The sequence below is a fragment of the Arthrobacter sp. 05N33_2 genome (genome assembly GCF_056397425.1).
Genome location: NZ_JBFTNJ010000006.1, coordinates 1 through 56,628 on the forward strand (window position 1 = coordinate 1; position 56,628 = coordinate 56,628).

Annotated in this window: 55 protein-coding genes and 1 tRNA gene (1 of these 56 only partly in view); 16 read left to right on the plus strand and 40 right to left on the minus strand. The window is 67.6% G+C overall.

All coding sequences use genetic code 11. The features are described from left to right. Positions 1–406: 406 nt before the first annotated feature. Entirely contained in the window at positions 407–1,492 is a 1,086-nt protein-coding gene (gene ychF / locus AC1DHX_RS05810) for a redox-regulated ATPase YchF (RefSeq protein WP_028275710.1), read from the minus strand. A gap of 218 nt (positions 1,493–1,710) precedes the next feature. Between ychF and AC1DHX_RS05815 the strand changes: the two genes are divergently transcribed. Next, positions 1,711–2,949, plus strand: coding sequence for a DNA recombination protein RmuC (locus tag AC1DHX_RS05815; protein WP_230008652.1), 1,239 nt, complete (start codon positions 1,711–1,713; stop codon positions 2,947–2,949). 94 nt (positions 2,950–3,043) lie between these two features. Here AC1DHX_RS05815 and AC1DHX_RS05820 read toward each other — a convergent pair whose 3' ends face one another. Then, positions 3,044–4,132, minus strand: a complete 1,089-nt coding sequence (locus tag AC1DHX_RS05820) for a 4-hydroxy-3-methylbut-2-enyl diphosphate reductase (RefSeq protein ID WP_018773787.1) — start codon at positions 4,130–4,132, stop codon at positions 3,044–3,046. Positions 4,133–4,141: 9 nt separating this feature from the next. After that, entirely contained in the window at positions 4,142–5,002 is an 861-nt protein-coding gene (locus AC1DHX_RS05825; protein ID WP_476858935.1) for a hypothetical protein, read from the minus strand. Between the two features lie 255 nt (positions 5,003–5,257). On the opposite strand from AC1DHX_RS05825, the gene xseA reads away from it, so the two are divergent. Beyond that, positions 5,258–6,544, plus strand: a complete 1,287-nt coding sequence (gene xseA, locus AC1DHX_RS05830) for an exodeoxyribonuclease VII large subunit (protein ID WP_230009060.1) — start codon at positions 5,258–5,260, stop codon at positions 6,542–6,544. Between the two features lie 142 nt (positions 6,545–6,686). Beyond that, entirely contained in the window at positions 6,687–6,917 is a 231-nt protein-coding gene (locus AC1DHX_RS05835; RefSeq protein ID WP_476858936.1) for an exodeoxyribonuclease VII small subunit, read from the plus strand. Positions 6,918–6,953: 36 nt separating this feature from the next. Here the strand turns inward: AC1DHX_RS05835 and AC1DHX_RS05840 are convergent, their stop codons facing one another. The 9 genes from AC1DHX_RS05840 to AC1DHX_RS05880 form a co-directional block, all read right to left on the minus strand. Then, a complete protein-coding gene (locus AC1DHX_RS05840) occupies positions 6,954–7,808 on the minus strand; it encodes a polyphosphate kinase 2 family protein (protein WP_476850328.1) in 855 nt (284 codons plus the stop codon). 70 nt (positions 7,809–7,878) lie between these two features. Next, positions 7,879–9,099, minus strand: coding sequence for a pyridoxal phosphate-dependent aminotransferase (locus AC1DHX_RS05845; RefSeq protein ID WP_079550274.1), 1,221 nt, complete (start codon positions 9,097–9,099; stop codon positions 7,879–7,881). Between the two features lie 131 nt (positions 9,100–9,230). Then, positions 9,231–10,196 (minus strand): ABC transporter substrate-binding protein, encoded by a 966-nt coding sequence (locus AC1DHX_RS05850; protein ID WP_223913874.1) that lies wholly within the window; start codon positions 10,194–10,196, stop codon positions 9,231–9,233. Continuing rightward, positions 10,193–10,939: an ABC transporter permease gene (locus AC1DHX_RS05855; protein ID WP_223913873.1), complete on the minus strand. Its 747-nt coding sequence runs from the start codon at positions 10,937–10,939 to the stop codon at positions 10,193–10,195. Before AC1DHX_RS05855 ends, AC1DHX_RS05850 begins: the two co-directional genes overlap by 4 nt. After that, a complete protein-coding gene (locus AC1DHX_RS05860) occupies positions 10,936–11,676 on the minus strand; it encodes an ABC transporter permease (RefSeq protein ID WP_476858937.1) in 741 nt (246 codons plus the stop codon). Before AC1DHX_RS05860 ends, AC1DHX_RS05855 begins: the two co-directional genes overlap by 4 nt. After that, positions 11,676–12,779, minus strand: coding sequence for an ABC transporter ATP-binding protein (locus tag AC1DHX_RS05865; protein WP_476858938.1), 1,104 nt, complete (start codon positions 12,777–12,779; stop codon positions 11,676–11,678). The genes AC1DHX_RS05860 and AC1DHX_RS05865 overlap by 1 nt, the downstream gene beginning before the upstream one ends. A 227-nt stretch (positions 12,780–13,006) precedes the next feature. Further along, positions 13,007–14,173: a ribosome small subunit-dependent GTPase A gene (gene rsgA / locus AC1DHX_RS05870; RefSeq protein WP_476850324.1), complete on the minus strand. Its 1,167-nt coding sequence runs from the start codon at positions 14,171–14,173 to the stop codon at positions 13,007–13,009. 355 nt (positions 14,174–14,528) lie between these two features. Continuing rightward, positions 14,529–14,984: an NUDIX hydrolase gene (locus tag AC1DHX_RS05875; protein ID WP_028275721.1), complete on the minus strand. Its 456-nt coding sequence runs from the start codon at positions 14,982–14,984 to the stop codon at positions 14,529–14,531. 34 nt (positions 14,985–15,018) lie between these two features. Beyond that, positions 15,019–15,957: an N-acetylglucosamine kinase gene (locus tag AC1DHX_RS05880; protein WP_476855787.1), complete on the minus strand. Its 939-nt coding sequence runs from the start codon at positions 15,955–15,957 to the stop codon at positions 15,019–15,021. 51 nt (positions 15,958–16,008) lie between these two features. On the opposite strand from AC1DHX_RS05880, the gene AC1DHX_RS05885 reads away from it, so the two are divergent. Next, positions 16,009–17,079 (plus strand): nitronate monooxygenase, encoded by a 1,071-nt coding sequence (locus tag AC1DHX_RS05885; RefSeq protein ID WP_476858939.1) that lies wholly within the window; start codon positions 16,009–16,011, stop codon positions 17,077–17,079. A 184-nt stretch (positions 17,080–17,263) separates the two neighbouring features. On the opposite strand, the gene AC1DHX_RS05890 is transcribed toward AC1DHX_RS05885, so the two are convergent. After that, positions 17,264–18,286, minus strand: coding sequence for a LysR family transcriptional regulator (locus tag AC1DHX_RS05890; protein ID WP_476858940.1), 1,023 nt, complete (start codon positions 18,284–18,286; stop codon positions 17,264–17,266). Between the two features lie 92 nt (positions 18,287–18,378). Here AC1DHX_RS05890 and AC1DHX_RS05895 point away from each other — a divergent pair, with 92 nt between their 5' ends. Further along, positions 18,379–19,704, plus strand: coding sequence for an MFS transporter (locus AC1DHX_RS05895; RefSeq protein ID WP_476858941.1), 1,326 nt, complete (start codon positions 18,379–18,381; stop codon positions 19,702–19,704). 16 nt (positions 19,705–19,720) lie between these two features. Here the strand turns inward: AC1DHX_RS05895 and AC1DHX_RS05900 are convergent, their stop codons facing one another. Further along, the gene (locus tag AC1DHX_RS05900; RefSeq protein WP_476858942.1) at positions 19,721–20,884 is read right to left on the minus strand and encodes a trans-sulfuration enzyme family protein; all 1,164 of its coding nucleotides are present in this window, start codon (positions 20,882–20,884) and stop codon (positions 19,721–19,723) included. 133 nt (positions 20,885–21,017) lie between these two features. On the opposite strand from AC1DHX_RS05900, the gene AC1DHX_RS05905 reads away from it, so the two are divergent. Further along, positions 21,018–21,515, plus strand: coding sequence for an Lrp/AsnC family transcriptional regulator (locus tag AC1DHX_RS05905; RefSeq protein WP_018773770.1), 498 nt, complete (start codon positions 21,018–21,020; stop codon positions 21,513–21,515). A 48-nt stretch (positions 21,516–21,563) separates the two neighbouring features. On the opposite strand, the gene AC1DHX_RS05910 is transcribed toward AC1DHX_RS05905, so the two are convergent. Beyond that, the gene (locus AC1DHX_RS05910) at positions 21,564–22,802 is read right to left on the minus strand and encodes an MFS transporter (RefSeq protein WP_476858943.1); all 1,239 of its coding nucleotides are present in this window, start codon (positions 22,800–22,802) and stop codon (positions 21,564–21,566) included. A gap of 177 nt (positions 22,803–22,979) precedes the next feature. Here AC1DHX_RS05910 and AC1DHX_RS05915 point away from each other — a divergent pair, with 177 nt between their 5' ends. Together AC1DHX_RS05915 and corA are read left to right on the plus strand one after the other, a co-directional pair. Next, positions 22,980–23,519: an Lrp/AsnC family transcriptional regulator gene (locus tag AC1DHX_RS05915; protein ID WP_476859008.1), complete on the plus strand. Its 540-nt coding sequence runs from the start codon at positions 22,980–22,982 to the stop codon at positions 23,517–23,519. Positions 23,520–23,526: 7 nt separating this feature from the next. Next, positions 23,527–24,522 (plus strand): magnesium/cobalt transporter CorA, encoded by a 996-nt coding sequence (corA, locus tag AC1DHX_RS05920; protein WP_230009012.1) that lies wholly within the window; start codon positions 23,527–23,529, stop codon positions 24,520–24,522. Here corA and AC1DHX_RS05925 read toward each other — a convergent pair. The 5 genes from AC1DHX_RS05925 to AC1DHX_RS05945 all read right to left on the minus strand — a co-directional run bounded on the left by AC1DHX_RS05925 (position 24,519) and on the right by AC1DHX_RS05945 (position 28,429). After that, positions 24,519–24,842, minus strand: coding sequence for a hypothetical protein (locus AC1DHX_RS05925; protein ID WP_476850318.1), 324 nt, complete (start codon positions 24,840–24,842; stop codon positions 24,519–24,521). The genes corA and AC1DHX_RS05925 overlap by 4 nt on opposite strands. 158 nt (positions 24,843–25,000) lie before the next feature. Continuing rightward, on the minus strand, positions 25,001–25,810 hold the full coding sequence (locus AC1DHX_RS05930; RefSeq protein WP_476858944.1) for a hypothetical protein: 810 nt from the start codon (positions 25,808–25,810) through the stop codon (positions 25,001–25,003). Positions 25,811–25,975: 165 nt separating this feature from the next. Next, the gene (locus tag AC1DHX_RS05935) at positions 25,976–27,568 is read right to left on the minus strand and encodes an ABC-F family ATP-binding cassette domain-containing protein (RefSeq protein ID WP_476858945.1); all 1,593 of its coding nucleotides are present in this window, start codon (positions 27,566–27,568) and stop codon (positions 25,976–25,978) included. After that, positions 27,565–28,035 (minus strand): GatB/YqeY domain-containing protein, encoded by a 471-nt coding sequence (locus tag AC1DHX_RS05940; RefSeq protein ID WP_018773763.1) that lies wholly within the window; start codon positions 28,033–28,035, stop codon positions 27,565–27,567. The genes AC1DHX_RS05935 and AC1DHX_RS05940 overlap by 4 nt, the downstream gene beginning before the upstream one ends. A gap of 25 nt (positions 28,036–28,060) precedes the next feature. Next, on the minus strand, positions 28,061–28,429 hold the full coding sequence (locus tag AC1DHX_RS05945) for a hypothetical protein (protein ID WP_476850315.1): 369 nt from the start codon (positions 28,427–28,429) through the stop codon (positions 28,061–28,063). A 476-nt stretch (positions 28,430–28,905) separates the two neighbouring features. Here AC1DHX_RS05945 and AC1DHX_RS05950 point away from each other — a divergent pair, with 476 nt between their 5' ends. Then, complete coding sequence (locus AC1DHX_RS05950; RefSeq protein ID WP_476855745.1) at positions 28,906–29,592, plus strand: glycosyl hydrolase; 687 nt, start codon at positions 28,906–28,908, stop codon at positions 29,590–29,592. 31 nt (positions 29,593–29,623) lie between these two features. Here AC1DHX_RS05950 and AC1DHX_RS05955 read toward each other — a convergent pair whose 3' ends face one another. Beyond that, positions 29,624–29,815 carry a phosphodiester glycosidase family protein gene (locus AC1DHX_RS05955; RefSeq protein ID WP_476855744.1) on the minus strand — a complete coding sequence of 64 codons (192 nt, stop codon included), beginning with the start codon at positions 29,813–29,815 and terminating at the stop codon, positions 29,624–29,626. Between the two features lie 28 nt (positions 29,816–29,843). Between AC1DHX_RS05955 and AC1DHX_RS05960 the strand changes: the two genes are divergently transcribed. Continuing rightward, a complete protein-coding gene (locus tag AC1DHX_RS05960) occupies positions 29,844–30,359 on the plus strand; it encodes a hypothetical protein (protein ID WP_476855743.1) in 516 nt (171 codons plus the stop codon). On the opposite strand, the gene AC1DHX_RS05965 is transcribed toward AC1DHX_RS05960, so the two are convergent. After that, positions 30,356–30,985 (minus strand): GNAT family N-acetyltransferase, encoded by a 630-nt coding sequence (locus AC1DHX_RS05965; RefSeq protein WP_476855742.1) that lies wholly within the window; start codon positions 30,983–30,985, stop codon positions 30,356–30,358. The genes AC1DHX_RS05960 and AC1DHX_RS05965 overlap by 4 nt on opposite strands. A gap of 216 nt (positions 30,986–31,201) precedes the next feature. Then, positions 31,202–33,028 (minus strand): hypothetical protein, encoded by a 1,827-nt coding sequence (locus tag AC1DHX_RS05970; protein WP_476858946.1) that lies wholly within the window; start codon positions 33,026–33,028, stop codon positions 31,202–31,204. Between the two features lie 101 nt (positions 33,029–33,129). Here AC1DHX_RS05970 and AC1DHX_RS05975 point away from each other — a divergent pair, with 101 nt between their 5' ends. Further along, positions 33,130–33,270: a hypothetical protein gene (locus AC1DHX_RS05975; RefSeq protein ID WP_476855740.1), complete on the plus strand. Its 141-nt coding sequence runs from the start codon at positions 33,130–33,132 to the stop codon at positions 33,268–33,270. Between the two features lie 130 nt (positions 33,271–33,400). Next, complete coding sequence (locus AC1DHX_RS05980) at positions 33,401–33,553, plus strand: hypothetical protein (protein WP_476855739.1); 153 nt, start codon at positions 33,401–33,403, stop codon at positions 33,551–33,553. Between the two features lie 18 nt (positions 33,554–33,571). Here AC1DHX_RS05980 and AC1DHX_RS05985 read toward each other — a convergent pair whose 3' ends face one another. From AC1DHX_RS05985 to galU, 9 genes are all read right to left on the minus strand, one after another. Then, positions 33,572–33,700 carry a hypothetical protein gene (locus AC1DHX_RS05985; RefSeq protein WP_476855738.1) on the minus strand — a complete coding sequence of 43 codons (129 nt, stop codon included), beginning with the start codon at positions 33,698–33,700 and terminating at the stop codon, positions 33,572–33,574. Between the two features lie 229 nt (positions 33,701–33,929). After that, complete coding sequence (locus AC1DHX_RS05990) at positions 33,930–34,916, minus strand: hypothetical protein (RefSeq protein ID WP_476858947.1); 987 nt, start codon at positions 34,914–34,916, stop codon at positions 33,930–33,932. A 136-nt stretch (positions 34,917–35,052) separates the two neighbouring features. After that, a complete protein-coding gene (locus AC1DHX_RS05995; protein ID WP_476858948.1) occupies positions 35,053–36,912 on the minus strand; it encodes a hypothetical protein in 1,860 nt (619 codons plus the stop codon). A 288-nt stretch (positions 36,913–37,200) separates the two neighbouring features. After that, a complete protein-coding gene (locus AC1DHX_RS06000) occupies positions 37,201–37,473 on the minus strand; it encodes a hypothetical protein (protein WP_476858949.1) in 273 nt (90 codons plus the stop codon). Between the two features lie 668 nt (positions 37,474–38,141). Continuing rightward, positions 38,142–38,214: transfer RNA gene (locus AC1DHX_RS06005), tRNA-Ala, on the minus strand. A gap of 46 nt (positions 38,215–38,260) precedes the next feature. Further along, positions 38,261–39,073: an SDR family oxidoreductase gene (locus AC1DHX_RS06010; protein ID WP_476858950.1), complete on the minus strand. Its 813-nt coding sequence runs from the start codon at positions 39,071–39,073 to the stop codon at positions 38,261–38,263. 108 nt (positions 39,074–39,181) lie between these two features. Continuing rightward, positions 39,182–40,180, minus strand: a complete 999-nt coding sequence (locus tag AC1DHX_RS06015) for a hypothetical protein (RefSeq protein WP_476859010.1) — start codon at positions 40,178–40,180, stop codon at positions 39,182–39,184. Positions 40,181–40,323: 143 nt separating this feature from the next. Continuing rightward, positions 40,324–40,944 (minus strand): GNAT family N-acetyltransferase, encoded by a 621-nt coding sequence (locus tag AC1DHX_RS06020; RefSeq protein ID WP_026537630.1) that lies wholly within the window; start codon positions 40,942–40,944, stop codon positions 40,324–40,326. A 5-nt stretch (positions 40,945–40,949) separates the two neighbouring features. Then, positions 40,950–41,867: a UTP--glucose-1-phosphate uridylyltransferase GalU gene (gene galU / locus AC1DHX_RS06025; RefSeq protein WP_476855733.1), complete on the minus strand. Its 918-nt coding sequence runs from the start codon at positions 41,865–41,867 to the stop codon at positions 40,950–40,952. Between the two features lie 104 nt (positions 41,868–41,971). Here galU and AC1DHX_RS06030 point away from each other — a divergent pair, with 104 nt between their 5' ends. From AC1DHX_RS06030 to AC1DHX_RS06040, 3 genes are all read left to right on the plus strand, one after another. After that, complete coding sequence (locus tag AC1DHX_RS06030) at positions 41,972–42,634, plus strand: 5-formyltetrahydrofolate cyclo-ligase (protein WP_476858951.1); 663 nt, start codon at positions 41,972–41,974, stop codon at positions 42,632–42,634. A 139-nt stretch (positions 42,635–42,773) separates the two neighbouring features. After that, positions 42,774–43,025 carry an FmdB family zinc ribbon protein gene (locus tag AC1DHX_RS06035; protein ID WP_079550223.1) on the plus strand — a complete coding sequence of 84 codons (252 nt, stop codon included), beginning with the start codon at positions 42,774–42,776 and terminating at the stop codon, positions 43,023–43,025. Between the two features lie 153 nt (positions 43,026–43,178). Then, complete coding sequence (locus tag AC1DHX_RS06040; RefSeq protein WP_476858952.1) at positions 43,179–44,030, plus strand: RcpC/CpaB family pilus assembly protein; 852 nt, start codon at positions 43,179–43,181, stop codon at positions 44,028–44,030. A 97-nt stretch (positions 44,031–44,127) separates the two neighbouring features. Here the strand turns inward: AC1DHX_RS06040 and AC1DHX_RS06045 are convergent, their stop codons facing one another. The 7 genes from AC1DHX_RS06045 to AC1DHX_RS06075 all read right to left on the minus strand — a co-directional run bounded on the left by AC1DHX_RS06045 (position 44,128) and on the right by AC1DHX_RS06075 (position 55,716). Next, the gene (locus tag AC1DHX_RS06045) at positions 44,128–48,447 is read right to left on the minus strand and encodes an AAA family ATPase (protein WP_476858953.1); all 4,320 of its coding nucleotides are present in this window, start codon (positions 48,445–48,447) and stop codon (positions 44,128–44,130) included. Between the two features lie 308 nt (positions 48,448–48,755). Next, positions 48,756–50,345: a glutamine-hydrolyzing GMP synthase gene (guaA, locus tag AC1DHX_RS06050; protein WP_079550220.1), complete on the minus strand. Its 1,590-nt coding sequence runs from the start codon at positions 50,343–50,345 to the stop codon at positions 48,756–48,758. Between the two features lie 174 nt (positions 50,346–50,519). Next, complete coding sequence (locus tag AC1DHX_RS06055) at positions 50,520–51,029, minus strand: DUF3817 domain-containing protein (RefSeq protein WP_028275738.1); 510 nt, start codon at positions 51,027–51,029, stop codon at positions 50,520–50,522. Continuing rightward, positions 51,026–51,988, minus strand: coding sequence for an SURF1 family protein (locus AC1DHX_RS06060; RefSeq protein ID WP_476858954.1), 963 nt, complete (start codon positions 51,986–51,988; stop codon positions 51,026–51,028). The genes AC1DHX_RS06055 and AC1DHX_RS06060 overlap by 4 nt, the downstream gene beginning before the upstream one ends. 169 nt (positions 51,989–52,157) lie before the next feature. After that, positions 52,158–52,646 (minus strand): PTS sugar transporter subunit IIA, encoded by a 489-nt coding sequence (locus AC1DHX_RS06065; protein WP_028275739.1) that lies wholly within the window; start codon positions 52,644–52,646, stop codon positions 52,158–52,160. Between the two features lie 89 nt (positions 52,647–52,735). Beyond that, a complete protein-coding gene (locus tag AC1DHX_RS06070) occupies positions 52,736–54,487 on the minus strand; it encodes a glycerol-3-phosphate dehydrogenase/oxidase (RefSeq protein WP_028275740.1) in 1,752 nt (583 codons plus the stop codon). Between the two features lie 92 nt (positions 54,488–54,579). Beyond that, on the minus strand, positions 54,580–55,716 hold the full coding sequence (locus AC1DHX_RS06075) for a GuaB3 family IMP dehydrogenase-related protein (RefSeq protein WP_230007196.1): 1,137 nt from the start codon (positions 55,714–55,716) through the stop codon (positions 54,580–54,582). 54 nt (positions 55,717–55,770) lie between these two features. Here AC1DHX_RS06075 and AC1DHX_RS06080 point away from each other — a divergent pair, with 54 nt between their 5' ends. Next, entirely contained in the window at positions 55,771–56,403 is a 633-nt protein-coding gene (locus tag AC1DHX_RS06080) for a hypothetical protein (RefSeq protein WP_476858955.1), read from the plus strand. On the opposite strand, the gene AC1DHX_RS06085 is transcribed toward AC1DHX_RS06080, so the two are convergent. Further along, positions 56,390–56,628, minus strand: partial view of an ABC transporter ATP-binding protein gene (locus AC1DHX_RS06085; protein ID WP_028275742.1) — the 3' portion only. Its footprint extends 1,612 nt past the window's final position; the window shows 239 of its 1,851 coding nt (coding positions 1,613–1,851); its start codon lies beyond the right edge, outside the window; the stop codon is at positions 56,390–56,392. The two genes, AC1DHX_RS06080 and AC1DHX_RS06085, sit on opposite strands and share 14 nt — an antisense overlap.

The following is a 56,628-nucleotide window of genomic DNA, read 5'->3' on the forward strand; positions in this document are numbered from 1 at the left end:
GCGGAGGGAAGCCCACTTCCACGAAAACGTCTTTTTCAAAGGTACGAGGTGAAGCGAGTTCGTCTTCGGAATACTGGACCGGGAGTGGACTGCAGGTCCACGGAGCGTACCGGATCTGCCTCCGACGGAATCGGGCCATAAGGAAACGACCGGGATGGCCCCCTCCCCGGTCGGCATCAAGGGGTTAGCTGTGAAATGACTCGTGAGCGCTGGTAAGGGAAAGACCCGCATCGCCTCGCGTTGGAGTCGCAGGTCATTGGGTATCCGGGGAAAAACCCCGAAATTTCCTATGCACCCGGACTCCGTCCGAAGGTCCTCGACGCTACGACTATCAATTCTGTTACAAGAAATGCCGCCCTCGTACGTTTCACGGAGGGCGGCATTTCTACTGATTCAGGCGAAGAATCTACACATTAAATCTAAATTCCACGACGTCGCCGTCGGCCATGATGTATTCCTTGCCTTCGATCCGGACCTTGCCGCGGGCCTTCGCCTCGGCCATGGAACCGGCCTCGATCAGGTCATCGAAGGAGACGACCTCGGCCTTGATGAAGCCGCGCTGGAAATCGGAGTGGATCACGCCGGCCGCCTGCGGGGCGGTGTCGCCCTGGCGGATGGTCCACGCGCGGGTTTCCTTGGGGCCGGCCGTCAGGTAGGTCTGCAGTCCGAGGGTGTGGAAGCCAACCCGGGCGAGCTGGTCGAGCCCGGATTCATCCTGGCCGTTCATTTCCAGCATCTCGCGGGCTTCTGCCTCGTCGAGCTCCACCAGGTCGGACTCGAGCTTGGCGTCCAGGAAGATGGCGTCGGCGGGGGCCACGAGGGCCCGCAGTTCGGCCTGCTTCTCCGGGCTGCCGAGGATCCCCTCGTCGGAGTTGAAGACATAGATGAAGGGTTTGGCCGTGAGCAGGCCGAGTTCCTTGAGGTGCTCCATCTCCAGCTTGTCGCTCTTGATGGACGAGAAGATGGTGTCGCCGCGTTCCAGCACTGCCTGTGCCGCCAGGATGGCCGCCAGTTCGGCGGCCTCCCGCTTCTTGATCTTGACTTCTTTTTCGATCCGCGGGATGGCCTTTTCGATGGTCTGCAGATCGGCCAGGATCAGCTCGGTGTTGATCGTCTCCATGTCGGAGCTGGGATCGACCTTGCCGTCGACGTGGATGACGTCCGGGTCATCGAACACGCGGACAACCTGCGCGATGGCCTCGGCCTCACGGATGTTGGCGAGGAACTGGTTGCCGAGGCCCTCGCCCTCGGAGGCGCCCTTGACGATGCCGGCGATATCCACGAAGGACACGGCGGCGGGCAGCAGGCGCGCGGAGCCGAAGATGCCGGCCAGCTTTTCAAGCCGGGCATCCGGCAGGTTCACGACGCCGATGTTGGGCTCGATCGTGGCGAACGGATAGTTCGCCGCGAGGACCTGGTTGCGGGTCAGTGCGTTGAAAAGGGTTGATTTGCCGACGTTGGGCAGTCCGACGATGCCAATAGTAAGAGCCACGAGCATATATTCTACCCGCACCAGCCGCCGGCCGTTGCTGCGGCCTGCGGCTGCGCCTGTGGCGCGGCAGGGTGCCGGCGCGGGCGCGGGGCGGTGTGGGGTGTTCCCGGGGCGTTGTCGGGTGGTGCGGCGGGTACATCCCGGAGTGTTCCAGGGTGTTCCAGGGTGTTCCGGGCGTCGAAGCCAAAACTGTCACAGGGGCATGTCACAGTGAAGACATGGAAGCTTTTTCTCTGATTCTCGCCCTGCTCATGCTGCTCACGGGCGCCGTCACCGGCGCCGCCGTCGTCTATGTCCTGCTGCGCCGGCGCTATCTGGCCGTGGAACAGGACTTCGACGGCGTGTCAGCCCGGCTGTCCGAGGTCAGCGCCCAGTTCGCCGCCGCCGACGCCGAGAGGCGCCTGCTCGCGGCCCAGAACCGGGAACTCGGCGAGTCCCGGAACCACGACGGCAGTGTGCTCCGTGCGCTGGCGCCGGTGGCAGAAAAGCTCACTGCCGTGCAGCAGCAGGTATCCCTGCTCGAACGCGACCGGCTGGAGCAGTACGGCCAGCTGGCCCAGCAGCTGCAGGAGGCCCGCCTGTCCGATGAGCAGCTGCTGCGGTCCACGCATGCGCTGGAGTCCGCTCTGCGCTCCAACAGCGCCCGCGGCCAGTGGGGCGAGGTCCAGCTGCGCCGGGTGGTCGAGGCGGCAGGCATGCTGCGGCACGTGGACTTCCACGAACAGCTCCACAGCGGGCAGGCCCACAGCTCCGGCACGGACGGCAGCCTCCGGCCCGACCTCGTGGTGCAGCTGCCCGGCGACAAGCAGCTGGTGGTCGACGCAAAGGTCCCGCTGGCGTCGTATCTTGCCGCCCAGGACCTCGGCGCCGCCCAGGCGGGCCAGCAGTCCTCGCAGCTGCCCGGCAGCCAGCAGGCGCACCTCGCCGCCCATGCCAAGGCCCTGAAGGCCCATGTGGACGCGCTGGGCAGCAAGAAGTACTGGGACATCCCAGGCAACTCTCCGGAGCTGGTGGTCTGCTTCCTGCCGGCGGAATCAATCCTGGCCGCCGCCCTCACGGCCGACCCGGCCCTGCTGGACTACGCACTGGCCAAGAACGTGGTCCTGGCCTCCCCCGGGACCCTGCTGGCGGTGCTGAAGTCGGTGGCGTTCACGTGGCGGCAGGACGTGTTGACGGACAGCGCCCGGGAACTCTTCGAGCTCGCCCGGCAGCTCTACGACCGGATGGGCACGCTCGGCGAGAACGTCACCAAGCTGGGGTCCTCGCTGAAGACCTCGGTTGAGCGGTACAACTCCATGGTCGGGACCCTTGAGGCGCGCGTCCTGCCGACCGCGAGGAAACTCAACGCCCTGGAAGCCGCCGGACTGGCCACTCCCCCCGCCGTCGAAGTTACACCGCGGGCAGTCGCGGCCCCGGAACTTCAGTCCCGTGACGAGTCAGAAGAGTCCGCGGCCTAGGTGCCCTGCGCTTGGGTCTCAGTACCCCAGGACTGTCCAATGCCCAGGACTGTCCATTACCCAGGACTGTCCAGTGCTTAGGACTGTCCGGTGCCTAGGACTGTTCGGGGCGGGTGCCGCGGCCGCCGAGGGCGCGGGTGACGTCGCCGGCCTGCTTCAGGGTGGCCCGGAGCTCCTTCGGCAGGGAGAACAGGAGGTCTTCCTCGGCCGTGACGACTTCCTCGACCGATCCGTAGCCGTAGTCGGCGAGAAGCCGCAGCACATCCTTGACGAGGACTTCCGGGACAGAGGCCCCCGACGTCACGCCCACCGTGGCGACGCCCTCGAACCACGTCTCGTCAACCTCGTTGGCGAAGTCGACCCGGTAGGAGGCCTTGGCGCCGTATTCCAGCGCCACCTCCACGAGGCGGACGGAGTTTGAGGAGTTGGCGGAGCCCACCACGATCACCAGATCCGCCTGGGGCGAGATCTTCTTGATGGCCACCTGGCGGTTGGTGGTGGCGTAGCAGATGTCGTCGCTGGGAGGGTCCTGCAGGGTGGGGAACCGCTCCTTGAGCAGGCGCACGGTCTCCATGGTCTCGTCCACGCTGAGGGTGGTCTGCGAGAGCCAGATGACCTTTTCCGGGTCGCGGACCGTGACCTTGTCGACCTCGTGCGGGCCGTTGATGATCTGGATGTGTTCGGGGGCCTCGCCGGCGGTGCCTTCGACTTCCTCATGGCCGTCGTGGCCGATCAGCAGGATGTCGAAGTCATCCTTGGCGAACCGGACGGCTTCGCGGTGCACCTTGGTGACCAGCGGGCAGGTCGCGTCAATGGTGCGCAGGCCGCGGTCCTCGGCGGACTGGACGACGGCGGGCGAGACTCCATGCGCGGAAAAGATCACGAGGGCGCCTTCCGGAACCTCGTCGGTTTCATCGACGAAGATGGCGCCCTTTTCCTCCAGGGAGCTGACCACATGGACGTTGTGCACGATCTGCTTGCGGACATATACCGGCGGGCCGTAGTGTTCCAAGGCTTTTTCCACCGCGATGACTGCACGGTCCACGCCGGCACAGTAGCCGCGCGGGGCTGCCAGGAGGACCTTTTTGGGACCGGCGACCGGGGCCGCGGCCAGGACGTCTTCCGGGGAACGCCGCCTGCGCGGAACGGATGGCATCGGAACGGAGACAGCGGTGGTGGTCATGCTCCCATGCTACCGGTGTTCAATCCTGCCCCGTTTGCGGCCGCCGGCGACCCGGACAGCCACTCCCGTGGCTACCAGTGCTGCTCCCGCGGCGGCACCAACGACGATCCACTGGCCGAAGCTGGCAGAGCACGCCGCGACGAACTCGTTCTTGAACAGCTCCGCCACATCGTTACCGCTCGAGGTCCCGGCGACAGCGGCGCCGGCGGCATCGCTGGCAAGCTTCCATACCCCCGCGAGCACCAGCGTCCCAACGCCCATTCCGACCAGCACGGTCCACCGGCGTCGGGCCGCAACGAACGCCAGAATGAAGGCGATGGCCGCGCCGACGGCAACGGCGTAGCCCATCGGGGCGTAGACGGTGACGCGTTCGATCATCTGGCGCTGGTCGGACTGCCCGATATGGATCAACACCTGGCCGGGCGCCTCCAGCGGAAGGGTGGTCGCCGCAGTGACCTGCTTGGCCACCAGCCCGGCAAGCGGCGCGACATCCAGGGTGAGCGAGGACGACCCGTCAACCTCCGGCGGCAGCGTGCTGGGGTCGGCGAACGTGAGGCGGTGGCTCTTGCGCAGGGTTTCAGCCCAGGCCTCGGGGTAGCCGGGCAGTCCGGTCAGCGAGCGCGCCGCGCTGTCCAGGACCGGCCGGGCCAGCTCCGTGAAGGCTTCGGGAATGCCGGCGCTGGCGGCCAGGCCGTCGACGGCGGCCGCGGCCAGCCGCTGCTGGAACGCCGGGTCCTTGCCCAGCGGCGCGGTCAGGGCAACGAAGCCCTCTTCCTGGACGATGTTCTGGTCCACCCACATGGCTGGAACGGCGACGGCTGCCATCAGGAGCCCGATGAGGACGGCGACGGCAGAGACAAAAGTGCGCAAGGGATTCCTAGGAGGTTGATGGCATCCCTCCCATCCTAGGGCGGGGCCGGGCGCGGCCATAAAGTCGGACCCCGGTGGTAGAGCTATGGATAGAGTTGACAGAGACAACTTCCGGCTGCCGGCCGGCCCACCCGCCGGGGAGCGGGCCGCCGGCAGTCGCGGTGTAAGGACATGCAGTAAACGGCACGCAGCAAAGGACACGCACACATATGCACAAGGCACTCCACCAGGCACTCCCGGCCATGGAGCCCACGCATGCCTGAGGACGCGGCGGCGGCCACCACGCTACCGGCCACCGCGGCCCAAACCAGTCCGGACAACCCCTGGCCGCTGCAGTTGCTGTCCCAGAAGCTCAAGATGCATATCGACCGCGCGCCCTCGGCATGGGTTGAGGGGCAGGTAATCGAACTCAACCGGCGTGGCAGCAACGCCTACCTGACCCTGCGGGACATCGACGCCGAAATCTCGCTGCCGGCATCGGTCTGGACCACAGTGCTGGACCGCCAGGCCGCCCCGCTGGAACGCGGTTCCCGGGTTGTAGCCCTGATCAAGGCCGAATTTTGGCTCAAGACGGGCCGGCTGAACATGTCTGTGAAGGACATCCGGCCCGTGGGCCTCGGCGACCTCCTGGCCAGGATCGAGCGGCTGCGCCAGGCCCTCGCCGCCGAAGGACTCTTTGCCGATTCGCGCAAAAAGCGGCTTCCATTGCTCCCGCACCGGATCGGCCTGATCACCGGCCGCGACTCTGACGCCAAGAAGGATGTACTGCGCAATGCCGCCCTGCGCTGGCCGGCCGTCGAATTCGAGATCCGCGAAGTAGCGGTCCAGGGGAACACCGCCGTAGCCCAGATGATCGCGGCCTTGCGGGAACTCGACGCCCACCCCGTGGTCGACGTCATCGTCATCGCCCGCGGCGGGGGCGCCCTCGAGGACCTGTTGCCGTTCAGCAGCGAGGAGCTCATCCGGGCCGTCGCGGACGCGTCCACCCCCGTGGTGAGCGCGATCGGGCACGAAGCGGACCGGCCTATCCTCGATGACGTCGCAGACCTCAGGGCATCAACGCCCACCGACGCCGCGAAGAGGATAGTTCCCGACGTCGCCGAGGAGCTTGTCAGGGTCCGGCAGGCACGGGACCAGCTCCGTCGCGGGGTCACCCGGCTCGTTGAACGCGAGGGCGACCGGCTGGCCTCCCTGCGTTCGCGCCCCGTGCTGCTCTCCCCCGACGTCATGATCAGCCAGCGCCACGAGGACGTCGAACGGCTCAAGGTCCGCTCGCACTCGGCGATCAGCGCCGCCGTCGTGCGGGCAGCGGACCAACTGGTCCACCTCAAGGCGCAGGTGCGCGCACTCTCGCCGCAAAAGACACTGGATCGCGGCTACGCGGTGGTCCAGCTCGCCGGCGACGGAAACGCCCCCGCGGCGCACCGGGACGTTGTGCGCCATCCGTCCCAGGTGCCCGCCGGCACGGACCTCACGGTTCGGGTGGCCGGCGGCCGGTTCACGGCCCAATCCACCGGCGGCCAGGAACCGGCCGAGGAATAACCCCGGCGGACGGACGTGCCCACACGGCCACCCGTCAGCGCCACAGAACACGGCCACCCGTCAGCGCCCCGAACAGGCACCACCGTCAGCACCACAGACAGCGTCACCGCGGCACAAACCGCGCCAATCAAGGAGCACCCACATGGCAGCAGAACCCAACCCGAACGCCGACATCGAGGCCCTCAGCTACGAGGACGCCCGCGAGCAGCTGGTCGCCGTGGTGGGCAAGCTGGAGGCCGGCGGCGCAAGCCTGGAGGAATCGCTTGCGCTGTGGGAATGCGGCGAAGCGCTGGCCAAGCGCTGCGAACAGTGGCTGGAAGGCGCCCGCAAGCGGCTCGCCGCGGCCCGGGACCAGGCCGCGGACAAGAACTAGGCACCGGCACGCCGCGGCGTGCCGGTTCCCTCCGTATTAGGAGCGCTCGACCAGATCCCGTTCCAGATCGACGTCGAACTCCGGATCCGGCCACTGCAGCTTCAGCCCTTCCAGGGCGTCCAGCATCAGCTGCTGCACCGCGATGCGGGCGTACCACTTCTTGTTGGCCGGCACGACGTACCAGGGCGCGATGTCAGTGGCCGTCTTCTCGAACGCCTCCTGGTACGCATCCATGTAGTCGTTCCAGAAGGCGCGCTCCTTGAGGTCGGTGCTGCTGTACTTCCACACCTTGGTTTCGTCATCCAGCCTGGCGAGCAGCCGGTCCTTCTGCTCGTCCCGGCTGATGTTGAGCATGACCTTGACCACCGTGGTCCCGGCTGCCGCCTGCCTTGCCTCGAATTCGTTGATGGCCTTGTAGCGCCGCTCCAGTTCCTCGGGACTTGCCCAGCGGTGGACCCGGTGAATCAGGACGTCCTCGTAATGCGAGCGGTCAAAGACGCCCACCATGCCGGCCCCCGGCACTGCCTTCTCGATCCGCCAGAGGAAATCGTAGGATTTCTCCTCCGGGGTCGGCGCCTTGAAGGACTTGAGCTGGACACCCTGCGGGTCCATCTGGCCCATGACATGGTTGACGATCCCGCCCTTGCCTGCGGTATCCATCGCCTGCAGGACCAGCAGGATGCGCTTGGTGCCGCCGAACCGGGATTCGGCGAAAAGCTGCTCCTGCAGGGTGGTCAGCTTGCCATCGAGCTCTGCCAGGAGCGCCTCGCCGTCGGATTTCCCGCCCGGGTAGCCCGGGGTGGAGTCCGGGTCGCAGTCCTTCAGCTTGAATTTTTTTCCGACCAGCAGCGTCTCGGCGGGGTGCCGCTCGAACATCACAGCATCTGTCATGGAAAGCCTCTTTCCAGTTTCGTGCAGCCGCTGCGCGGGCGAGTTCCCGAGCTCCGCTGCTGACCGAAGCCTAGTTCCCCTTATACCGGCTCAGGAAGTCCGCCATGCGGTTGATTGCTTCCTCGAGGTCCTTGACGTTCGGCAGCGTCACCATCCGGAAGTGGTCCGGCCGGACCCAGTTGAACGCCCTTCCGTGGGACAGGAGAATCTTCTGCTCGCGGAGCAGGTCCAGGACAAATTTCTCGTCGTCGCGGATGTGGTAGACCTCGGGGTCCAGCTTCGGGAACAGATACATGGCCCCGCGCGCCTGCTGCGTGCTGACGCCCGGGATGGCGTTGAGCATGTCATAGGCCTTGTTCCGCTGTTCCAGGAGGCGCCCGCCGGGCAGGATGAGGTCGTTGATGCTCTGGTAGCCGCCGAGGGCGGTCTGGATGGCGTGCTGGGCCGGCACATTGGCGCAGAGGCGCATGTTGGCCAGCAGGTTGATGCCCTCGAGGTAGTCCGCGGCGGCCTTTTTCGGCCCGGAGATGGCCATCCAGCCGGCCCGGAAGCCGCAGACCCGGTAGGCCTTGGAGAGCCCGCTGAAGGTCAGGCACAGGACATCGTCGCCGGTGAGCGAGGCGAGGTTTACGTGTACCGCGTCTTCGTAGAGGATCTTCTCGTAGATCTCGTCGGCGAAGAGCACCAGGCCGTGTTTCTCCGCGAGGGCAACGATCTTCTTCAGCGTCGCCTTCGGGTACACCGCACCTGTCGGGTTGTTCGGGTTGATGACCACGATGCCCTTGGTGCGCGGCGTGATCTTCGCTTCCATGTCCTCGAGGTCGGGCTGCCAGCCGGATTCCTCGTCGCAGAGGTAGTGCACGGGTTTCCCGCCGGCCAGGGCAACCGAGGCCGTCCACAGCGGGTAGTCCGGGGTGGGGATGAGGACCTCATCGCCGTCGTCGAGCAGGGCCATGAGCGACATTGTGATCAGTTCGCTGACGCCGTTGCCGAGGTAGATGTCATCCACGTGGATGTTCTGGATCCCGCGGGTCTGGTAGTACTGCGACACGGCGGTGCGGGCCGAAAAAATGCCGCGCGAGTCGCTGTAGCCCTGGGCATGCGGCAGGTGGCGGATCATGTCCACCAGGATCGCGTCCGGCGCTTCAAACCCGAACGGGGCCGGGTTTCCGATGTTCAGTTTGAGGATGCGATGACCCTCCGCCTCCATCTGCTGGGCGGCCTGAAGAATCGGTCCACGGATGTCGTAAAGGACATTATGAAGCTTGGTGGACTGCTTGAATTCTGCCATTCATCAAATATGCCATATGGAGGATGTACTTCCGCTGAGACATGACTCACACACGGGCGCCGCAGTAACAACAACGACGCCGGTGCCCGGGCTGTAAGCCCGGACACCGGCGTCGCAGGGTCGCCAGTGGCCTACTGCTGGGCGAGGCCCTTTTCCTTCAGCCACGCGTCGGCGGCATCTTTCGGGTTCTGCTTCTGGCTGCCGCTCACGGCACGGTTGAGGTTGATGAGGTCTTCCGTGGTGAGGACCTTGGACACCGCGTTGAGCGTTTCCTTTGCCTTGTCCGTCATCTTGGCCGAGTTGTACAGCGGCAGCACCTGCTGGGCGATGAAGTTGTTCTTCGGATCCTCCAGCACCACGAGGTCGTTGTCCGGGATGGACGGGGTGGTGGTGTAGATGTCGGCGACCTGGACCTGGTCCGAGAGCAGCGCCTTGAGCGTGACGGCGCCGCCGCCGTCGCTGAACGGCTCGAGTTTCTTGGGCACACAGTTGTAGTTCTTCGCCAGGCCCGGCAGGCCGTAGGCGCGCTCGGCGAAGGTCGCCGGGGCGCCGATGACGAGATCGCCGCAGACCTTCGCCATGTCTTCGATGGACTTCAGCTGGTGCTTCTCGGCCGTGGCCTTGGTGACCACCATGGCGTCCTTGTCCTCAGCCTTGGAGGCATCGAGCACGGCCAGGCCCTGCGGGAGCTTGGTCGGGAGTGCCTTCGCGATGTCTTCGGCGGAGACCTCGGTGGCGTCCTTGTTTACATACAGCAGCAGGTTGCCGCTGTAGTCGGGAACAACGTCCACCGAGCCGTCCTGGACTGCTTTGATGTAGACCTCGCGCGAGCCGATGTTCGGCTTGGTGCTGGCGGTGACGCCCGCGGCGTTCAGGGCACCGGCGTAGACCTCGGCCAGGATCTGGCTCTCGGGGAAATCAGCCGACCCGATCACCAGGGCACCGCCGGAACCGGAGGCGGCACCGCTGCTGGCCGGGGCCGAGCTCAGCGGGTTTGATGAGCCTCCGCAGGCGGACAGGGCCATGGCCAGGCCGACGCCGACGGCCAGGCCGCCGAATGCGCGCCGGCCAAGGCCTCGTTGGCGGGATTCCTTCATGACGTACCTCCTTGAACAACAGTCTCCGCGATCACGGGGTCTGTGAGATCAACCGCAGCCTGCTGGCTGCGGTTCGGCTTGGATGAGGCGCCCCGTGACAGGAACAGCCTCTGAATAAGGGCAAGGATAAGGTCGACGCTGATGGCAAGGGCGGCGATCAGCAGCGAGCCTCCCAGCATTTGCGGGAAGTCGGAGAGCACGAGCCCGTCGAACAGGTAACGGCCCAGGCCGCCCAGGTTGATGTAGGCGACCACGGAAACGGTGGCGATCACCTGGAGCACCCCGGTCCGGAACCCGCCGTACATCACCGGCAGCGCGTTCGGGAATTCCGCCCGGAACAGGACCTGCCACTCGGTCATGCCCATGGCGCGGGCGGCATCCACCACGTTGCGGTCGACGCTGGAGATTCCGGCGTAGGTGCCGGCGAGCAGCGGCGGCACGGTCAGGATCACGAGAGCCCAGATCGGCGGCATCAGCCCGATGCCGGCGAGCAGGACGAACAAGGTGAGCAAGCCGAGGGTGGGCAGGGCGCGCAGCGCGCCCGCGACTGACACGATCGCAACCCGCCCGCGGCCGGTATGCCCGACGAACAGGCCGATCGGGACGGCGATGGCGATGGCGATCACCATCACCAGGCCCGTGTAGAACAGGTGTTCGGCCAGGCGCACCGGGATTCCGGCGCTGCCGGACCAGTTCTCCGGGTCGCTGAGCCAGGCAAAGGTGTCCGTGACGACGTTATTCACGCGTTTCCCCCTCCGGTCTTGGGACGCGAAAACCGCATCGCCGCCGCGGCGGGGCCAGTCCTGTCCGGGCCCGCGCCCGAACCGGTGCTGCCACCCGTGGCCGCCGCGGCCCGGGTCCAGGGCGTCAGCAGCCGTTCAAGCAGCACCAGGACGGCGTCCATCAGCAGAGCCAGGAGAAGGATGGCGATGATGCCCACCACCACTTCGGTGACGAAGTCACGCTGGAGGCCGGAGGTGAAGAGCATTCCGAGGTTGCCGATGCCGAGCAGTGCCGCGACGCTGACCAGCGAGATATTGCTGACCGAGACCACGCGCAGCCCGGCGAACAGCACCGGCAAGGACAGCGGCAGGTCGATCTGCATGAAGCGGGCGAAGGGTTTGAAGCCCATGGCGACGGCGGCCTGCCGTAGGTCCTCGTCCACCGAGTCGAAGGCATCCAGCGTGGCGCGCACCAGCAGGGCGATGGCGTAGATGGTCAGGGCCACCACCACGTTGACCGGATCCAGGATCCGGGTTCCGAGGATGGTCGGCAGGATGATGAAAAGCGCCAGCGAGGGGATCGTGTACAGCAGCGAGGACCCGGTGAGCACCAAGGACCGGAGCGCGCGGCTCTGCCGGGCGAGCTGGGCCAGCGGAACGGCTATGAGGACCCCGAACACCATCGGCAGGATGGCCAGGATGAGGTGCTGGCCGGCGAGGCTGAAGACTTCGGCCCTGTTGGCCAGGAACCACTCCATCAGAGCCCTCCGTGCCGGACGTTGCGGTCTGACTCGATGACGGCGAGGACTTCGGCGGCTCCGATTACTCCGGCCACCCGGCCGTCGTCGTCCACGGCGACGCCGAGGCCCGAGGGTGAGGACAGGGCCGCGTCCAGTGCCCGGCGGAGCGTGTCCCCCTTCCGGAACAGGGAGCCTCCGGGAACCATCGCCGGGGCGGTTCCGGTGGCGCTGCGGGGCCCGGCCCAGCCCAGGGGCCGGAGAGCGTCGTCGACCACCAGCTGCCATTCATCGGAGCTGCCCTCACCCCTGAGCTGATCGGGCGTGAGAGTGGGGACGGGGTGGATGGTGACACCGTCCGAGGGGCTGAACGCAAGGTGCCGGAACCCGCGGTCACGGCCCACGAAGGAGGCCACGAACTCGTTCGCCGGGGCCCGCAGGATCTCCGCCGGCGCGGCGTACTGCGCCAGCTTGCCGCCGACGGCAAACACGGCCACTTTGTCGCCCAGGACGGTGGCCTCGTCGATGTCGTGGGTGACGAAGACGATCGTCTTGGCCAGGTCATGCTGGAGCCGGAGGAGCTCCTTCTGGAGTTCGTCGCGGACCACCGGGTCCACGGCGCTGAAGGGCTCGTCCATGAGCAGCACCGGAGGATCGGCCGCGAGTGCCCGGGCCACGCCCACGCGCTGCTGCTGTCCGCCCGAGAGCTGGGACGGGTACCGCTTGCCGAGCGAGGAGGCCAGCCCGACGACGTCGAGCAGTTCCTGGGCGCGCTTGCGGGCGTCGGCTTTGGACACGCCGTTAAGCCGGGGAACGGTGGCGATGTTGTCCAGCACGGAGCGGTGCGGCATCAACCCGGAGGACTGCATGACGTAGCCCATGGACCGCCGCAGCTGCGCGGCAGGGACTGAAGTGACATCGGCCCCGTCCACGGTGATGACGCCGGACGTGGGCTCCACCATGCGGTTGATCATCCGCAGGGACGTGGTCTTACCGCAGCCGGAGGGTCCGACGAAGACAGTGATGGCGCCCTTATCGATGGACATGGTCAGCCCGTCAACGGCGGCCTGACCGCCCTGGTACTGCTTGGTGACGTTCTGGAACTCGATCATGGCTTCGGCCATTTCCGGGCTTACCTAACTGTTGGCGGCAACATTGGTCGGGCCAGCGCACGGTTTCGTCAGTGTGCTGGCCATAAAGCAGTTAGCTCATAGACTAACCAGCACCCCGGACTATGTCAGCGGCGCGGGGCTCCCGTAAGGCTTCGGAAGCACAACGATTTTGGATGGGTGGCGCGCCGGAAATCCTTCCGGCGCGCCACCGCGGCCCTTGTCTCACCCGGCGGTGTGCTTCAGCGGGGCCGCCGCGCACCCTTCGCGCCACTGGTGTTTCTGCTATTTCCGTCCTGGCGGCTCTTTCCGCCGCCGTGCGCGTTCTCGTGGTTGTCCCGTTCGGCTGACCGCTGGCTCTTGCCCGCTACGACGATCTTCTGGTGCCATTCCCGCTGGTAGGCGCGCCGCGCGGCCGCGTCGTGGCGGCGCGCCAGGGCGGCGAGTTCGCGTTGCAGCTTCAGGTAGCTGGCCCACCGGCGGTCCTCCAGTACGCCGTCGGCGAGCGCGGCCTGCACAGCACAGCCGGGTTCCCGGCCGTGCGCGCAGTCCGAGAAGCGGCAGTGCTCGAAGAGCTCTTCGAGGTCGCCGAACATCTCCTCCATTCCTCCCTCGGCGTCGAAGACCCCGAAGCCGCGCACCCCCGGCGTGTCCATCAGGACGGCGCCGCCGGGCAGGGGAACGAGCGCGCGGGACGTGGTGGTGTGCCTGCCCTTGCCGTCGCCCGCCCGCACTGCCCCCGTCTCCTGGGCCCGGACGCCGGCGAGGGCATTGACGAGCGTGGATTTTCCGGCGCCAGAGGGCCCCAGCAGCACCAGCGTGCCGCCGGGCGGCAGATGGCCCAGCACTTCGTCGAGGCCATCGCCGTTCTCGGCAGAGGTGGTGACGACGTCGACACCGGCTGCCTGGCGCACGACCGTCGCCACGACGTCGTCCGCGAGGTCCGCGATGTCCGCCTTGGTGATGATCACGAGCGGCGTGGCACCGGAGTCCCACGCCGCAACCAGGGTCCGTTCGAGCCGGTTGTGCGTGAGCGGACGATCCACCGGAACGACGATCCCGACGACGTCCATGTTGGCGCCAAGGACCTGCGCCTCGGACGAGGCCTCGAAGGCACGCTTGCGGCTCAGCTCCGAGTGGCGGGGCAGGATGCCCACGATGGCGGGCTCCCCCGCCGCGTTCGGACCCAGCCAGACCCAGTCCCCGGTGGCGGGAAGCTCCCCGCCGCGCGGGTAGGGCAGGTGGGCGGTTCCGCCGCCCTCGGCCACGAGGACGAGGTTGCGGTCCACCCGGATGACGCGGCCAGGGCGGTCGCCGCCCGGCACCGGCTGGGCCGCGAACCGCTCGGCGACGCCGGCCGTGTAGCCGTAGAGGACAGGACCTTCGGGGCCAGCCTCATCGGAGGGCACGGCCGTATGAGGCACGGCCGTACGAGGCACAGATGAATGAGGTTCGGATGAATTGGCAATGAGGGCGCTGCCGGCGCCCCGGGATGCAGGATGAATGGTCAACGAAAACCCTTTGGTGGGGCCCCGTGGTGCGGCGCATTGCGGGCTGCGGCGGTTTGGATGCCGCGCGCGGAGACTAGCGCTCGATGGCTAGGCTGCGCCGTGGGACGGGGCAGGAGTAATGACATGGCTTGTATCGGTGCGCTGCGCGCTCAGAAATATCGCATTCATTGCTTCCACCTCCCCGTCGATTGCCGGCCTGCTGCGGCCGGCGGTTTCTACAGGATAGCCATGGTGCCCGTGCCTGGCCAGCGGTTTAGCCGGAAAGTTTTCCGTTCAGCGGCCGCTCACGGTACAGACGCAGCCCGGCATCCACGAGCGAGACCCGGTTTAGCTGCGCCACCTCATCCAGCGGAATCCAGGCCGCGTGGGTGGTGCTGCCGTTCACTTCGTGACGCAGTTCCCCGCCCGTGATCGTCGCCTCGTAGACCAGCCGGAGCGACTGGAAGTCCCGTACGCCGCCGTCGAGCCGGACTTCGGACGGCCAGTGCCCGACGTCGATCCCCAGCATGGCGCCGACCTCGGCGTCGTAACCGGTTTCCTCGTGAATCTCGCGTCGGCACCCGTCCACCGGGTGTTCGGCCAGGTCCAGGCCGCCGCCGGGCAGCGTCCAGCCCTCGCGGCCGTCCTGCTTCCAGTACGCCAGGAGGATCCCGGCATCGCGGATGATGACGGCGTAGGCGGCGGGCCGGGTGTCGAATTGCATGCTCATCCCCCCAGCGTAGTGGCCGGAGGATTGCCTCCGCCTACTCCTGTTCCGCCACCAGCTGCAGCACCCCGAACACCGGCTCCTGCGCCAGGACCCGGACATCGGTGATCCCCGCGGCGGCCAGTGCCGTGCGGAACGACTCCTGGAGCCCCGGCACGTTCATGCCGAGTCCGCCGCCCAGGATGACGGGGCCCTCGATGCCGAGCTGCCGGACGGTCTGCGCGGCGAGGTCGGCGAGGTCGCGCCCGGCCTGCTCCATGAGGGCCCGGCTAGGCGCATGCCCGGCGTCTGCAGCCTCCACCACGAGACGGGCCTGCTGGGCCCAGAACCGGCGCCCGGTCTCGGGCGAGTGGAACATGGCGATCAGCTTGTTCGGGTCATCCACCCCGCAGGATGCCAGCAGGGCAGTGGAGAGTTCGTCGGGTTCCAGCCCCTGGTTCATCCGGCGCAGGCTGTGGCGGACTGCCTCCCGGCCCAGCCAGTAGCCGCTGCCCTCGTCGCCGAGCAGGTAGCCCCAGCCACCGGCCCGTGCTTCCTCGCCGCGGCCGTTCTTGCCCCACGCGGCCGATCCGGTGCCGGCGATGACGGCGACGCCGGTGCTGGCGCCGCCTGCGGCAAGCAGCAGCCGGGAGTCGTGGACCACCGTGATCCGGGCACCGGGCACGTGCGGGGCAATCAGTGCCGCGAGCGCCGCGGCGTCGTCATCGGTGTCGATGCCGCCGGCTCCGGCGTAGACCTGGGCGACGTCTCCCCCGCCGATCCTGGCGAAGAGTTCCGCGAGGTTGAAGGCGGCTTCCTCGGGGCTGACGTTCTGGACATTGGAGCTGCCCACCGATTCATCGGCAACCGGCGCGCCGTCCTCGAACCTGACGCCCCGGGTTTTGGTGCCGCCGATGTCCAGTCCGATCACGGCACCTGTCCTCGCCGTGGCAGATGGCGTGGTGGAAGATGGAACGGAGTCCGCAGCCGGCGGCATATCAGTGTTAGTCACTGGAACAGGTTACTGAATCGCTGCAAGGAGCCCGCAATGCCCCACGATCTTTTCGGCACACCCGTCATCGCGGCGCCCATGGCCGGCGGCACCTCCACACCGGCCTTCGTCGAAGCCGTACACCGGGCCGGCGGGCTGGGCTTCCTCGCGGCCGGCTACAAGAGCGTGGCGGCCATGCAGGCGGAAATCAGCACCATCCGGGAGTCCGGCGCCCGGTTCGGCATGAATGTGTTTGTCCCGGATCCGGCCCAGCTGCCGCCCTCCGCGGCGGTGCTGGCGGAACTCGAGGACTACCGGCAGCAGCTGCGCCCCGACGCCCGGCGCTACGGCGTCGAGCTTCCGCAGTTGCGGCTCGACGACGACGACGAATGGCAGGGAAAGATCGATGCCCTGCTCTCAGAGCCCGTGAAGCTGGTCAGTTTCGCCTTCGGGCTGCCCGGCCCGGACGTCGTTCGGGCCCTGCAGCGGGCGGGGTCGGCGGTGCTGGCCACTGTCACTACCGCGGCCGAGGCCGTGCAGGCGGCAGGGCAAGGCGTGGACGCCCTCGTCGTGCAGCACGCGAGCGCCGGCGGACACAGCGCGGCGTTCCTTCCGGCCCCGGAGCCGCAACCGGCTGACGCGGCGGAGCCGGGCGGCACAACTGCGCAGCCGGGCGGCACGACGGCGGAGCTGCTCGCCGAGGTGCGGTCCGCCGTCGACCTTCCGCTGGTGGCTGCGGGCGGCATCATGGATGCGGCCGGGCTGGACGCCGTGCTGCGTGCCGGGGCCGTCGCAGCCCAGCTCGGCACCGCATTTCTCCGCACTGACCAAAGCGGCGCCAAGCAGCTGCACAAAGATGCCCTGGCCGATCCGCACTTCACCCGAACCCGGCTGACACGCGCCTTCACCGGCCGGCAGGCCCGGGCCCTGGAGAACGAATTCGTCCGCGACCACCCCGAGGCGCCGGAGGCCTACCCTGCCGTCCACCACCTCACCGCGCCCATCCGGGCCGCGGCCACCGCAGCCGGCGACGCGGAACGCCTGAACCTGTGGGCGGGCACGGGCTGGCAGAAGGCACAAACCGGACCCGTGGCCGGCGTCGTGCAAGGGCTGCTCGCCGGCCGCTGACCCCCGCCGACCCCCCGCCGACCCCGGCCGACCCCCACCATCGGAATCCGGCCGGACCTGGCCGAACTCCGAAGTCGCCGGAAACGTGCCAAACCGCCGTCACCTTACGGCGACCTCGGGGCCCACCGGCGACCTGAGCGTTCCGGCCTGAGCGCACCGGCCCCGGCACACCCGTCTGCCCGGCTCAGCCTGCCGAGCGTTCGCGCACGAAGCCTGCCAGGAGCGCCGGACCGTCGCGGAGCACGAATTCGCGGAACAAGCGCACGGGATCGGACTCGGCATCGGCCACGGCATTCCGCGAAACCGGCTCCCGCCACGCGAGGCCGATCTCACGGAACGCCAGGACTGAATCCAGGGGAATCTCCACCCAGCCCGGCCCGCCGTCGTCGGCTTCGGTGCCCCGCGACGGGTGGTGGCTGTTTTGTGCGGCTCTGCCGGGTGCGGAGCCGCCGGGCGGCAGAATGCTGACGCCGAGCCCGGCCGAGACGAGGCCGCGGACGGTGTGCGAGTCCTGGCTCTCGAAGGCAATGCGCGGGCGGAACCCCGCCTCCCGGAACAACGCGTCGGTCAGCGAGCGCATGCCGTAGCCGGACCCCATCGCCACGAAGGGCTCCTGCCGAATCTCGGCAATCTTGGCCCGACGGCGGCCGGCCAGGGCATGCCGGTGGTGGACCACCAGGCGCAACGGTTCGCGGTACAGCGCGGCCGAACCGATTCGCTTGCTGGGTGTGGCAACGGGTGCCGTGAGCGCCACGTCGGCGGAGCCCGCGGCCAGTTCCGCGAGGCAGCCGTCCCGTGCACCCTGGCTGAGGTCAAAGGCAGTCTGCGGGTGCCTGCTCCGGAACGCACTGATGAGCAGCGGCAGCATTGCCTCGCCGAAGGTGTGCTGGAACGACACGGCGATCCGGCCGCGGACCACCTCCGACTCGTGCCTGACGCTGTCCAGCCCCGTCTGGAATTCGGCCAGGGCAGCCTCGATGTGGGGCATGAGCGCCTTCGCCGCGGGCGTCAACCGCACGCCCCGGCCGTCCCGGATCAGCAGCTCCGTCCCCACGATGGCGCTGGCCCGCGCAATGGCACGGCTCACGGTCGACTGCGGCAGGCCCAGGAGCTCGGCCGTCTCGGTAATGTGCTCCGTCCGCCCCAGTTCCGCCAGCATCGGCAGCAGGGGCAGCAGCTGCACGAGCTGCCTGTGTTCGACGTCCATATTCCCCTCCAGCAGAGTGATCCATATTTGCTATCTATTATATGGAAATCATGCATTGGAAGCATCCCTCGGGCAGGCTTTAGCCTGAAGGCATGCCACGCATTTCCGCACCCACCGGCACCGGCCCACGCCCCGCGGCCAAGGACGCAGCCAATCTCGCAGCTGATCCTGCAGCCAACGCTGCCGCATGGGCTGGCCATCCGAAGGGCTCCACGGCCTACCGCCGGATCCTCGCCGGGCTTGCCTTTGCCGGCGTCGCAACCTTCGCCCAGCTCTACTCCACCCAGGCGGTGCTCCCGCTCCTGGCGGCGGATCTTCGCGTCTCGGCCGCCGAGGCCGCGCTGACCATCTCCCTGGCAACGGTAGGGCTGGCCCTGACGGTGCTCCCCTGGTCCTTCCTGGCCGACCGGATCGGCCGGGTCCGGGCAATGATGTGGGGCATCTCAGCGGCCACCGTCCTGGGCCTGCTGGTCCCCCTGGCCCCCAGCTTCCCCGTGCTGCTGTGCCTGCGGATGCTGGAGGGAATGGCCCTCGGCGGCATCCCGGCGATCGCGATCGCGTATCTCAACGAGGAGGTCAACAAGGCCCACGCCGCCGTCGCCGCCGGGAGCTATGTCGCCGGGACCACCCTGGGCGGCCTGGCCGGCCGGCTGGTCGCCGGACCCGCGGGTGAACTGTGGGGCTGGCGGGCCGCGGCCCTGGCGGTCTCCGTTCTGGCTAGCGGAGCGGCAGTCCTGTTCCTTGTTCTGGTGCCCCGGGCCAAGGGCTTCACCGCCGCGGCCGCGGGCGGCTTCCGCGGGGCCTTTCGCACGCTGGCCGGCCATGGCCGCAATCCCCGGCTCCTGGCCCTGTACGTCCAGGCATTCCTGCTCATGGGCGGTTTCGTGGCCGTCTACAACTACCTCGGATTCCGGCTGTCAGGGGAGCCGTTCAGCCTGCCCGCCACCGCGATCAGCCTGATCTTCCTGGCCTACCTCTCCGGAACCGTCTCGGCGCGCTGGGCAGCGGGCCTGACGTCGCGGTTCGGCCGGCGCACCGTCCTGATCGCCGGCACCGCACTGATGGCAGGCGGCCTGGCCCTGACGCTCACGGAACAGCTGGCCGCGATCCTGGCGGGATTGCTGCTGTTCACGGGCGGCTTCTTCGCGGCACACAGCATCGGATCCGGCTGGACCGGGCTGATCGCCACGACGGGCCGGGCGCAGGCCGCCTCGCTGTACAACCTTGCCTACTACCTCGGCTCCAGCGTGCTTGGCTGGGCCGGCGGCCTGGTCTTCCAGCGGTTCGGCTGGACGGCCCTTGCGCTGACGGTCATCGGACTGGCCGGCGCGACGGCGGCAATCACCGCCGTCGCGCATCCCGCGCCGGTGCCCGCAACCGGCACCGCGGCCGCCGGCAGGGTCACGGCATCGGGCTAGGCACCGGACCCTCGGGCTACTGCGTTGCCTCGATCGCCTGCACGAGGTCGGCGACGATGTCGGCCGGGTCCTCCAGCCCCACCGAGATCCGCAGCAGGTTCGGGTGCGGCTTGGCCGCGGCTTCGACCGGCCGGTGGGTCAGGCCGGCCGGGTGCTGGATGAGGGTATCAATCCCGCCGAGGGACACGGCGTGGGTGATCATGCCGACGGCGGCCGGGATCCGCTCGGCGTGCTCGGCGCTGGCGAGTTCGAAGGCCATGAGCGATCCCGGCCCGGACATCTGTGTGCCCACCAGGCCCTGCGGGTCGCATTCGGCCAGTCCCGGGTAGTAAACCCGCCTCACGAGCCCGTGCCCTGCCAGGGCAACCGCGATTTTTTCGGCGCCGGCCTGCTGGGCGCGGACCCGGACCGGGAGCGTTGCCAGCCCGCGGTGCAGCAGGTACGCCGGCCACGGGGTCAGGATGCCGCCGGTCACGGCCCGGATCTGGCGCAGGCGCACTGCCCATTCAGAGCCTGCGGCCACCACGCCGCCCATAGCGTCCCCGTGGCCGCCCAGGAACTTCGTGGCGCTGTGCAGCACCATGGCCGCGCCGTGCTTGAAGGGTTGCTGCAGTACCGGGCTGGCGAAGGTGTTGTCCACCAGGAGCGGCACACCGTCGGCGGCGGCTGCCACGCGGGCGATGTCCACCAGCTCGAGGGTCGGGTTGGCCGGCGTCTCGAGGATCACCAGGCCGGTGTCCGGCCGGAGGGCGGCGCCGACGCCCTCCGGCGTCGTGAAGGTGACCTCGTTGCCAAGGACGCCGGAGGCCAAAAGGTAGTCGCTGCCGCCGTACAGCGGGCGCACGGCGACAACGTGCTTCTTGCCCGCGGCCACAACCGCGAGGAGCACGGCGCTCAGCGCCGCCATTCCGGTGGCAAAGGCGACAGACTCGGGCGTGCCTTCCAGGACAGCGACGCCTTCTTCGAAGCGTGCCACCGTGGGGTTCCACAGCCGCTGGTAGACCGTGCTTTGCCCCTCCACATGTGAGCCGCCGGTGGCCATGTGCTCGTAGGCAAGGCCTCCGTCGTGCACGGACGGCAGGGGCGCCGTCGTGGACAGATCGATGGGCACCGCGTGGACGCCCACTTCCGTGAGCCCGCTCCGGCCTGCGTGGACCGCCAATGAATCTTGAGAAAGCACCCTTGCTCCTTACGAATATTCACCATTGAATTCCGCAAGTATCTGGCAATAATTCGCGCTTTTGTAGAGGTTCTGAATGGAACTGTCGGATAACGCCGTTTATGATGAACGGAGAACACTACTAGGAGGATCCGTGAGCAGCACCGCGAAGAATGTTCGGCCGGGAGCCAGCGAGCCGCTGGACGCGATCGACGAGCGCCTGCTCGCTGCCCTCGTCGCGGACGCCCGCATCTCGAACAAACAGCTGGCAGAGCTCGTGGGGATCGCGCCGTCGACCGCGCTGATGCGCACCCGCGCCCTGTCCGAGCGCGGCATCATCGAGGGCTTCGAGGCCAATCTGAGCCTGTCCGCGATCGGGCGTTCGGTCCAGGCCCTCATTGCGGTTCGGCTCCGGGCCCATGACCGCGAGCAGATCGACCGTTTCACTGCCCGGGTGCCCAAACTGCCGGCAGTGCTCTCGACCTTCCACACGTCCGGGTCAGTGGACTACCTGCTGCACATCGCCGTCGCCACCACCGAGGACCTCCGGGACTGGGTTCTGGACAACCTGGCCACCGACCCCGTGGTGGGCCACACCGAAACCACGCTGGTCTTCGACCACATCCAGGGCAACCACGGCCCGCTGCCCTAACGGGCCCGGCCGACGCAGTTAGGGCCGGCGCAATTAGACCCTGCGCAGTTAGCCCCGGCGCAGTGCGCTTCGCAGCGTAACGGCCGCCAGCGTCAGCGCGGCGGCGGCGCACACCGTGACGAAACCGGCGACGGCGCTCTGCAGCCCGACCATCCCGGCCGCGAGCCCCAATCCGATCACCGGGAAGGCGCTGCCAAGGTACGTGATCACATAGACGGTGCTGATGATCTGGGCGTGCCGCGCGGCCTCCACCCGGCCGGCAACATCGTTGAACACGGTCCGGAAGGCCACGCCCTGCCCCACGCCGGCAGTGATACTGGCCAGAATCAGCAGCCACGGGCTGCTCCAGGCGGCGGCCGCGGCGATCAGCAGGACGGAGACGCCCAGGACGGCCAGGCCGGCGGACACGGCAAATCGTCCCCGGATGGCCAGCAGCTGGCTCAGGGCTGAGGACCCCAGCGTCAGCCCTGCCAGCAAGCCGATCAGCGGTCGCGAATCGGCGTGGACAATCTGGGCGAAATAGCCGGGGGCGAGCGAGAGGCAGAAGCCAAAAACGGTGAAGCTCAGGAAGCCCACGGACGACGCCAGCCAGAAGGCGCCGCGCGCGTCGCTGGAGACCGAGGGCCGCCGCGGTGCCAGGACCCGCAGGGTCTGGGGACCGGCGTGCAGGCTGATGGCGGGCCGCGCCTTGAGCAGGTACAGGGGCACCAGCACGGCGGCGAGGACGATGGAGTGCAGGTAGTACGGCGTCGACGTCGGGCCCGGCAGGAGGGACAGCATTCCGCCGATTGCGGGGCCGGCCGCCACCCCGCCGGCGGAGGCCAGGAGTGTGAACCGTGAGGCCCACTCCGGCCGGCTGGGCAGCAGCTCGCGCAGGGCAGCCGAGCTGGCCCCGGTGGCGAGCGCTACGGCGACGCCCTGCAGGGCGCGCCCGGCGGAGAGCGCCACGAGGTTGCCCGCGGTGGCGAAGACAAAGCCGCCGGCCAGGCCCACCAGCACTGCCAGTACGAGGGCGGCGCGGCGGCCGATGTGATCGGACCAGTGGCCGGCCAGGACGAGTGTGGCCACGAGGGCCAGGACGTAGGCCGAGAACGCCACCGTGACATCGAGCGCCGTGATTCCGAGTTTTGCCTGCAACAGCGGGTACAGCGGCGTCGCAAGATTCGCGCCGACCAGCAGCGTAAAGATCACAACCCCGGCCATCACGAGCCGTGCGGTGGTGGAAGCGTCCCAGCCCCAGCGGTCAGCTGTGGCCGGGCGCATGCGGAGTTCGCTAAAGACTGTCATGGCCGTGCCCTTGCATGAAATCGGGCCGCATGCGTTCCCTGTGGGGAACACCGACGGCCCGGTCGAAAAGATTGGTACCTACAGAATGCAATACCAATGATCTGGATGGCCAAGTTCTGTGCCAAAATTGAGCAAAACAGTCATTCTCAGACTGCTCAAGTGAACCGGAGTGATGATTTGAACAGTCTGGACCCCACCGACCTGAAGATCCTGCTGGAGCTGATCCGGGATCCGCGGATCCAGATCGGCGAGCTCAGTGACGCCCTGGGCATCGCCCGGAACACCGCCCAGTCGCGCGTGCGGCGCATGCTGCGCTCCGGTGTGCTGCACGACGGCGGCCGTGAAATCGATCTGGAGGCGGTGGGGTACGACGTCGTCGCCTTCGTGACGATCGAGGTCAACCACCGGGAACTCGACGGCGTCGTGGGGGCCCTGCGGCTGATCGCCCAGGTTCTGGAAGTCCACGAGATCTCCGGGCGCGGCGACGTCTGGTGCCGGGTGGTGGCGACGGATACGCACAATCTCCAGGCGGCCCTCCGGTCGATCCTTCGGATCAAAGGCGTCATCCGCACCGAGACCGTCCTGGCGCTGCACACCCATATCCCGTACCGGACCGAGCCGCTGATCAGCCGGCTCGCCCAAGGCAACGCGCTCGCCCCCGGCCGGTCCGCGTCGCGGCGGGCCGGGGGCGCCGAATTCCAGGTGGACAAAGGATAATGTCCCGGTGACTATCATCGACAACGCCGTCTACGTTGACGGCATCCGCAGCGCCGAGCCGCGGAACCTCGAGCAGACTTTTGAGACCCTGACCGAGCACGGGGGCATGGCCTGGATCGGCCTGTACCGGCCGACCACTGAGGAAATGGCGGCCGTGGCGGCAGAATTCAACCTGCACGGGCTGGCGGTGGAGGACGCGATCTCTGCCCATCAGCGCCCCAAACTGGAACGCTACGACGACAATCTGTTCACTGTGCTCCGCCCCGCCAGGTACCTGGACGAGACCGAAACCGTGGAGTTCGGCGAGCTCCACGTCTTCACGGGGCGCAACTTCGTGGTCACCGTCCGGCACGCCGAGACGAAAGTCGTGGGCCAGGTCAGGCGCCGGATGGAGGGCCGGCCCGATCTGCTGCGCCACGGGCCCGAGGCCGTCCTGTACGCGCTCATGGACCAGGTGGTGGATGACTACGGTCCCGTGGTAGCCGGGCTGGAAAACGACATCGACGAGATCGAGGACCAGCTCTTCAGCGGCGACCCCCTGGTGTCCCGGCGGATCTACGAGCTCGCCCGTGAAGTCATCCATTTCCAGCGCGCCATCCACCCGCTCCCGGCAATGATGCAACAGCTCCGCCGGGGCTTCGAGAAGTACCGGGTGGACATCGAACTGCAGCACAGCCTGCGCGACGTCGAGGACCACGTGGAGCGGCTGATTTCCCGCGCCGATTCGTTCCGTGACCTGCTGCAGAATGCGCTCACCCTGGACGGAACCCTGACCGCCAACCGCCAGAACGAGGCCAGCGCGGAACAAAACGAGCAGGTCAAGAAGATCTCGTCGTGGGCCGCGATCTTCTTCGCGCCGACATTTGTGGCCGGACTGTATGGCATGAACTTCGACAACATGCCGGAGCTGCACTGGACGCTTGGCTACCCGATGGCAATCACGCTCATGGCCGGCACGGCGGCGCTGATGTACGCCATCTTCAAGAAGAAAGGCTGGCTCTAGCCAGCGGCGCGGCGGTTCCGGACCTGGACCATGAGCCGTCGGAACGCCAGGACGAACACGACCTCGATCAGCACCATCAGCCCGAGCAGCAGCCACTTCCCGCTGCCGATGAAAACGATGGCTCCGGTGAGGACCAGAATGCTCCCCAGCGCCAGGGAGTAGACGGCAAATCCGAGGGCTACCCTGGCGCTGCGGACGCCCGTGCGGAAGCCGAAGCCCTGCGGTTTCCCACCGGGGTACCCGGCAACCCGGTCCGGACCGGCGGGCTGGAGCTTGTCGAACTCCTCCCACGGGTCGCGGTCCTGCTGCTGATTGGTCATGGTTCCATTATCCCGCGGGCCCGGAAACGCCGCGCGCCTGAGACCGAACCGTTGGACACTTTCGCGCTGAAACACTTTCGCGCTGAAACATTTTCGTGCCGTCACGACGACGGGGCCAGGACCAGTGGTCCGGGCCCCGTCATTGCATGCCGATTGGGCTACTTGCTGTGGCCGTGCCCGCCCGAGTCGCCGCGCTTGCTGGTCTTGGCGGCGTGATCGCTTTCAAGACCGGCCGGAGCGGCACGGTGCTCGGCGGCTTTGGCCTGGCTGGCCGCGCGGTGCTCGGCGGCTTTGGCCTGGCCGGCGGCTCGGTGTTCAGCGGCGTTTTGGTGTGCCCATCCGCTGTTGCCGTTCGATGCGTGGGACGCGTCGGCTACCGGCGCGTCGGCCGAATCCTTCGCATCGTCTTCGGCGGGCGCCGGGGCCGGAGCAGCGGGGGCCGGAGCCGGGGCAGCAGGCTCCTGAGCGTCCGCGACCTCTTCCGCGCCATGGTCGTCCGCGTTCTGGTCGTCCGCGACCTCTTCCGCGCCCTGATCTTCCGCACCCTGATCGTCCGCGTTCTGGTCGTCCGCGACCTCTTCCGCGCCCTGATCTTCCGCACCCTGATCGTCCGCGTTCTGATCGTCCGCGTCCGCCTCTGTGCCCTGATCGTCCGCCTCCTGGTCATCCGACTCAGCCGGATCGCCCGGTTCAGACGATTCAGCCGGATCGCCCGGTTCAGACGATTCAGACGATTCGTGATCGGCGGCTTCCTGGTCGCCCATTACCGGAGTCTCCGACCCGGCCGACCCGGCCGGCTCAGAGGTTTCGGTGCCGGTCGCCGTCATGGTTGACGTCGGGTCAGCCGGGAGATTGGTGGTCGCGGTGGCCGCCGCTGCGCCGGCGCCGCCAGTGACGACGACGGAGGCCACTACTACTGCCTTGCCTGTGGTGCCCAGAGCACTGAGCCAGCCGATGATTCCTGCCACGGGAGATTCCTTTCAAAGCGGATAAGAGACCGCTGCCGTCCCCCGGTCGGCAGCCAGCGCCACACTACCGCTCGGAAACGACCACTTGTCGGCCCTTTAGCCGCTCAGGCCACATCCTGAGCCAATGTTGAGCAAACACTGAGCCTCGGGGCAATCACCACGTCCTTAGGCCGCGCGTACGTCGACCTCGCCGGGTTCTGCGCCGTCGGTGCCGAAGACCAGCTGACGGGTGGCGATCTTCTCGGTGAAGAAGCGGTCGTGGCTGACCACGACGACCGCGCCGGGGAAGTGGAGCAGTGCCCGCTCCATCACCTGGGTACTGGACATGTCCAGGTGGTTGGTGGGCTCATCCAGCAGCAACACCGAGGCCCCGGACAGCAGGCACTGGGCCATGGCGACGCGGGCTTTCTGTCCGCCGGAGAGGTTCCCGATCTTCTGTTTGAGGTCGGCTTCGGAGAACTGGAACATGGCGAGGAACCTGTTGACGGACTTCTTCGTGGCGCTGAAGGCCAGGCTGTCCGGCAGCGCGTTCACCGCGTGCGAAACGGTGTCGGCGTCGTCGAGCTCTTCCAGCATTTTGTTGTAGGAAACAAAACCCGGCCCCTTCGCCCAGACCACTTCACCGGAATCCGCCGGTTCCTCCCCGGTCAGCACTTTCAGCAGCGTGGACTTGCCGCTGCCGTTGGAGCCCCGGACCACAATCCTGTTGCCGCGGCGGATCTCAAAGCTCAGGTCTTCGAACAAGACCTTGTCGCCATATGACTTGCCCAGTCCTTCGACCCTGCAGAGGACATCCTTCACGTGCAGCCCGCCGTAGATCTCGGTGACGATCTGGTCCACGGGACGTGGTGTCCGCGCTTTCTTGATCTTGGCCAGCTGGTTCCCCAACCCGCGGCTGGCGGCCTTGGCGGCCTCCCGGCGGTCGGCGATGCCCTCCGCCTCAAAAGCCAGGAGCTCGGACTCATGGACGAACTGGGCCTCGAGCGTCTTGAGCCGGAACTGCTTCTGGACCACGTACTCGGCGAAGTTGCCGGGGTACTCGTGCAGGTGGAAGTTTTCCACTTCGATGATCCGGGTGACCACCGCGTCGAGGAACTTCCTGTCGTGCGAGACGATGATCGCGGCGCCGCGGTAGTCGCGGAACCAGTTTTCGAGCCATTCGACACCGGCCACGTCGAGGTAGTTGGTGGGTTCATCCAGCAGCAGGACGTCCGGGCCCTCCAACAGGATCTTGGCCAGGGCGGCGCGGTTGCGCCACCCGCCGGAGAGTTCGTCGATCGCGCACGTGCGGTGGGCGTCGCTGAACCCCAGAGTGGTCAGGACCGTGTCGATGCGCCGCTTGTAATCCCATCCGTCGAGGCGGTCCATGTCCTCGAACAGCTCGGCCTGGCGCCGGATCAGCCGGTCCAGCTCCGCCTCGGCGGGGTCAGCCGCAATGGCGGCGTCGATGGCTGCCAGCTCGGCCTCGGCAGCCTTGATCTCGACAAACAGTCCGTCAAGGACCGCAAGGATGGTTGCCTCGCCGTCGAGCTCGGAAAACTGGGAGAAGTACCCCACCCTGGTTCCCTGCTCCACGGTGACCGTTCCGGTGTCCGGGGAGACCTGGTCCAGGACGAGCTTGAGGATGGAGGTCTTCCCGGAGCCGTTCTTGCCGATCAGGCCCACCCGGTCCCCGGGCTCCAGACGGAAGAACGCCTCGCGGAGGATCTGTGTGTTGTCGAAGCGGACGCTGACGTCGTGCAGCCGGATCAGGCTCACTGCTGCGCGAGACGGTTGCGGACGATTTCGCTGACGGCCTTGCCGTCAAAACGTCCGGCCACCGTGGCGGTGACGGGCTTCATCACTGCCCCCAGCTGACGCATGGACAGCTCGACGCCGTCGGCCTTGAGCGCCGCGATGGCCTCGTCCACGATCGTCTCGACTTCCGCCGCGGTCAGTGGCTTGGGCAGGTAGGCCTCGATCACCTCGGCCTCGGCGATCTCGGCCGCGGCGCGCTCGGCTTCGCCGGCCTCGGTGTAGATGCGGGCCGTGTCGCGGCGCTTGGCGGCTTCCTTTTGCAGGAGTGCGGTCACCTGTGCGTCGTCCAGCACGATTGGCGTCTTGCCCGATTTCTCCCGGGTCTCGATCTCGCCCAGGACGTTGCGCACGGTGGTCAGGGCAACCTTGTTGCGGTCCTTCATGTGGCTCACGACGTCGGCGTGCAGGCGTTCTTTCAGGGTGGTCATAGTTCTCCTCGTGTTGTTAACAAGGCTAGCGGCAGAACCCGTTGGCCCCGATCGCCGAGATGATCCGCTGGGCGTCTTCGTCCGGGAGGGCGGGGACGTCCCCGCTGAACTCCGTCTTTGCGGCAGCGATGAGCTGGTCCGCCGTCGATTGCCCCAGCAGTCGGCCGCACAGGCGGCGGGCCTTGTCGATTGCCTGGTCGTCTGGCAGGCGGGGGTTGATCTTGGCCAGCGCGGCCAGGAGGGCTTCCTGCTGGGCCGGGTCAGGCTTGGGCAGCGACGCCGGCAGGCCCGCCGCAGGGGTCCCGGCGGACGGCTCGGGGCTCGGGGAGGCGGAGCAGGCCGCGGTCAGCAGAACAGACAGCAGGGCCAGGGCGATCGGGGTGGTGTTCTTCATCGGTGGTGGCCTTGTCTGCGCTGGATGTCTGTCTTGGATGCCTGCGCTGGATTCGGCTGCCTTGCCGCTGGATTGCACGATGGTCTTGCCGCGCGGAATGCTGCGCCGGCGCGGCCACGGCGCCGTTCACGCAGGTTCACACCATCTCATGAAAACTCTTTTTGCCCGCACCAGGGGTCTCCGGTAGTGCGACACGTTGCGGCTGTTCCAAATGGAGAGAGACTAGCGTAGCGTGACTCTCGTCACATCCGGTTGAGGATTGGTATCGGCCCGCTTCGCTTCGGAAGAAGGAATCCATGGATCGCCGGACTTTTCTCACCGCAATGGCAGCTGCCCTGGCTGCGGCCGGGGCCAGTTCCGCTGCCACACCCCCCGGGCCGGTTCCGGCCCCCTCCAGACCATCCCTTGCCCGTACGGCCATCTCTGCCTCCCGGGCTCTCAAAGGCGCAGCCCACGGCGGAGATGATGCGCTGGCATTGAGACAAATCCGGAGTCTCAACGCCAGCTGGTACTACTCCTGGGGATCCGCGTATACCGTCACGACCAACCCGGCCTTTGTCCCAATGGTGTGGAGCGCGAATTCTCTGCTCAGAAAGGACGCCCTTGGCGACGTGGCCAGGCAACTTCCCCAGACGAGGACTAAACACCTCCTCGCTTTCAACGAGCCGGACCACCCAGGCCAGGCCAGCATGTCCGTTGATGAGGCCATCCGGTTGTGGCCCCACCTTCAATCCACCGGCCTGCGTCTGGGATCTCCGGCCACGGTCGGTGTCAGGAGCCCGTGGCTGGACGACTTCATGGCCAGGGCGCGGCAGGCGAACCTCCGCATCGATTTCATGACGATGCATCACTACGGCTCGCCGAACCCAGAGAGTTTCCTCGCAAGAGTCTGGTACTTGCATCACAGATATGGGAGGCCGGTCTGGGTTACCGAATTTGCCGTTGCGGACTGGCAGGCAACCCCGGCACGCCCCTCCAAGTACACGACCCGCGAGACCGCGTACTTCATGCAGGCTGCGGTAGCCGGCATGCGCATGATGCCCTTCGTCGAACGGTTTGCCTGGAAATCCAGGGATCCTGGTGACCCCGCCATGGGCCCGTCTGCCCTCTATCAGACGAACGGCCGGCTGACCTCACTCGGCCGGCTGTACGCTTCGCTGTGACTTCCCGTCAGACTCGGAGAGAGACCCGCCGCTACTTGTCCGTGCTGTCCGGCTCATCCTTGCGGGTTGGCAACACGGGGAGCGCGTCGCCGACGGGCCGTTCCGCACCGCCCGAAGGAACATTCAGGACGGTTCTTCCGGCAACAGCTGTTGTTGAGCCGCCGCCGTCCAGGTTGATCGCCTGGACCATGCCCCGTGACGCTGCGACGTCCGCATCCCTCACTGTCCGGGCCGCGGCTTAGGCTGGTCGCATGCCGCCAACACCTGCCCCGTCTCCGGTTCCGGTTGAAGTCCTCCTCCACGCGGGTCCGGCCGAGTGGTGGCAGATCGTTGCCGCGCTTGCCCCTGTTGCTGTACTTGTAGCGGCAGCCGTGGGAGCGTTCATGGCCTGGCGGACTCTGCGCCAGAAGGCCGTCGCCGACGACCGGGCCGAGTGGTGGAAACGGACCCAATGGGCGCTGGACCGTGCCCTGGGCGAGGACGGGGACAGCAAAGCCCTGGGGTTGGCAGCGCTGGATGTGCTCGCCCGCAGCGAGTTGGCCCGCAACGAGGAGCTTGAGCTTCTGGACATCGCGTGGGAGTCCGTGTACGGGGCCGGTGAAAGCACAGGCAGCGGGCAGAACGTCGCTGCGCAAGTTACCGGCTCGGCGGCCCTCTCGCATCACCGGGTTCTGGTCGCCGGCGCCAGGCTGCGCGTCAGACTGGACGACCGGCTCGGCCGCACAACCCCTCCCGGCGCTGCGGCCCTGGCCAAGGAAGCGCTCTAGCCGCGGCTGGCCCTGCCTCCGAGTGGGAGCACCAGGATGACGGCCACGCAGACGCACCCGGCGCCGCAGAGTGGGCAGAGGTAGCCGGCTGCCTGTTGGTCGTCCGCCCAGAAGCAGGGGATCGTCGCCACCTGCGCAAAACCGGCCCGTTCCAGCATCCCCAGGGAAGAGTGCTCAGGATCGGCCGAGACCCAGGACGCGGACACGACATCGCGGCAGCCGCGGGCCTTCAGAAAGTCCAGGCTGGCCGCGAGCATGGTCGAGCCGACGCCCGTCCCCCTGGCTGCGGGCGCGACGACGATGGACTTCAGCTCCCCGACCCGACGCCCGCCCAGGCCGGCATCGACCCCGGTGAGACGCAGGCGGTCCTGCAGTACGGCGTGGGACGCTTGGTCCAGGACGCGGGCGGTTGCCGCGCCCAGGAGCCCGCCGTCCCGGCCGCGGGCGCGGAAGAGGACTCCACCGCCTTCGACTGTGAGTTGCGCCAGAGCCGACGGCTGGATGAAACCGAAGCCGAGGGATTCGTTGAGCAGCGCTGCGGTCTCGCGGGCCACGGCGGGCCCCGGTGGACCGACGTGCAAGGTGACGTTCGACGTCGGCCGGGTCCCGATCTCTGCGGCAGTCACTTTGCTCCTCGTCTTGCGGGCGTGAGCGTCCGCCCTGGCGTCGCCCTGGAGCATACATGGACGATCCGGCCGGAGGCCTACAGGCGAGCCGACCGGGGTCGTGTCGGATTACGAGTACGTCAGGCCAGCAGCATGTAAGGCCAGTGTGGAGCCGGGACGGGCTAGCCTGGCCTCCCGGACCACGCGGGCATGCGGCGGGCCCGGGAAAGCCGTTGGTCAGCGGACGAGGTACGCTCCGCTGGTCCGCGACACGGTGGTGCAGCCGAACCGTGAGCCGGTGACGCGGACGGTGAGCTTGGTGCCGTTGTCGGCGGTCCGGACCTTGTAGGTCGACTCTGTGGCTCCTGAGATCGGGACGCCGTTGCGCAGCCAGCGGTACGTGAAGGCGGTGCCCCAGGTCCAGGTGCCCCGCTTCACGGTCAGGACGTTCCCGGCCGTGACGGTGCCTGCAATCGTCGGTGTGGCCGACGTCAGGGGCAACCCCGCCACCCTCGACGAAGCGTTGAGCGTCTGGCCCTTGCCGCCCGAGACAGTCGGGTTCACGTTGATCGAGAGCTTCGTGCCGGCGTCGGCCTTCGTCAGGACGTAACTCCAGCCGTAGGCCCCGGCGATCGGGGCGCCGTCGCGCAGCCACATTACGTCCGAGGTGATCCCCGCCCGGTCATACCAGGGGTCGGGAGTCAAAGTCACCTTCGACCCGACGGTCAGGGTCCCGCTGATGGCCCGCGTCGACTCACGCACGGTCACGGGCTTGGGTGCGGTGACTTGTACCCAGGCGGTCTCGTAGCCGGGGGCGGACGCGGTCACGACGACGGTGAGGGTCTTGCCAACTTGGGGCGTGTCCGGGGTGAACGTCGGGCCGCTGGCCGGTTCCTTCCCGGCCGAGGAGAGCCAGTTGTAGGTGAATGTCAGCTTGTCGGCCGGTGCGGACCAGGTGCCGGCCGAAACCTTCATCACAGAGCCGGTCACGGCGTCCCCGGTCACGACCGGCTTGGTGACGTTCGTCAGCTGCTTCAGCTCCCCGGCCGCCGGCACGGCGACCGGGTTGGAGTAGATGTGGGTGTCGTACCAAATGCCGGACTCCAGGACAAGGGTGTGGCCCTGGTCCTTGGCCGTGATCTTGTAGGTCAGCGCGGTGGCTCCGGAAATCGCGACGCCGTCGCGCAGCCACTGGTAGGTGTGCGGGCGCGGGCTGGAAGTCCAGGGAACATCATCAGCGGCGGTGAGGACGTCCCCCAGGCCGGTGCCGCCGGTGACCACGGCGCCGGGGGCTGGATCGAAGTCAGAAACCTTTCGCTGTTTAGAGGTCACGGTGGCCGGCTTGAACCCGGGCGCGTGACCCGTGACCCTGACGCTGAATAGCCCCGTTGAACGGCAGCCCCTCGGGTCGAACATTTCCGCGGTGGCACCCGGGATGGGCTTGCCGTCGCAGAACCACTGGAACTGCTCGTGGATGACCGGAGCGCCCTTAAAAGTCGCCCCACCGGACACGAGGCGGCTGGGCCTATCCGGGTGGGTGTTAAATGAATAGATACCAACATACCCCGCATACACGACAGACGCGACGGTGCCGCCGGCGTTCGTGACAGGGGCGGTTTTGGTGGACTGCAGGGTCGTCTTTGCATAGCTCGGCGCTGCCGCCGTGGTCTTGACCCGGATGCCCTTGCCGAGGTCCGCCGTGGTGAGCAGATACGTGGGGCCGGTGGCGCCCAGGACCGGCACATCGTTGCGCAGCCACTGATGCGTGAGCTTCGCGGCGGCGGGGTCCCAGTCACCGTCAGCAACGGTCAGGGTGCTGCCGACCTGGAGGGCCCCGCTGATGCCGGGCTGCGTGCCGGCGACGGCACCGCCGTTGACCTGCACCGGGTACGGATGCCCGTCCGGCGCCGTGCAGAACCTGACTGAGTCGACCACCGGGCCGCAGGAGTCTGAGTTCGGAGTGGCCCACATTTCCTCATCGGCCTGCGCCGGAACGGCGAGGCCCGCAAGCGAGAGCGCAGCGAGTGCCCCGGCCATGCCGAGGCGGATGGTCTTCTTGTTCAATTTTCCCCCAGTCTTTGAGCCGGTTCCCGGCTCCCCCGTCGCCGAGCATAGTGCTTAGGCACCAGTTCCACAATGATTGCGCAGGTCAGGGGCCTGAAGCGATGTCGCAGCTCGCCACTGGTCACGGGTATGCGGTCAACGCAGCCGGAGTCCAGGACCAGCGCTGGGCCGGCTTCATGCAGGCGACCGCCTGCCCTGACTACCTCGCGTTTGGCCCTCAGCTCGCCATTGAATCGGGTTAATTCCAATGCGGTCGCTCGTGATGCTCGCCTGCACCGCCAGTCCGAATCAGTAGCCGTGGTTCAAAGCTGAGGTCGCCACCCTCCGGGCCGGCATGAAGGCCCCCCCACCGGCCGGACGCCTGTCCTTGGCATGCGCTACGGGGAGCTGGCCGTTGCTGTCCGCGACGCTGGCGGCTCACTCTTCGGCTGGGTGGACGACGCCGACGCGCGCGCCACGGTGGAGCGGATCGGCGCAGCATACCTGGGCCTGATGAGCAGGATCGTCGCCCGGGCCGTTGCCTGAGCGGCACGTATTCGCTTGCTAGAAGAAGTGCAGCTCGTGGGCAGTGCCCGGCGCAGGGTGCACCACCCGCGCCTGGCCGAGCTCGAGCAGGACGTCATTGATGCTCGGCTGGCCCTCCAGCTGCGTGACCGGGAGCGGCCGCGGCATCTATTTTCATGCCCCGATCCTATGTGCGGGCAGTTGGCACTCCCCAGGCCACGCCGATGGTCGTCAGGTCGGCGGAGTCACCGGACGGATACCGATGGGAGGACAGTGAACTGGGCCTGGTCCTCGTCGAGGAACATACGCTGCGTCAGACTCACGGGACCACCGTGACTGACAGGCTACAAAGCGAGAATGCCCCAACCGCAAAGGCTCGGTCAAGGATGCTCCCGGATTAGCCGGCGGAATACACGCTGCTGGTCGTGGTGACGGTCTTGTAGCCGATCTTGGAACCGGTGACGCTGACGGTGAGCTTGGTGCCCCTGTCGGCGGTCCGGACCTTGTAGGTCGAATACCAGGCTCCCGAGATCGGGACGCCGTTGCGCAGCCAGCGGTATTTGAAGGACGAGTCCAAGGTCCAGGTGCCCCGCTTCACGGTCAGGACGTTCCCGGCCTTGACGGTGCCGGCGATCGTCGGCGTGGACGAAGTCAGGGTCCCGGCAGCCACCTTCGCCGAAGAGAAGGCCCCTTGGGTCTTCAAGATCCTGCCATTCAGCGTCGAGGTGACCCAGATGTCGATCTTCTTGCCCAAGTCGGCACCCACAGGCGTGTAGTGGCGGCCAGTGGCCCCGGAGATCGTCACGCCGTCGCGCAGCCATAGGTAGGATTCACGCACCACGTTCATTTCATTACGTGCCCAGAGGCCGGGGACGACGGTCAGGGCTTTCCCCACGGTCGGCGTGCCTTGGATGTAAGGCGGTCTGGTTTGGGCCGGGTCACGCAGGGTCACGGGCTTGGGTGCCGTGACCCGCACCTCGGCGGTGTCGTAGCCCGGGGCTGTGGCCGTCACGAGGACTGTGACGGTCGCACCGACCTCGGACACGCCTGGCGTGAACCTCGGGCCGCTGGCCAGCACCTTCCCGTCCGGGGAGAACCAGCTGTAGGTGACCGTCAGATTGCCGGTCGGTTCCGACCAGGTTCCGGCCGTAACCTTCATCACAGAGCCGGTGATGAAGGTCCCGGTAACGACCGGCTCGGTGACGTTCGACAGCGGCTTCAGCTCCACGTCCGCGGCCGCAGGCCCGGCTGGCGCCTTGGGGTAGGTCGTGACGGGCGGGGCAGGTTGGGATATGTCATCGGCATGGGCCGGGACAGCGAGGCCGGCCATCGAGAGCGCAGCGAATGCCCCGGCGATGCCGAGACGGATGATCTTCTTGTTCAATTTTCCCCCAGTCTTTGAGCCGGATCCCCGGCCACTGTCGTTGATGGTAGCCCCCTGCCCGGAATAAGAACACTCCGAGGAAGGGCGTCCGGTGATGCCAGGATCCCCTTGCCTCACGCCTGGGCAAGGCCTGCGATCAGCGGGCGAAGTACGCTCCGCTGGTCTGGGAGACTGTCGTGTAGCCGAGCCGAGAGCCGGTGACCCGGACGGTGATCCTCTTATCCCGGTCGGCGGTCCGGACCTTGTAAGTCGAATCCGTGGCTTCGGAGATCGGAACGCCGTTGCGCAACCAGCGGTACTTGAAGGCGGTGCCCCAGGTCCAGGTGCCCCGCTTCAGGGTCACCACATTCCCCACCTTGGTGGTGCCGGCGATCGTCGGCGTGGCCGAAACCAGGACCGCCGCGGCCACTTTCGCCGTGGCATCGGTCGTCTGGGTCTTCAGGATCCTGCCGCCCAGGGTGGAGGTGACCTTGACTGAGATTTTCTTGCCGAAGTCTGCTCCCACCAGGGTGTAGTCGCGGCCTGTGGCGCCGGCGATCGGGGTACCGTCACGCAGCCACTGGCGGGTCTCGGTCAGCCCCAGGGCATAGCCGGACCACGATCCCGCGGAGACGGTGAGCTTCTGCCTCACGGTCGCGGTGCCGCGGATAGCGGGGGCTTTGGTCTGGGTCGGGTCAGGTGCGGTCACGGGTTTGGGCGCGGTGACCTTTGCCCAGGCGGTTTCGTAGCCGGGAGCCGTGGCGGTCGCTATAAGCGTGACGGTCGCCCCGAGCTGGGTCATGTTTGGGGTGAACGTCGGGCCGGTGGCTGAGACCTTCCCGTCTGGGGACTGCCAGTAGTAGGTGACGGTCAGTTTGTTGGCTGGCTCGGACCAGGTGCCGGCCGTTACGGTCATCGGAGTGCCTGCCACGCCGGTTCCGGTCAGGACCGGTTTGGTGACGTTCGTCAGCGGCTTCAGCTCAACGTCCGGGACCGACGGCACCTCAGCAGCCGGAACAACCACCGCGTTGGAGTATGCATCGAATGTGTCCGTGTCGGTGAACAGGACCAGGGTGTGCCCCTGGTCCTCGGCGGTTATCGTGTAGGTCAGATCGGTGGCGCCAGGGATTGCCGCACCGTCACGCAGCCACTGATAGACGTGCGCGTAGTCCGTCTCGCCCCGGCCGTTGAAGTCGATCCAGGGAACGTCATCAACTCCGGTGAGGACATCCCCGAGCCCGGTGCTCCCCGTGACCACGGCACCGGGTGTCGGGTTCCAGGGTGAGATGGCTACCCCGGCGGAGGTCAGGGTGGCCGGATCGTAGCCCGCGGCGTAACCGGTAATTCTGACGCTGAACAGGGCTTTCCCCTCGCCGGTCGTGTTGAACGATGCCGCGGTGCCGCCAGGGATGGCCGTACCGTCCCGGAGCCACTGGTAACGGAACCTGATGCCCGGGGCACCAGCCCAGATGCCGGGGGCGGCGTCCAGGATGGGGTTGGGCGCGTCCGTGTCGCTGTCGCGCCGGCTGACCCCTACGGTCGCCGGCGCCTTGACCGACGGAACGGCGCCGGCGGCGCTCGTGACAGCCGCAGTCTTGAGGGACCACATGGTTGTCGTGGCATAGCCCGGTGCCGTCGCTGTGGTCTTGACTCGGACGTACTTGCCGATGTCCGCCCTGGTGGGCGTGTAATTGGTGCCCGCAGCGCCGAGGATGGGAACGTCGTTGCGCACCCACTGGTGCGTGAGCCTCGCGTCCGAGGGGTCCCAGGCGCCGTCAAAAACGCTCAGGGTGTTACCTACCAACAGGGCTCCGTCGACAGTGGGCCGGGGGCCGGAGGCCGCGCTGTTGAGCAGCACGGGATACCGCGTCCCGTCCGGCGACGTGCAGATCTTGACCGAATCAACGATGGGACCGCAAGACGCTTCGGTTGCGGCGTGCGTCGGAACGGCAAACCCGGCCAGGGACAGGGCGATGAGTGCCCCGGCGGCTCCGAGACGGATGGTCTTCGTGTTCAATTTTCCCCCAGTCTTTTAGCCGGCTCCCCGGCCCCATAGCAGATCGTAGTGCCTATCGGCCCGATGACGCGATGATTGAGCACTGAATGACAGCGGCGATCTCCAGCCGTCCGCGAATGCAGCGTCGGCACCGAGGCCGCCGGTGTCCACGCCGACCAGACAGCCGGCACCACAAGACCGGGAAGACCAGCCGGGTCGGCACCCGCAACGCCCAGCTGCGCGCCGTCCTCCACCACGGGTACAGCTAGCCCGGCCTCTCCGTCCCCGCCGGCAAGTAGCACCGACGTGTCAGCGGACGGCGTAGGCGCCACTCGTTTTGGTGACCGTGGTGTAGCCGAGGCGCGAGCCGGTAACCCGGACCGTGATCCTGGTCCCCTTGTCGGCGGTCCGGACTTTGTAGGTCGAATCCGTGGCCCCGGGAATCGGGACGCCGTTGCGGAGCCAGTGGTACGTGAAGGCAGTGCCCCAGGTCCAGGTGCCGCGCTTGACGGTCAGGACGTTGCCGGGCTTCAGGGTGCCGGAAATCGTCGGGGTGGCCGCAACCAGGGGCGCAGCGGCCACTTTCGTCGGGGTGTTGATCGTCTGGGTCGTCAGGATCTTGCCTTCGATCGTGGAGGTGACCTTGACGGAGATCTTGCTCTTGTCGCCGGAGCGGCACCGGCCCAGGCGCTAGCCTACGATTCCATCATCACCGGAAAGGTCGTCGGGCCGGACGGAAAACCCGTCCCGAGCCTCTTCGTGACCCCTTTCACCGACGCCGACCAGCCCTACGCTTCGTCAAATCAGGACATGGCCCTGCCATGGACGAAATCGTCTAAGGCCTGGGTTGGCAGCGCGCCAACAAGAGTTCTTCAGCGTGCCGTCGCTAGGGTGGCTCCATGCTGACACTGACGATTGGCGGTCTTACGGTCTCCTACGATGTGGCCGAACGTTGGGCTAGGGAATACCTCGTCGAAAATCCCGGACGGTCAGGCTACCCGGCGTATGATTCCTATCCGGGCCTGTCGTTCCGGCATCGTCGGGGTACAAACGCTGCCGTATGCTCACGCCTTCCCCTGTCCACATCCGCGGCTTGCTCAGCGTTGGAAATCCTAAGAGATCGTGCTGGTCCTCACTACACTGAGCGCATGACACAGAAATGTATAGCCCCGGCTGAGCAAGGTTCTGAAGCAAAGTGTTATCAAAGTATTTATTCGAGCACTCAAAGGTTCAAAAACCCTTGAAATCTGTGGAGCTAAGGAGATTCGAACTCCTGACCTCTTCGATGCGAACGAAGCGCTCTACCAACTGAGCTATAGCCCCGAAGCAACGCCGGTCCTGACGGAACGGCGTTGCCGGTGTCCCTAGGCTACAAACTATCTGCGCTGTTTTCCAGCCAGCCCCGGAAAGTCTCGGTGCCGTGTCGCGCCTCCGGCACCAGGTTCAACCCCTCGCGCAGGTAGCGGCCCATCGCGCCGGGCAGTGGGAAGCGCACGAGTTGACCCTTTGCGCGGGTGGCCCGCTGCCATTCCCGGGCAAAGTCGACCATGTCTTTGGATTCGGGGCCGCCGAGGTTCAGTACCCGGTGCCGCGGGCCCGCGGCTGGAACGGACGCCGGCTCAAGGGCGGTCTCCAGCAGAACCGCGGCTGCGTCGGCCGGCGATACCGGCTGGAACCGGGCACCTCTGACCACGGGGATGATCCGCAGCTTTGAGCCGGCGTCGAACATCATCGCGAGCAACGAGTGGAACTGGGTGGCCCGGACCACCACGGTCTCGAGTCCGGACAGCTCGTAGGCGTGTTCTTTGGCAGCTTTCGATCGGTAGAAGGACGAGTTGCTGCGATCGCAGTTCACGATGGACAGCATGACGGCCCTGGCCGTTCCCGCGTCCTGTGCAGCGGCCAGAAGCCGCGCACCGCCGTCGGCGAAGTTCTTGCGCGCCTTCCCGGCGCGCCCTTCCAGGCAATCGATCACGACGTCGGCGCCGGCCAGGGCGGCCGCTATTCCCTCTCCCGTCGTGACGTCCGAGCGGAAGTACTCCGCGCCCGGGATGTTGCCGGCGGCGCCGGCCCCCGGCGGGTTGCGGCTGAGGACGGCCACGGCGTGCCCGGCGTCGACGGCCAGGCGCACCACTACTCGGCCCACTTGCCCGGTTCCACCGGCAACGCAGATCCTTGTCATGACCCGAGGCTACCGCAGCGAAGCCCGCCGGCGACGCTGCGGGGACATGAAAAACCCCGGGCCGCCATCGCTGGCTGCCCGGGGTAATCTCCGGAAGGACGGGGCGGATCAGGCGCGGCGCCGCTGGAGGACATCATCCAGGTTGCTCAAGGCGCTCTGGGCCTTGCTGAGCTGCTTAGTCTCAGAATCGTCGGCGGTCTGCGGATCGGACGCTGCCGGTCGCGCCGAGGCCTGCTTGAGAGACGGTTTCCCTACGGCCTTCGGCGCCTCGGGAAGGTCGAGGGGCATTGGGGCTGCACGTTCGGCCTTCGGGGCTTCGACGTAGGTGGGCTTGGGAACCTCGACGGGCTCCCAGCTCGTGCCCTCCGCTACTGCACCTGCGTCGGCTGCCATGGCCGCCGAGGCATCCCCAGAGGCGACGGCTTCAGCGAGGGCGGCCTGGCGGAGTTCCAGTGCGGTCAGCGGCTTCGGCGCGGGCTCGGGCGTGTCGCGGCCCGCTTCGGCGTCGAAGAGCGGGCTTTCCGGCCGGGCAGCGGGACGTCCGTCGGGAAGGGAGGGGGTCTGTTCGGGCACCGACGGCCGCGCAGGGGTGCGTTCCGGGCTGCCCATGGCTGCACGGAATGCAGCGTTCATCTTCCGCCGGCGATCGCGGACGGCAAGACGACGAAGCAGCGCCACTGCGGCGAAGGCGCCCAGGAGGGCGGTCACCGGCAGCCAGCCTGAACCGATGCCGAAAAGCCGAAGGGCTCCGGACACCACTGCCGTGAGGAGAGCCAGGAGCCCGGCTACCGCCAGCACCAGCCGCGCCCAACGAATCCGGAATGCCGGGGAGCCCGACGCAGCAATCGGATTCACCCGAGGGTTCCCCGCTTTGCCCGCCCCAGGCCCAGGTGTGCCGCCGGCCGGGTCTGCGCGCTGTGTGTTGATCATGGGTTTCTCCTGCTGCGCCGCCATTTTCATAACCTTCCCCGCATGTGGATCTGCTGGTTCCATGTCAATGACATCCGCCAGGAAGTCGCCTGCAGGCTGCAGCTGGTGGCGTCCGTTCCGGAGAACGTAAGGCGCCACCCACACGATCCAGAGCGCAACAGCAATGACAAGGATCACAGAGCTGCTAAGAGGGAAGTCCACACTCAAAACCGTATGAGGTATATGAGGTGCTGCCCCGCATTGTCAGGGGTGTGTCGCGCGCGCAGCGGCGACTGGCCGGCGTCGGGGCGTCGTGGCTGGTCAGGCGGCTCTCATGGGCCTCAGGACTGGCGGGTTCTCAGCCACCGCGCGAGGAGGCCTTCCGGCACTTCCTCAGCCGTGAGCGCGAAGGTCCGGTGGTCTGCCCATTCACCGTTGATGTGCAGGAACCTGGGCCGGAATCCCTCGTCACGAAACCCGAGTTTTTCCACCACGCGCAGGCTCGGCGCGTTCTCCGGCCTGATGTTGATCTCCATGCGGTGCAGGCCAAGGGTGCCGAAGCAATAGTCGGTCGCCATGGCCACGGCGGTCGGGGCGATCCCCCGGCCGGCCCGTTCCTTGTCGACCCAATAGCCAAGCGTCGCCATCATGGCCGACCCCCAGACAATCGAGGACACCGTCAGCTGCCCCACGATCACCGGCGCCTGATGGCCTGGTGTCCATTCCGCGATGACGAACGGCAGGGCCGTGGCCTGCGCGGCCTGGGCCTTGAGCGAGCGCACCATCTGCCGGTAGTCCGGCAGGCCGCCGCCGGGGACCGGGTTCGATGCCTCCCAGGGGGCCAGCCACTCGCAGTTGCGGGACCTGAGCGCTGTCCACTCCTTGCGGTCCCGGTACCGGATCGGGCGCAACACGATGTCGCCGCTCTCCAAGGTCACCGGCCAGGTGAAGCTGCCCCCCACGGGAGTTATTTGGCGAGGCTGGGGGCCAGGCTGGACGCGAAGCCGGGCAGCCATTCACGCAGGCCCGGGCCGAGGTCCTCACTGTCGCAGGCGAGCTGGACACAGGCCTTGAGGTAGCTGAGCTTGTCGCCGGTGTCGTAGCGGCGGCCGCGGAAGATGACGCCGTACACGCCGTAGCCCTCGCCGGTGCCGGCCGAGAGTTCCTGCAGGGCGTCCGTGAGCTGGATTTCCCCGCCGCGGCCGGGCGCGGTGCGTTCCAGCACTTCAAAGACGGCCGGGTGCAACACGTAGCGGCCAATTACGGCCAGGTTGGACGGGGCGTCCGCGACATCGGGCTTCTCCACGAGCTGGTTGATGCGGACGTAGTCCTCACCGCCGATTGCCTCGACGTCCGCGCAGCCGTAGGCACTGATCTGGGACGGGTCCACCTCGATCAGAGCGACCACCGACCCGCCGGTCTTGGCCTGGACCTCGATCATGGTGCTGAGGAGCTCATCGCGGGCGTCAATGAGGTCATCTCCCAGGAGGACGGCGAACGGCTCATGCCCGACGTGCTGCTTGGCCCGGAGGACCGCGTGGCCGAGACCCATGGGATCGCCCTGGCGGACGTAGTGGATGTCACCGAGGTTGCTGGCGGCCTGGATGGATTCGAGCTTCGCAGTGTCACCCTTCGCCTCCAGGGTGGACTCCAGCGCGGGGACGCGGTCGAAGTGGTCCTCCAACGCCCGCTTGTTGCGGCCAGTGATCATCAGGATGTCGTTCAGGCCGACATTCACGGCCTCCTCGACGACGTACTGGATGGCCGGCTTGTCAACGACAGGCAGCATTTCCTTGGGCATGGCCTTTGTGGCCGGGAGAAACCTGGTACCAAGGCCCGCGGCGGGGATAACGGCCTTGCGGACGGAAGCGATGGGTGTATTCACACGACTAATCTAACGGAGGGACCAATCATTGCGTAATCATTATGCGAACCGCCTGCCCGGCCCCCCGGTGCAGCGCGGCCGCAAGAGGCAGAGGACGGGCCAAGATGGCGTCAAAAGAGGAAATTCGCTCCAGCCACAGGGCGGCGCGTTCCGCACTCCCGCTGACCGCACAAGACACCGCCGCGGCGGGCATCGCCAGCCACGGGCTCGCGTGGGCCTCTGGGCTTGGCCGCGGCCGCCAGGGCACCTTCGCGGCGTACCTCGGGGTGGGCGCCGAACCGCCCACACTGCCACTGCTGACTGCCCTGGTCGAGGCCGGGCACCGGGTGCTGCTGCCCGTTTGCGAACCCGACATCGAGCTCAGCTGGGTGTACTGGACTCCCCAGTCCGGGTTTGTCCGCAGCCGGTACGCGCCCATCCAGGAGCCTGTCGGAGAGCGCCACGGAACCGAAGTCATGCGGGACGCCACCGCAATCTTCCTGCCGGCCACCGCGGTGGATTTCTCGGGCAACCGAATCGGGCAGGGCGGCGGCTACTACGACAAGTTCCTTGCCGCCCTGGCTGCCATGTCCTCCGCGTCCGGCGGGGCGGACGCCGGGGCGGCCGACGCTGCGGCCGACGCTGTCGCGTTGCCGACTGCCGCCGTCGTCTATGACACGGAGGTGCTGCCCGCAGGCAGCATCCCCGCGGAGTCGTTCGACCGGAAAGTCGACACGGCGCTGACCCCGGGCGGGATCGTCCGGCTCGGCCGATCCCGGCCCGCCTGATCCGGGTTCCCGCCAAGGTGATAGAATTGGCACTCAGGCCCTGCGACTGCTAAGGACGGAACAGGTCGATAGACATATCGGCGGTGATCCGGACTTCGCAGTACGGGACCTGCTCGTTTGCCCCTGAGGAGGATTTCCAGTGCCCACGTATGCATACGCCTGCAAGGACTGCAGCCACGCCTTCGAGATCGTGCAGTCGTTCAGCGACAACTCCTTGACGTCCTGCCCCGAGTGCCAGGGCACGCTGCGCAAGAAGTTCAACAGCGTCGGCGTAGTGTTCAAGGGCTCCGGCTTCTACCGGACCGATTCGCGCGACACCAAGGGCAGCACGGTTTCCCCGGCTCCTGCAGCTCCCGCGGCCACCCCCGCGCCCGCCGCCGCGGCCAGCTAAGGCACCTGCCGGATTGGCGCCGGCCGCCGGCTGGGCCACGGCCGGCTGATTCTCGGCACTGCCCGGCGCTGTCCGCTGTTGCCGTTGTTGCCGTTGTCCACATAGGACGTTCCGCAGCTGCCGCCGCTCTGCGCGGATCCGTAGCGTGGCGGCATGGAACTTTTCCTCACCGCGGTTTCCCCGCCTTCGTTCAGGGCGTTCCGCGCCGCAATGCCTGAAGCTGGCCCCGGCCGCTGGTCCCGTCCCGGTATCCGCCCAACGAGCCTTCCTGCCGCCACGTTTTCCGCCGCAGGCCTTCCGTTCCGGAGCCGGATCGGTCCCGCGAAACCCCGCCGGCGTCCGCCCCGCGGCCGCCCGTCGTGGCGCCGCCTGCGGGGCTGGCTGAACCGGAACCGGCGGCTTATCGCGGCCCTCCTGTTCTGCATCCCCGCCGGACTGACAGTTCAGCAACTCGCTCCAGCGCCCACTGACACTGTCGCAGCCTTCGCCGCCGCGGCCGATCTGCCCGCTGGAAAGTTTCTGGAACCCGGCGATCTCAGCAGGATCAGCGTGCCACCCGGCCTTATTCCTGCGGGCAGCCCCGGCAGCGAGACCGCGTTCGAGGGAAAACAGCTGGCCGCACCGTTGCGCCAGGGCCAGCTCCTCACCGACGCCCAGATCCTGGGACCGGGCCTGCTCGCCGGAAGCCCGCGAGGCTCTGCGGCCGTGCCGCTGAGGATGGCAGATCCGGCCTCCATCCAGCTGGTCTCCCCCGGGCAGCTCGTCAACGTGGTGCTCACTGCCGGCAACGGCATGGAACAACCCGGCGAAAGCCAAATCCTGGCCGAAGCCGTACCAGTGCTCTGGACGTCGGCGCAGGGCGGCAAGGCCGGCTCCTGGCCCGCCACTGCGGAGACTGACGGGCTGGTGGTGGTGGCAGCGACGGCCGACCAGGCCCGTAGGCTGGCGGGCGCGTCTACCCAGGGCAAACTGTTTTTCGTGCTTGTGGCTTCACCGCCGGGCTAGCTGTCCAGCCAGCAGGGCGTTTCCGCCGGGCCAGTGGCCCGGGCCGTATGCTCCGACGCGGGCCGCGCCCGCAGGCTCTGGGCTGCGGGCCGCCACGTCAGCCCCAGTGCGGCGGCTTCTGTTCCTGGAGCCAGGCGTCGTGATCGTAATTATCAGGCTGGTCACCCCAGCGCCGGGGGTCGTCTTCCGCCGCCTTGTTCGGCAGCACACCCTCCGGAACGGTGGCCTGTGCCTCCGAACGGCGGGACGTCTCCTTCGCGGCCTCCTGGTCCGGCCCGTCGCCGGTCGATTCCCCGGTCGATTCGCCGGCCTTCGACCCTGCGGTGTCGGCCGCGGCCTCCGTCGACTCGCCGGTCTTCGGCCCCGCGGTGTCGGCCGCGGCGCCCGCCGCGCCGGCTTCGCGGGCGCCGGTGGCGCCGGCGTCGTTCGTGTTGCCGGTGTTCGTGTTGCCGGTGTCGCCGGTCTCGCCGGTGTTGCTAGTGATGCCGTCCGCACTCATGCCGCCGGCCTCCTTACTGCCTGTATTGCCTGTCATTGCTGATGCTGGTGCCTGCCGGCGGAATTCTTGGCCGGCAGTTTCGTGGCCGCGGAATACCTGTCCCGCGGGTTCGGCCGCCACGTGGTACTCGGCGGCCCGCGCCTCGTCAATCGCCAAATGCTCGATGCCGTCGTCGAAGAAACCGTGCGATGTCCGCAGCCGGCTGGACACGGCGGGCTTCTCCAACCCGAGGTACCCGCCAATCCGGTCGGCGCAGGCCGAGGGGTCGGTGAAGACCTCTATGGTCCACAGGGGCATGTACCGCCAGCCAAGCCGCTCCAGGAGCTGCGGCCGGAGCCTGCTCCGTTCACGGACGCTCATCCGCCGGTAGTGGCTGGTGCCATCCGACTCGATCGCCACCGGACGGGGAATCTCCGCATCGTCCTGGCCGATCGTGGTCATCGGATCGGCGGCCGCCACCATGTTCAGGACGCCGTCGTACTGGTGCCACACCCGTGCCCCGCGGGCCCGGAGCCGGTCACCCAGGTCGGCCACGAGCGGATCGGCGCCGAGCGCCTGCTCGCTGGCCGCGGCCCGGGAGGCGGGGCTGCCAAGATCCGTGTTGCCCGCGATCTCACGGTCCAGGAGCTCGTAGAAGTCCACGGCGCCGTGGCTGAGGCGGCTGACATCAAGGTCTTCGGGCCGGAAGCAGCTGAGCACGTGCAGGGACCGGCGGGCACGCGTCATCGCCAGGGCGAATTTTGCTCGGCCACCTTCGGCGGAAAGCGGCCCGAGGCTGTGGAGGGTGCGCCCATGCGGGGTGCGGCCATAGCCCGGGGAAAAGATGACGTGGTCGCGCACCAGGCCCTGGGCCCGTTCCAGATCCACTACGCGGAAGGACTCATCCCCCGCAGTGAAGAAGCTGCCCAGCATGGGGTAGTTGGGCAGTTGCGCCCTGATGGCCTCGCCGATCCGGGCGGCATGGCGAAGGCTGCCGGTCACCACGGCCAGCGACGTCCGGGGGCGGAGCCGGGCGTGCTCGAAGACCAGCTCCACCGCGCGGTTGACCTCGGCAACAACCGATTCGACGCCGTCGTGGTCAGCGCTGGGCAGCCCCGTGCCGTCGGGGAGGTACTCCACGCTGAGGGTACGGTCCAGCCCTGTGGCGGATTGGCCCTCCGGGAGGCGGGTGAGTTCCCCGCCGTAAAAACCCTTGCTGAGCTGGCGCACCAGGTCTTCATCGACCGCACGGTACACGGTCCTGAGGTTCCAGACCGGAAGCACGGCAGAGAGTGCCCGGTACGAGCTCTCAACGCTTTGGTAGGAGCTCTCCCCCACGGCGAGCCGTTCGACGCCCACGGTAAAGGTCCGGGGGCTGGCGATCTGTTCGTCGCCGAAGGCGATGACCTGCCGGGACCGGGCGATCGCCGGGAGGACGGCCTGCAACGAGGTCGTCTCGGCGTCGAGGATCACGACGGCATCGAAGGTCTGCTCGATCGGCAGCAGACCCGTCATGAGGTAGGGGCTGACGGACCACACCGGTACCAGTGTGGGCAGCAGCTCCTGCGCCTGGCCGCTCAGGGCTGCCAGGGTCACCCGGCCGTCCTTCAGCAGGCTGCGCAACAGCTCGGCCTGGCGGGGGTACGCCGAGATGGCAGTGCGCCAGCGCTCGGACAGGTTCCAGCGCAGCCGGGCAGCGCCGCTGGCGATATGGGCGTTGTCCGCGAGACGGTACTCCGCCTCAAGCTGGCGCAGGGCGTCGCCGTCGGACATGGCGAGGTAGTCATCGCCGCTGATCATGGCCTCCAGGGCCGACTGCCACCAGGCCAGCTCGAGTTCGGCGGTCACCGAACCCTCCGGGACCTCTCGCTCGGCAAGGTCGGCGAGAAGCTCGCCCAGGCCGTGCTCTCGCATGCTTTCGACGAGCAGCGTGCGCTCCGGAAGGGTTTCAAGGGTCGCGGTGTCGGCGACGAGCCGCCGCACCCGGGGCAGGAGTTCGTCGTAGGGTGCGCGCTCCAAGTCGCCGCCGGCGGCGGTGTGCTTGACAGCCAGGCCCAGTTCAGCCAGTTCCGCTGCGAGCTCCCGGTAAAGGCCGCTGATTTCAGCCAGCCCGGACGGCACGGCCGGGTGCCGCTGCGTGGTCGCGTAGCCGGACCAGGCGGCGCGCTGTTCCTGCACGAGGACCAGGGAGCTGTGCAGGTCCGCGATGTGCACGCCGGGCCGGACGTACTCCTTGGCCACCCTGCGCAGGCGTGAGCGCTGCATGGACGGCATTTCGATCCCGCGTTCCCTGCGCCAGGCGGAGGACGCGGTGGCCGAGATCAGGTCGTGGACGGGCCGGTCAAAGATGTCGGGAGTGAACTTGTCCAGACTTTCGCGGACGGCCACGAGAAGTTCGATCTGCTCGCCCCATTCGGCGAAGGTCCGGCCGAGCCGGATCTCTGCGTGTTCCGCCACGGCATCCATGCGCCCGCGCAGCAACGGCAGTTTTTCCGAAACGGACTGGGCAACGCCCTGCGCTTCCTGCGTCTCCTTGCGGGTCAGCAGGCGCGCGCCGTGCCAGGGGCTGGTGGTCGACGCGCGGCTGAAGCTGCCGAGCTCGGCGGCGCGGCGGAGCCGGCCTGCGAGCTCCTCGCGGTCCCGGATATTGTCCAGCACGCTGCGCTTGAGCCGGACGGTCGTCGCCGGTGCCGGCTGGATGGAGGTCAGCTCTGCAAGGGACTGCATGGCCTCATACGGCGAGCAACCCCAGCGCGCCCGGACGTTGTGCAGGGAGGCTACGTGGTCCATGAGGGCGTGGCGGTGGCCGGTCAGGGTGGCGTGCAGGTTGCTCAGTTGCGGCTGCAGCGACTTCTCGTTGCGGACGATCGCCCGGACCAGCTGGCCCTTCAGCTGCAGCGGGCTGGCGCTGCCCGTCAGCTGCAAGAGGACCGAATCCAGGCCGAGGCCATCCAGCTGCCCGGAGATCTCGGCGAGGCTGGCCCGCCTGTCGCCAACCACCAGGACGGACTTGCCCTCGTCCACCAGGGCGCCGATGGTGTTGATGACTGTCTGGGTCTGGCCCGTGCCCGGCGGGCTGCTGACCACCAGCGAGTCGCCCGCCCGGACGGCGTCGACCACATACTGCTGGTCCGTGTCGGCGTCGAGCAGCAGAAGCTCGTCGGCGGGGTCACGGTCGTCCGTGCTGGGGAAGCGGCCGGGTTCCAGAGCAGGCACGTCGACCAGTTCGCCGGAACCGGACCGGGCCAGCGCGGTGACCAGGGGGTTGTTCTGGTTGATCCACGGATCATCGAGGTTGCCGGAGAGGTCGGCGAAGGTGGAGACGAGCAGGTTGTGTTCGACCTCCGCGCCGTGAATCGGCTGGACCAGGGTGCCCAGGCGGTCCAGAACGGGCTGCGGGTCGTAACGGGCCGTGCTGTACGCCATCCGCGTCACCGCGTTGACGTCGAAAACGATCCCGTGGACGGTCTTGAGGTGCCGGACCAGCGCCGGGTTGATCTGCGCCTGTTCGGTGAGCTGCAACTCATAGTCGTCCTCGCCGGGGCGCACCGTGAGGGATATGGCGGTGAGCATGACCGGGGCCGAGATCCGTTGCGGCTTACCGCCGACGGCGGACGTCCAGACGACCGTGCCGGCGGAGAAATACCCCGCGTCGATGCCGCGGTCATTGGCGAGTTCGAAAATCTTGGAGCGCAGGTTTCGTGATGCCCTGGCCGCGACAACGAATTGCTGGCGGTCGCGGATCAGGGTCGAGAGCCGGGTACGCCGCCCTGCCATCAGCTGGGCGAGCCCCGAGGGATGGGCATGAGTCAGGTCAATTGAGCCTTCGGGCGTCTTGGTGAAGCGCAGCATGGTATCTGCACCGGTGACGGGCTTGAGCCCCGACAGCCATTTCCTGAACTCCTCGGAGCCCTCGGGGTGGCCTTGACCAACTGACACTGCTGCCTTCTTTTCTGTGCTCGACTTCTCTGTGCCGGACCGCGGCGGGCTCGACTCTGGCGGGTTCGTCGTATCAACGCTCGTCTGTGTTGCGTCCGCGCTTTCCCTGGCCGCATCTTGTGTGGTCGCGGTTGCCAGGCTCGCGCGGGACGCCTTGGACCATACCGGCATGCTTTCGAGGGTAGCCCGAATCCCCCGCAGGTGCGGGGCCGCAACACTGGGCGGTGCGAAATTCAGGCTGAATTGTCAGAAACATTGTCAGGAACAAAATGAAATGGCCGGCCTCGAAAGGCCGGCCACTCAGATTGCTATTCCCACTCGATGGTTCCCGGCGGCTTGCTGGTCACATCCAGCACCACGCGGTTGACGCCTTCCACCTCGTTGGTGATCCGGTTGGAAATCCGGGCCAGGAGATCGTAGGGCAGCCGCGACCAGTCGGCGGTCATGGCGTCCTCGGAGGACACGGGGCGCAGGACAATCGGGTGTCCGTAAGTGCGGCCGTCGCCCTGGACGCCCACGCTGCGGACGTCCGCCAGCAGCACCACGGGCATCTGCCACACTTCGTCATCCAGTCCGGCCGCGGTCAGCTCGGCGCGGGCGATCGCGTCGGCCTTGCGGAGCAGGTCCAGGCGTTCCTTGGTGACATCGCCGACAATCCGGATGCCGAGGCCCGGGCCGGGGAAGGGCTGGCGGCCGACGATTTCCTGCGGCAGGCCGAGCTGGGCACCGACCGCGCGGACCTCGTCCTTGAACAGGGCGCGCAGCGGTTCAACCAGTTCAAACTGCAGGTCCTCGGGGAGCCCGCCCACGTTGTGGTGGCTCTTGATGTTGGCCGCACCCTCGCCGCCGCCGGATTCGACGACGTCGGGGTACAGGGTGCCCTGGACGAGGAACTTGATCTTCTCCCCGTGCGCCGCTGCCTCGGCGATGATCGCCAGTTCGGCTTCCTCGAAGGCGCGGATGAATTCGCGGCCGATGATCTTGCGTTTGGTCTCGGGATCGCTGACGCCGGCAAGGGCGCTCAGGAAGCGCTCCTGCTCGTTGGCGACGTAGAGCTTGACGCCGGTGGCGGCCACGAAGTCGCGTTCGACCTGTTCGGCTTCGCCCTCGCGCAACAGCCCGTGGTCCACGAAGACGCAGGTCAGCTGGTCGCCGACGGCGCGCTGTACCAGGGCGGCGGCCACAGCCGAGTCGACGCCGCCGGAGAGGCCGCAGATGACCCGGGCGTCGCCGATCTGGTCACGGATCCGCTGGACCTGTTCTTCCAGAATGTTGCCGGTGGTCCAGTTCGGTTCCAGCCCGGCGCCCTTGAAGAGGAAGTTTTCCAGGACCTGCTGGCCGTAGGCCGAGTGCTTGACCTCGGGGTGCCACTGGACGCCGTAGAGGCGCTTGTCCTCATTGGCGAACGCCGCGACGTCGGCGCCCGCCGTAGTCGCCAGGACCTCAAAGCCCTCGGGGGCTTCGTGGACGGAGTCGCCATGGCTCATCCAGGTGCTCTGGTGCTGGGGCATGCCGGCCAGGATGGAACGGCCCTCGCCGAGGGTGGTGGTCTCGGTGGCGCCGTATTCGCGCAGGCCCGTCTGGGCCACCTTGCCGCCGAGGGCGTTGGCCATGGCCTGGAAGCCGTAGCAGATGCCGAAGACCGGGACGCCGGCCTCGAAGAGGTCGGCACCGACGCTGGGGGCGCCGTCGGCGTAGACGCTCGAGGGCCCTCCCGAGAGGATGATCGCGGCGGGATTCTTGGCCAGCAGCTGCTCGGTGCTGTACGTATGCGGAACCACTTCCGAATACACATTCGCTTCCCGGACGCGGCGGGCAATCAGCTGCGCGTACTGGGCACCGTAGTCAACAACCAGAACCGGCCTGTGGGACGTCTGGGATGCAGTGGGAGTAGTCACCCCACTAGCCTACTTTGCGCCGCTGCCCGCCCGCACATTGAGAAGCCGGTGCGGGCCCGAATCGCGGGCCGAGGTAAGCGAACTCACATGCCCGACGGCGGCTGCCGGCGTCGTGTCACTGTTCCGGAAGGACTGATCGGGACGGATCAGGAAGGGCGCCGGGTCAGGAGGGGTTCAGTACCGCTGGGGCGCCTGCGGGTTTGCTGCGAGTTCGGCCTCGACCTCGGCGTGGAACTTCTTCTCGACGAAGAAGGACAGGAACGGCACGACGCCACCCAGGGCCATAACCACCAGCTTGGTGAACGGCCAGCGCATGAGCGACCACAGCCGGAAGTTGGAAATCAGGTACACGACGTACATCCAGCCGTGCACGATCAGGACCGTGATGGAGAGGTTGACGCCCCCGATCACCCCTGGCGGCTCGGCGTCGGCGAATCCGAGGCCGAACGGCTGGCCGGTGACGGCGTTGGTGCCGCCGGCGAAGAGGTACTGACCGAAGCCGTACCGGGCGATCAGTTCGGCGCAAAGCAGCAGCAGCATCGTGCCCGTCAGGTAAGCGAGCACCTTGTAGAACTTCAGGGCGGACCGGATTTGGGCCTCGGTGCCGCCGAAGCGGCGCTTCTTCCCGGCTTTCCCCGTGCCGTTGGTGGACTGCGGCTGGATGGCGGGCTGGGGCTCGATCATGATTGCACTCTCGGGTCTGTGGGTTGGGGGGCTGTGGGATGGGAGTCGGTGGGCGTTTGGGCCGCCTGGTGGTGGGCCGCGTTGTGGTGGGCCGCGTTGTGGTGGGCCGCGTTGTGGTGGGCCGCGTTGTGGTGGGCCGCGTGGCGGTCGGTTGGGGGCTCTTCGCCGGCCGTTTCCTCGTCGAGCGCGTCTTCGAGGTCGCGGCGGTAGTCGTCCTTGACGAGCCGCCACCAGATGAACAACGCGAAACCGGCGAAGACCACCCATTCCACGGAATAAAAGAGGTTGAGCCAGTTGACCTGCTGCGCGGGCGGCTGCGGGCCGATCCGGAGGGGTTTGACGTCGCCGCCTGCGGCCGCGGCCCCGACGTCGGTGCCGCCGGCCAGTTCGGTGGTCGCTGCGACAAAGCCCGGGTAGCTGCTGACGTTCCAGTCGTTGATGAGTTCGGCAACCGAGACGGCGCTGGCGCGGCCGGGTCCGGGATCCGTCCGCGGCAGCGGGGACTCGGACGGCAACAGCCGCCCGGTCAGTTCGATGGTGCCCGACGGCGGCGCCACGGCATCCGCGGGATCCGCCACCCATCCGCGTGCGACCGGAATCCAGGTCTGCGGTGTGGCCCCGCCGCCTTTCAGGGCCGGGGCATCCTTGACGGCGAAGGCCGACACGATCCAGTAGCCCTTCGCACCGTCATTGAGCCGGCCGGGGACGAGGACCTGCTTCTGGGGGTCGTAGCTGCCGGTGGCGGAGACCATCTGGTCAGCCACGGATCCGGGGAAGAAACCACCCGGCTGCAGGACCGAGGTGAGCTGCCGCGTTTGCTCCGTTGTGGTGGAGACCGGGACTTCGGCCTGCGTTGAACGGCCGAATTGCCACTGGCTGAGCAGCACAAAGACCCCGGAAATGGCGATCGCGAACACGAGTCCTGCGATCCAGCGGGGTTTGAGGGCAGTTTTCAGCACCCCTTAAAGGTACTTCGTCCCTGTGTAGAACAGCGAAACGGGCCATCGAGAGTGGGGCAGCCGGGTCCCTGCGTGGCGACGGAGTCGACACGATAGGGCCTGCCCCTAGAGTGGGGCAGCCGGGTCCCTGCGTGGCGACGGAGTCGACACGAAAGGGCCTGCCCCAATCTCAGTGGTCGAAGAACACCAGGCTGGAATTGATCAGTTCGGCGATCACTTCGGCGTCGTAGGCGCGGCGGAGCGATTCGCGGAAGGACTCTTTCGACAGTGAGCGTGCCAGCGTCGCGAGCACTTCGAGGTGATCGGAAAAGGAGCTCGCCGGGGTGGCGATGAGCAGAATCACTGTGGCCGGGCCGTCGGCCGCGCCGAAGTCCAGCGCCCTGCCGTACTTCGTGATGCCGACCGCGATGGATGTCTGTGACACGAGCTCGCTGCGGGCGTGCGGCAGGCCGACACCGCCGGGCAGGCCGGTTGCGAGCTGGTGCTCCCGGGCATTGACCTGCTTGAGGAAGCCCTCGAGATCGGAGATTCGTCCGGCAGCATGCATGCGTTCAGCGAGCTGGGCAGTGGCGTCGAGCTTGTCCGTGGCATCCATTTCGAGGATCACCATCTCGGGTGTGGTGAGCTCGGCGTCGTACCGGTCCAGTGGTTCCGCCAAGAGATGTCCCTTCGAAGTGGCGTCAGTGACGCCGGCCGGCAGTCCAATGACTAGCGTTGCAATCCTGCACTGCCGGCCGGCGCTGAGTCTTAGCGCAGGGGCACGATGTCCTCCACGCCCAGCCGTGCGGCATCGGCGGATTCGTCGTCCGGCTGCTGTTGGCTCAGGCGCTCGGCATCAACCCGGGCCAGATAGTGCTTGATTTCGCCCTCGCGCTGCGCATCACTCCAGCCGAGAACGTCTCCCATTAGTTTAGCGACTACCGGAGCGGCGGACACACCGCGGTCCCACGCTTCAATCGAAATCCGGGTGCGGCGGGTCAGGACGTCCTGGACGTGCCGGGCGCCCTCGTGCGTGGCCGCGTAGACGGCTTCGGCGGCCAGGTAGTCGTCAGCACCCGGCAACGGTTCGGCCAGTTCCGGGCTGTCGGCGATGAGCGCCAGCACCTCCGGCGTCATGGCACCGTAGCGGTTGAGGAGGTGTTCGATCCGGGCAACGTGGACGCCGGTCTCCTCCGCCATCCGGTTCCGCTGGTTCCACGCGGCCTTGAAACCGCTCGCCCCCAGCAACGGGACGGATTCCGTGCAGCTGGCCGGGACACGCTCGTCCATGCTGCGCGTCGCCTCGTCGACGGCGTCCTTGGCCATGACCCGGTAGGTGGTCCATTTACCGCCCGCCACCACCACGAGACCCGGCACGGGGTGGGCCACCACGTGTTCGCGGGAGAGCTTCGCGGTGGAATCGCTTTCCCCGGCCAGCAGCGGCCGCAGCCCCGCGTAGACGCCCTCGACGTCCTCGCGGGTCAGCGGGCGCTTGAGGACCTTGTTGACGTGCTCGAGCAGGTAGTCGATGTCCTTGCTGGAGGCCGCGGGGTGGGCCTTGTCGAGGTGCCAGTCGGTGTCAGTGGTCCCGATGATCCAGTGCCTGCCCCAGGGGATGACGAAGAGCACGGATTTCTCGGTCCGCAGGATCAGCCCCACCGTGGACTGGATCCGGTCGCGGGGCACCACGAGGTGGATGCCCTTGGAGGCCCGCACCTTGAGCTGCCCGCGGTCTGTCACCATGGCCTGGGTCTCGTCGGTCCAGACCCCGGTGGCGTTGATGACCTGCTTGGCGCGGATTTTGAAGCTGGAGCCGTCCTCGTGATTGACCACCTTGGCGCCGACCACGCGCTCGCCCTCGCGCACGAAGTCCACAACCGACATCTGGTTGACCGCGTGGGCGCCGTAGTGCGCCGCGGTCCGCACGAGGTTGGCGACGTACTTGGCGTCGTCGACCTGGCCGTCGTAGTAGCGGATGGATCCGACGAAGGCGTCGTCCTTGAGGCTGGGGGCGGCGCGCAGGGTCCCTCGCCGGGACAGGTGCTTGTGGAAGGGGACGCCGCGGCTGTGCCCGCCGGTGATGGACATCGCGTCGTACAGGGCGATTCCGGCGCCGACATAGGGCCGCTCCAGGAACGGTTTGTGGAGCGGGTACAGGAACGGGACCGGCCGGGCCAGGTGCGGCGCCAGGACGGAGAGAATGAGGCCGCGCTCATGCAGTGCCTCTTTGACCAGGCCGAAGTCGAGCATTTCGAGGTACCGGAGGCCACCGTGGATGAGCTTCGAGGACCGCGACGACGTCCCCGCAGCCCAGTCGTTCGCCTCGACGATGCCCACACTGAGCCCGCGGGTCACGGCGTCGAGGGCGGCGCCGGCACCCACGATGCCTCCGCCCACGATCAGGATGTCGAGCTCTTTGCCGGGGGCGGTGCTGCCCCTGAGCACAGTGATTGAAGCCTCGCGAGCCGCTGGCCCGAGGGCACCTCCGGCCTCGGCAGAACCGCCGGGAAAACTGTTCATGTCACGCCTCCATCCGGATCAAACCTCGTAGGGCACCAGACTACGTCCAAGTTTCCCGGATGGGCAGGGCCCTCAACGGCCCGCGCGCGGTTTCAGTTGCCGGCGTACGGCGAGACGACGACGTCGACGCGCTGGAATTCCTTCAGGTCCGAGTAGCCGGTGGTCGCCATTGAACGGCGCAGCGCGCCGACGAGGTTGGAGGTGCCGTTGGTGTGGTGGCCGGGCCCGAACAGAACCTCTTCGAGCGGCCCGACCGTTCCCACGTTGACCCTGTCGCCGCGGGGCAGTTCGAGGTGGTGGGCTTCCTGGCCCCAGTGCCAGCCCTTGCCGGGGGCTTCGTCGGCGCGGGCCAGGGCGCTGCCCAGCATCACGGCGTCGGCGCCCATGGCGATGGCTTTGACGATGTCGCCGGAGGATCCCATGCCGCCGTCGGCGATCACATGGACGTAGCGTCCGCCGGACTCGTCCATGTAGTCCCGGCGGGCCGCCGCGACATCGGAGATCGCGGAGGCCATGGGCGAGTGGATGCCCAGGGCGCGCCGGGTGGTGGTGGTGGCTCCGCCGCCGAAGCCGACCAGCACGCCGGCGGCGCCGGTGCGCATCAGGTGCAGGGCCGGGGTGTAGCCGGCCGCCCCGCCGACGATCACGGGGACGTCGAGTTCGTAGATGAACTGCTTGAGGTTTAGCGGCTCGTGGTCCTTGGAGACGTGCTCGGCCGAGACAGTGGTCCCGCGGATGACGAATATGTCGACGCCGGCGGCCACCACGGTCTTGTAGTGTTCCTGCGTGCGCTGCGGGGTCAGGGAGCCTGCCACCGTGACGCCGGCGGCGCGGATCTCGGCGAGGCGGGAGGTGATCAGCTCAGGCTGGATCGGCGCCTGGTAGAGCTCCTGCATGCGCCGGGTGACGGCCGGGCTGTTGGTCTCGTCAGCGAGGCCCGCGATTTCGTCCAGTACGGACTGCGGGTTCTCGTACCGGGTCCACAGGCCTTCGAGGTCGAGCACACCGAGTCCGCCGAGGCGGCCCAAGGCGATGACGGTCTCCGGCGACATGGCCGAATCCATCGGCGCCGCGATGACCGGCATGTCGAACTTGTAGGCATCGATCTGCCAGGAGACGGAGACGTCCTTGGGGTCACGGGTGCGCCGGTTGGGGACGATCGCAATGTCATCCAGGGAGTAGGCACGACGCCCACGCTTGCCACGGCCAATCTCAATCTCGTAAGTCACTGCTCTAGGTTATCCCAGCGGACGCGGGGCGCCGCTTCGGCGTACTGTGGCGTCATGCTTTGGCGTAACGGACAGCGTTGGATCTTCGACGGACACATTGCCGGACTCGGCACGGGATCGGGCCTGCGCGCGGTGGTGGGCCTGTGGACGCAGTCCCCGTTCGGGTCCTTCACCGACGCGATGGTCCAGCTGCCCTCCGGCCACCGGATCCTGCTGGCACCGAGCGTCGAGGCCGCCGGCTTCATCAGCGCGGTCTATAACTTCGACGAAACCTGCATCGTGCCCCTGGCATCAGAGCATGGGGCGGGGCAGCTCGCCGTCGACGCCGGGCCGCTGCGGATCCGCGCCCGGCTCGGGTCCCGCACCCGGCTGGGCGCCGTGGCGCGGCTGGTCCCCCGGGCTCTGGCGGTGCATCCGCGCTGGCTGCGTGCGGTCAACCCCATTGCGGGCAGAATCATCCCCGGCGTGCGCACTGCGGGCACGGCCAAGGGCGGCCGGCGGGAATACTACGGGGTCACCGATCTGCACCGCATCGACTCCGCGACCGTCAGCTGGGGCGGCGCCGACGCCGGCCCGCTCACCGCCATCCGCCCCGCCGTCAGCTTCGGTTTCAGCAGCGTCCCGCCCGAACCCAGCCTGGCCCGGGTGCGGACGACCATCGAGGGCGCTCCGCTTACTCGCCGCTGACGTTCTCGGTGTCCGGGACGGTGAGCTGGGACTCGAACATCCGGAAGTACCGGCCGCGGCGCGCCACAAGTTCCCTGTGGGTGCCTTGTTCCACGATGCGGCCTTCCTCGAGCATGTAGACCACATCGGCCTTCTCGATCGTGGCCAGGCGGTGGCTGATGGCGATGATGGTGCTGCTGCGGTCAGCGAAGAGCCGCGTGAAGATCCGGTGTTCCGCCAGCGCGT

What these genes read in the sequence shown, in the direction of transcription:
- AC1DHX_RS05960 (WP_476855743.1), top strand. Translation starts at nt 29,844, where the DNA reads ATGCCGCCAACACCTGCCCCGTCTCCGGTTCCGGTTGAAGTCCTCCTC.
- AC1DHX_RS06030 (WP_476858951.1), top strand. Translation starts at nt 41,972, where the DNA reads ATGGCGTCAAAAGAGGAAATTCGCTCCAGCCACAGGGCGGCGCGTTCC.
- xseA (WP_230009060.1), top strand. Translation starts at nt 5,258, where the DNA reads ATGCCTGAGGACGCGGCGGCGGCCACCACGCTACCGGCCACCGCGGCC.
- AC1DHX_RS06040 (WP_476858952.1), top strand. Translation starts at nt 43,179, where the DNA reads ATGGAACTTTTCCTCACCGCGGTTTCCCCGCCTTCGTTCAGGGCGTTC.
- AC1DHX_RS05840 (WP_476850328.1), bottom strand. Translation starts at nt 7,808, where the DNA reads ATGACAGATGCTGTGATGTTCGAGCGGCACCCCGCCGAGACGCTGCTG.
- AC1DHX_RS05845 (WP_079550274.1), bottom strand. Translation starts at nt 9,099, where the DNA reads ATGGCAGAATTCAAGCAGTCCACCAAGCTTCATAATGTCCTTTACGAC.
- AC1DHX_RS06055 (WP_028275738.1), bottom strand. Translation starts at nt 51,029, where the DNA reads ATGATCGAGCCCCAGCCCGCCATCCAGCCGCAGTCCACCAACGGCACG.
- AC1DHX_RS05885 (WP_476858939.1), top strand. Translation starts at nt 16,009, where the DNA reads ATGCCCCACGATCTTTTCGGCACACCCGTCATCGCGGCGCCCATGGCC.
- AC1DHX_RS05865 (WP_476858938.1), bottom strand. Translation starts at nt 12,779, where the DNA reads ATGGCCGAAGCCATGATCGAGTTCCAGAACGTCACCAAGCAGTACCAG.
- AC1DHX_RS05925 (WP_476850318.1), bottom strand. Translation starts at nt 24,842, where the DNA reads ATGACCAATCAGCAGCAGGACCGCGACCCGTGGGAGGAGTTCGACAAG.
- AC1DHX_RS05895 (WP_476858941.1), top strand. Translation starts at nt 18,379, where the DNA reads ATGCCACGCATTTCCGCACCCACCGGCACCGGCCCACGCCCCGCGGCC.
- AC1DHX_RS05890 (WP_476858940.1), bottom strand. Translation starts at nt 18,286, where the DNA reads ATGGACGTCGAACACAGGCAGCTCGTGCAGCTGCTGCCCCTGCTGCCG.
- AC1DHX_RS05910 (WP_476858943.1), bottom strand. Translation starts at nt 22,802, where the DNA reads ATGACAGTCTTTAGCGAACTCCGCATGCGCCCGGCCACAGCTGACCGC.
- AC1DHX_RS05815 (WP_230008652.1), top strand. Translation starts at nt 1,711, where the DNA reads ATGGAAGCTTTTTCTCTGATTCTCGCCCTGCTCATGCTGCTCACGGGC.
- AC1DHX_RS06010 (WP_476858950.1), bottom strand. Translation starts at nt 39,073, where the DNA reads ATGACAAGGATCTGCGTTGCCGGTGGAACCGGGCAAGTGGGCCGAGTA.
- AC1DHX_RS05980 (WP_476855739.1), top strand. Translation starts at nt 33,401, where the DNA reads ATGCGCTACGGGGAGCTGGCCGTTGCTGTCCGCGACGCTGGCGGCTCA.
- AC1DHX_RS05850 (WP_223913874.1), bottom strand. Translation starts at nt 10,196, where the DNA reads ATGAAGGAATCCCGCCAACGAGGCCTTGGCCGGCGCGCATTCGGCGGC.
- AC1DHX_RS05860 (WP_476858937.1), bottom strand. Translation starts at nt 11,676, where the DNA reads ATGGAGTGGTTCCTGGCCAACAGGGCCGAAGTCTTCAGCCTCGCCGGC.
- AC1DHX_RS05820 (WP_018773787.1), bottom strand. Translation starts at nt 4,132, where the DNA reads ATGACCACCACCGCTGTCTCCGTTCCGATGCCATCCGTTCCGCGCAGG.
- AC1DHX_RS05880 (WP_476855787.1), bottom strand. Translation starts at nt 15,957, where the DNA reads ATGCCGCCGGCTGCGGACTCCGTTCCATCTTCCACCACGCCATCTGCC.
- AC1DHX_RS06080 (WP_476858955.1), top strand. Translation starts at nt 55,771, where the DNA reads ATGCTTTGGCGTAACGGACAGCGTTGGATCTTCGACGGACACATTGCC.
- AC1DHX_RS05975 (WP_476855740.1), top strand. Translation starts at nt 33,130, where the DNA reads ATGTCGCAGCTCGCCACTGGTCACGGGTATGCGGTCAACGCAGCCGGA.
- AC1DHX_RS06070 (WP_028275740.1), bottom strand. Translation starts at nt 54,487, where the DNA reads ATGAACAGTTTTCCCGGCGGTTCTGCCGAGGCCGGAGGTGCCCTCGGG.
- AC1DHX_RS05875 (WP_028275721.1), bottom strand. Translation starts at nt 14,984, where the DNA reads ATGAGCATGCAATTCGACACCCGGCCCGCCGCCTACGCCGTCATCATC.
- AC1DHX_RS05940 (WP_018773763.1), bottom strand. Translation starts at nt 28,035, where the DNA reads ATGACCACCCTGAAAGAACGCCTGCACGCCGACGTCGTGAGCCACATG.
- AC1DHX_RS05835 (WP_476858936.1), top strand. Translation starts at nt 6,687, where the DNA reads ATGGCAGCAGAACCCAACCCGAACGCCGACATCGAGGCCCTCAGCTAC.
- AC1DHX_RS05985 (WP_476855738.1), bottom strand. Translation starts at nt 33,700, where the DNA reads ATGCCGCGGCCGCTCCCGGTCACGCAGCTGGAGGGCCAGCCGAGCATC.
- AC1DHX_RS05945 (WP_476850315.1), bottom strand. Translation starts at nt 28,429, where the DNA reads ATGAAGAACACCACCCCGATCGCCCTGGCCCTGCTGTCTGTTCTGCTG.